Below are 56,549 nucleotides of genomic sequence, written 5' to 3'. Positions count from 1 at the left end.
CAGCATCGCCGAATATCTTGCCCAGCTGTTCGCGCACGAGGGCGGCATCGCGCGGGTGCAAGGGCGGCGCTGCGGCAAGGCGGGCGGCCAGCCCCGGAGAAATGCCAAGATCAAGCGGCCCGCACAGGCCGGTTTTCAGGTCCAGATACCAGGGCGGATTCACGGGCAGAACTAGAGCCTGCGCCTCTTTTTCCTTGTCCGTGTCGTTGGCCCTTGCCTCTGTATTCTCGCCTTCAGGCAGCAGGCGCACCCGCAGCTGTTGCAGACCATCCTCGCTGCGATGCCAGAAAAAGGCGCCGCGCCGCTGCGGCCCTTTTTGCAGCAGAGGCCCCTTCAGGGAGCCGAAGTGGCAGCGGCCCGTGCCAAGAATCTTTTCCAACAGGCTGGCGCCGCCGGGGAGACGGGAAAGGTCATAGTCTTCCTCCGCCCGCCAGAAGTGTCCGTGTTCGTCGCGGTTTTTCACTTCCCAGTAGAGCTGGCGCAGGATGTCGAGATCGACGGGGCGAAGAAAACGGGCAGGGGTGTCGCGCAAGGCGTTTTCCGGATTGTAGCGGCGGACGGTCTTGCTGTAGCCGCCCTTGAGCAGCCGCCGGGTGCTGAGAAGGCGGATGCTGGCAGGGGAGAGATCTTCCTTGCGGTCATCCGGCGCCAGCACGTAGATGAGCCGCTCATGAATATGATCCGGATAGGCATTTGGGTCCTGGGCGGCTTCGCGGCCGCTTGCGGCCTGTTGCACCTGTTCAAGCCACTGCAGCAGGCGGTCATCGCAAGGCACGGCGGTGTGTCCGGGCGAGGGAGTAGGTGTCGTCTCCGTCATGCCGATGCGGTCGGATTTGTTATCCCGTTGATGCAGGACTTCCAGCAGGACGGCAACGACATGCTTGCAATTGTATCCGACGGGGCAGGTGCACTCGCCTTCGATACTGGCATGGCCGTAACCATGGAAAACTTCGATGCGCTGATGATAGGTCTTGCCCCGGCTGCCCCGCACCACACCCTCGATGGTCATCTTGCGGGCGTTGCGGGATATCTTGGTGCGTGCCTGTTCAACGCGTCCCGATTCATGATAGGACACGCCCCGCTCGAGGAACCGCACCTCGAACGTGTCGATCAGGTCTGTCGTGTCGAAGATGGTTTTCATCAGAAGTGAAATAACAGCGTTTCTGCGTCAGGCGCAATTTGGCTGCTGGAGAATTGTGGAGAATGTTCAGTTCTGCCCCTGCCTTCTCAAGAAAGAGAAGGAGATGAGCACGTTACTTGGGACAGTCTTGGGTACTGTAACCTTAGGTCTGGAAATTTTGTAGGAGGCTTACGCTGAGTGCTCCTACCGGGGCATGCCCCGGCAGGGGCGGTCCATTCTGGTATTCCATGGAATTGTAACACCAACCGTGAAGAACAGAGAATGGACAGACAGAAGCATACAGGGCTTGATGCCATCCTGGAACAGCTGATTGAACGTGGCGCGGATGACATGGCGAACATCTTCGCCCGGATGTTTGATCTGGCCATGCGCATCGCTGCCGATAAAAGCGCGGGGCTGCCTACAGCAAGGGATACTTGAGCAAGGTCAATTTGCGCATTACCGTCCGCGGCTATGCCGATGGCGAGTCCGGCAGGGAGGAACGGGATGAACGCGCGAATTGGTCATAACATGCCCGATGCGCCCATTCGGGTGACGGTGCGGCTGTTCAATTCGGTGGCGCAGGCCTGCGGCCGGGGCGGGGCGGTGGAGCTTGAGCTGCCGGTGGGCAGCACGGTGGAGGATGTGGTCAAGCGCCTGTCAATTCCGCTGGACAAGGTGTTTCTCATCCTGCGCAACGGGCGGGATGTCACACCGACGCTGAAAGGGCCGCTGAATGTGGACGCATTTCTTGAAGACGGCGATGTGATCGCCTTTTCCGGCCCCGTGCCCTATTCCGCCGGCTATGGCGCGCCGGTGGTGTAAAGGGGGGCGTTTTGCCCCCGATCACAAGCCGGATGGGCGCCTGATTGCGCCTGGATTTTTCCTTTCCCGCCAGAACACACCGGGCAGGCTTTTCATTCCAGCTCGATGAGCAGGTCCTTGGCGTCCACCTGCTGGCCGGGGTGGACCAGCACCCTGGCCACCTTGCCGTCGGTTTCGGTGTGAATGGCTGTTTCCATCTTCATGGCTTCCAGCGTGCAGAGGACATCGCCGGCCTTGACCGTCTGACCTTCCTGCACGGAGACGGTGGAGACCACGCCGGGCATGGGCGCGCCGATCTGTTTCGGATTGCCGGGATCGGCTTTCGGGTGCGTGGCGGCCTTGCGCTTTTCCTCGCCGCCTTCCACATGGCGCTTCTCCACGCGCACCACGCGCGGCTCGCCATTGAGCTCGAAGAAGACCTTCACGAAGCCTTCCTCGTCCTCCTCGCTGACGGTGATAAGGCGGATGTGCGGCGCCTTGCCCTTTTCCAGCTCCACGGAAATCTCGTCATTGGGCTGCATGCCATAGAAGAAATTCTCCGTGGGCAGAACGGAAAGCGGCCCGTATTTTTCCGTGGTCCTGGCATAGTCCACGAAGACCTTGGGATACATGAGATAGGAATAAAGCTCCTCCTCTGTGATCTCGCGGCCCACCAGCTCCTCGGCCTTCTTCTTCTCCGCATCCAGATCGGCAGGCGGCAAATCGGCGCCGGGGCGGCCGGTGATGGGCTTTTCACCCTTCAGGATCTTCTTTTGCAGCGCTTCCGGCCAGCCACCGGGGGGCTGGCCCAGCTCGCCGCGGAACATGGCCACCACGGATTCGGGGAAGGCGATCTCCTTGTCCGGATCCAGCACGTCCTCCGGCGTCAGCCCGGCGGAGACCATCATCAGGGCCATGTCGCCCACCACCTTGGATGAGGGCGTGACCTTCACGATGTCGCCGAACATCATGTTGACCTCGCGGTACATCTTCGCGACCTCGTGCCAGCGGTCACCCAGGCCAAGGGCGCGGGCCTGTTCCTTCAGGTTGGTGAACTGGCCGCCGGGGATCTCGTGCAGATACACCTCGGACGCGGGGGCGCGCAGATCGGATTCGAAGGCGAGATAGCGGGCGCGCACGGCCTCCCAGTAATCGGAGAATTCGCGGATGGTGGCCGGATCCAGCCCGGTGTCGCGCTCGGTGTTGCGCAGGGCCTCGACGATGGAGCCGAGGCAGGGCTGGCTGGTCAGCCCGCTCATGGCATCCATGGCGGCATCGGCCGCATCCACGCCGGCCTCGGCGGCAGCAAGGATGGACGCGCCGGCGATGCCCGATGTGTCATGGGTGTGGAAATGCACAGGCAGGCCGGTTTCCTCCTTGATGGCCTTGACTAGGATTTTCGCCGCCGGGGGCTTTAAAAGCCCGGCCATGTCCTTGATACCGAGGATGTGGGTGCCTGTGGCCTTCAGCTCGCGGGCCAGCTTCACGTAATAGTCGAGGTCGTATTTCGGGCGGTTCGGGTCGAGGATGTCGCCGGTGTAGCACATCACCGCCTCGCAGATCTTGCCGGTCTTCAAGACCTCCTCGATGGAGATCTTCATGTTCTCCACCCAGTTGAGGCTGTCGAAGACGCGGAAGAGGTCGATGCCGCTTTCCGCCGCGCGGCGCACGAAACCCCGCACCACGTTGTCCGGATAGCTGGTGTAGCCCACGGCATTGGCGCCGCGCAGGAGCATCTGCAGCAGGTGATTGGGCATGGCCACGCGCAAGAGCCGCAGGCGCTCCCACGGGCATTCGTTTAAGAAACGCATGGCGGTGTCGAAAGTGGCGCCGCCCCAGCACTCAATGGAAAAGAGCGTGGGCAGGCGGTGGGCATAGGCGCGGGCCACCTTCACGATGTCATGCGTGCGCATGCGGGTGGCAAGCAGCGACTGATGCGCATCGCGCATGGTGGTGTCAGTCATCAGCAGGCGCTTCTGATCGAGCATCCACTGCGCCACCGCCTCGGGGCCTTGCGTATCCAGAATGTGCTTGGCCGTGCCCTCCATGGGCGGCTCGCCCGGGTCGTGCTCCGGCACGCGGATGAGGGGCAGGTGCTGTGGCTTGGGCCGGCCGCGCACCAGGTCGTTGCCGTTCACCGTCACATCGGCGAGGTATTCCAGCAGGCGCAGGGCGCGGGCGCGGGGGCGCGGGAAATCGAACAGCTCCGGTGTTTCGTCAATGAAGCGGGTGGTATAGGTGGCGGCGCGGAACTGCTGATGATCCAGCAGGTTGAGCAGGAAGGGGATGTTGTTGGCCACGCCGCGGATGCGGAATTCGCGCAAGGCCCGCAGCATGCGGTCGATGGCCTCCTGCTCCGTCATGCCCCAGGCGATGACCTTTACCAGCAAGGAATCGTAATAGCGGGTGATAACGGCGCCATTGTACGCCGTGCCGGCATCCAGCCGGATGCCGAAGCCGGAGGCGGAGCGATAGCCGGTGATGCGGCCATAATCGGGCACGAAGTTGTTGGCCGGATCTTCGGTGGTGATGCGGCATTGCAGCGCGTGACCGAACAGCTCAATCTCCTGCTGCGGCGGCACGCCGGTTTCGTCCACATGGCCGATGCGGCCGCCCTCTGCGATGCGGATCTGGGCCTTGACGATGTCGATGCCGGTGACTTCCTCGGTGATGGTGTGTTCCACCTGCACGCGCGGATTGACTTCGATGAAATAGAAGTCCTCCGTCGCCACATCCATGAGGAACTCCACCGTGCCGGCGTTCACATAGCCGGCATGGCGCATGAGGTTGAGCGCCGCCTCGCAGATTTCGGCACGCTTCTCCTCTGACAGATACGGGGCAGGCGCGCGCTCCACCACCTTTTGATTGCGGCGCTGCACGGAGCAGTCGCGCTCAAAGAGATGCACGATGTTGCCGTAAGTATCGCCGAGGATCTGCACCTCCACGTGGCGGGCGCGCTCGATGAGCTTTTCCAGATAGACCTCATCATTGCCAAAGGCATTGAGCGCCTCGCGGCGGCCTTCCAGCACGTTCTTCTCGAGCTCTTCCGCAGAGCGGATGATGCGCATGCCGCGGCCGCCGCCGCCCCAGCTGGCCTTGAGCATGACCGGATAGCCGATCTCCTCGGCCAGCCGCTTCACCTCGTCCATGTCGGCGGGGAGGGGATCGGTGGCGGGAACGACCGGCGTACCGGCCTCGATGGCGAGATTGCGGGCGGCCACCTTGTTGCCCAGCCGCTCCATCACTTCCGGCGGCGGGCCGATCCAGATCAGCCCGGCGTTCATGACGGCGCGCGCGAAATCCGGGTTCTCGGAAAGGAAGCCATAACCGGGGTGGACGGCATCGGCGCCCGATTCCTTGGCGATGCGGATGATGTCGTCGATATCGAGATAGGCTTTCACCGGGCCGCGCCCGTGGCCGACGATATAGGCCTCATCGGCCTTGAAGCGGTGCAGCGAGAGCATGTCCTCGTCGGCATAGATGGCGACGGTCTTGATGCCCAGCTCATTGGCCGCCCGCATGATGCGGATGGCGATCTCCCCCCGGTTGGCAACGAGCAGCTTGCGGATCTTCCTCGGCGCGCCTGCCATTGTCCCTCCTGTTCTTTAACCGAACATGTCGCTTCTCTTGGGTGCATGCCCCTAATTTCTTGGGCGCATGCCCCAAAGGTCTAGGTCTTTATCGGCCTGCGATAGCGGATTTTGCCGCAAGAGGCCAGATGTGGGCGCGGAACAATGCCGCGCCGTTTCGCCGCGCGGGGCGGGACAGAGGGCTGATGGGTGCGGTCAAAAGCGGCGAAGCCAGGTCCTGGTCAAATGCAGGGTGGTGATGCCGGCAACAGAGGGGTGGCGCTCAAGCTTTCCGTGCAGGCGCATCAGCTCGTCCATGTTTGCCGCTTCCACAAGAAGCGCGAAATCGTGCTCACCGCTCACTGTCCAGGCAGCCAGCAATTCCGGCCAGTCCCGCACAAAGGCGGCCATGCGGGCGCAATCAACATGCCGGAAGCGAAGCAGGAAAAGCGCGGTGAGCATTTGGGTGCCGATTTTGCCTTTCTCCACATCTTTCGGCAGGGCCACATCCACGGTGAAGCGGCGGATGATGCCATCGCGCTTCAGGCGCGCAATCCGCCGGCGCACGGCTTCGCGCGAAATGCCGGCGATGTGGGCGAGCTCCTTCTGGCTGCGGCTGGCGTCCTGCTCCAACAGACGCAGCAGCAGGCGGTCTGTGGCATCCAGCTTCATGGCATGGGCCTTTCATGAATGATGATGCCGGTCAAGGTTGCAGAATGCCACCATGCCGGCAAACGGCAACCTTGTGTCTTCAGCCATGCCTTTGCAGGCTGCGTGGGCATTCTCTCTCTGGCGAGGAGACAGGCCCATGGACCGGCAGACGGCGTTGCTCTTCATCGACTGGCAGGAAGGCTTCGTGACACTGGCAGAGCAAATGCCACGCAACAATCCGCAAGCGGAAACCAACGCAGCGCGGCTGCTTGCGCACTGGCGGGCGCATGGCTGGCCGGTTGTGCATGTTCGGCACAATTCGAACCAGGCGGATTCCCCGCTGCGAGAAGGACAGCCCGGTTTTGCCTTTCGCGAATTTGCACGGCCCAAAGAGGGGGAGCCGGTTTTCGTCAAGAGCGCGCATTCAGCCTTTATCGGCACGGCGCTTGAGGCCTATCTGCGCAGGCGCGGCATAAAGCGGCTGGTGATCAGCGGCGTGCGCACGGATCATTGTGTGAGCACCACGGCACGCATGGGACATGACCTGGGGTTTGGAATCATCGTCGTGGCAGACGCATGTCATGCTTTCGCATGCGAGAGTGCGGATGGTCGCGTTATCGATGCGCAAACAGTGCATGAAGTAAACCTTGCCTCTCTGCATGAGGAGTTTGGGCGCGTTGTTTACATGCATGCGTTGTTTTCTTTCCCCAAGTCATAAAAATCAGAATTGGGCCAATCATCTAATGGGCATGAGTAGAATTTGTTTCCACTATAATATCACCGGGAGGCTATCTTTCCTGGCGCAGCCAGGAGGAGAGCTTGCCCTTTTGCTTGCAGATTTGGCGCAGGGCCTGCCACTGGAGCCGGGAAAGCAAAGGGCGGGTGTTGGCGATGTGGGCCTGTTCCATGCGGCGGACGCGTTCTTCTGTCTGGGGATGCGTGCGCAGAAAGCCGGGTATATCGTCATCTTCGCCGTGCTTTTTTTGAAGACGGCGAAAAAAGACCGCCAGGGCGGCTGGATCGGCTCCGGCGTTCTTCATGAGCTGAATGGCGTGGTTGTCCGCCTCGCGCTCGGCCTGACGGGAGAAATGCAATTGCATCAACAGGCTGGACGCCTGCCCCAGCAAGTCCCGGCCGAAAATCATTTCGGCGAACATGTTGAAGCCAATCGCGCGGACCGTTGCGGTTTCGGGATGGAGATGCGCGGCATGGCCCATTTCATGCGCAAGGACGCCTCCCACTTCGTCCGGCGATTCAACAAAGTCCAGAAGTTCCTTGCCGATGATGATGTATCCGCCGGGGGCCGTGACCGCGTTGATCATGCCGATGGGAGCGACGATCACGCGGTGTTTGTATCTTGCCTGCATGTCAGGAGCGAGCCTGTTCACAAGCTGATGCAGGGCGGCGCGTCCTTCCGGCTCATTGCAGAAACGGTCCTTGGTCAGGCTGACAATGATGGCGCCTCCGAGCGCATCATGCACCGATTGCGGCAGGTTGCGGGCGATGATGTGGGCAATGGAGGTGTTCGATGTCCACAGCCAGGCGATCAGGATCACAATCCCCAACACTCCCGCGGACAGCCACCAGAAGATCTTCTGGCGATGCGCGCGGGGGGAGAGGCCTGGGGCATGCTGTATGAGCAGCGGTACGATGGCGGGATCATCGATGAACAGGCGTGCGTCCGGATAATCCCTGTGCCCGAGAAGAGGGCTTTCTCCCGGCCGCAGGGGGCTGGAGCTTGTCAGTACATCCCAAGGCCAGAGGCCGCCGCTAATCGGTTGTGAAGGGGAAAATTTGCCGAAGGAGGCGTGCCTTGCTCCTGCATTGGCGGGCTGGATGTAAAGCCCCGTGTCTTTGATGTGCACGATGACAGGCACGGCAAGGGCGTTTGTTCCGTCGGAGAAACGCCCCCTGAATGCCCGTGCCTGTGTGTACCGCTGCATTTCGGCGAAATCCGTCAGAAGGCATCGATATCGAAAAATTCGCCCAGCCCTTCTCCGCTGTGCTCCAGGCTATCCGTCGCCTGGGTGAGCTTGGCAAAATCCACCGTTCCTTCAAAGGATAGCCTGGTCACGATAAAACGGGCCATGCGCTTTTGCACAAAGGGCAACAAGATGCCGAGAGAAAGCAGGGCAATGAAAAAGTTGCCCAGGCGGAGGAAAAACAGGTCCTTCGGCTTGAGATCCAGGCGAAAACGGCCGTTGTGCAACCGGGTGTGGGCCGCAAACCAGTTGGATACGCGGGTGGAATAACGCAGCCACATCCAGATAACCAGCAACAGCAGCGGCAGCAGGGACAAGAGCAGAACCGGTGTGGGGATCGTGCTCGGAAACAGGGAAAGTCCGGAGGGTGGCAGCCCCTCTCTTGCTCTTGCGATATCCGCGATCGTCATGAAGACCAGAACCGTGACCCCATAGAAGAACACGCCCATGAACCATGCGGGTGCGAAAGCCTTGTACAGGGGGCGCAAGGCCGGCTCAGGTTCAAGGCGAAGCGGTGAGGTGCCGATGCGGGTATCGTTGGTCATGATGGTATGCAGCTCACGGGCACGCCAAGGCATGAGCCAGCCCAGGGTGAGGCCCATCAGCAGCGTGGTGATGAAATAGGCATTGGCATAGGTTACGGGGGCGCCGGCCAGTGTGCCGCGAATGCCGCGCCAGCGCGTGCGGCGCAGGCGGTAGCGCCAGGTTCTGTAAATGGCAAGGCCCACGAGCCAGGCCACCAAGAGATAGAGCGGAATGGCCATGAGATCCATCAGCAGTTCCTGACCACCGGTTACCATCGCGGCGAAGAAGCCATAAAGAAAAAAGCCCACGAACAAGGGAATGCCCACAATCAGAAAGCCCTTGAACAGCTCCCAGCCGGTGCCTGTGTATTCAAGCGGCTCTCCGTTCACGTGAATGGCGCGCCAGATGCGGCGGCGCACCTCCGTCTTTCCCCAGAAGTAATAAATTCCCAGGGTCATGACACTCAAAAGAAAATTCCTGATGGAAAGCCAGAGAAACCCATCGGGCTCGCGCCATTCTATGACAAGGGGCACGTCCTTCTCCTCGCCGCCGGCAGGCTTTTCCGGCTCGGATCCGGGGGCGGATTGTTCTTCTTCGGGCTGAGAAGCCTGAGCCTGTTCCGCAAGGTGCTTCTGTTCCGATTGGGCCTGTGTTTCGAAATCCGTCGCTTTCGTGTTTTCGTTCGTCATGTTTTCCCCCGGTCTTGGCAACTTGAAGCCTGTTCCCCCGCCTGCACCATCAGGTCATAGGATGCGGCAAGCAAGGTGTGATCCCGGCTTAAGGTGTTAAGGCGCTCCACATTGATTTTCTCAGAATGCGCGGAATGGTTGCGGGCTTTCCAAAATGCCTAAAGCCAGTTTCACATTCCCTTCAAAAGTTCCATTGCGTCGGTTTTATCTCTTCAATCCAAGATTGAAGGCAACATTTTGTCAAATGCATGGCCAAAGATGACGGGGAAGGGCAGAACCGCGCGGCGCGGCGAGGAAAGCATGGGCGGACGAACCTGCACGTTTTCCTGTTTTAGGGAAAATGAATCATTTCCGGTTGTCCGCCCGTCGCTGAGACGGGTCAGGCTGCACCTTGTCCTTGGCGAGGATCACGGCCGTGCACTGCCGCGGCAGCTGCGCCAGGGTGAGCGGCCGGCGCGGCTTTGGCTTCTTTGGCCGCGGGCGGGGCAGGGGAATGCCGTTGACGAAGCGTTTCGGCTTCTTTGCGCGGCCGCCGCCCCAGGGCCTGTCGGAATACCAGTAGGCAAGCTCCTGGCCGCAGCCGGTGCCGTCCCTGGGGTGCGGATCGCCCTGGTTCTTGCAGGAGCGTGCACCTTTGGGGCAGCGCAGGCGCACGTGGAAATGATAGTTGTGTCCGTAATAGGGGCGGACCTTGGCCAGCCAGCGACGGTTCTTCTCACCACGTTGCCGCGACCAGTCGCAGAGATACTTCTTGATGGGCGGATGCACGAAAATGCGCTGCACCTCCGGCTGAAAGGCGGCGCGGCGGATGAGGCGCGCATGCCTTTCGGTAAAGCGGGCCGGATTGATGTGCCTGCGATCCTTCGTCATCAGCACGGCGGAGATGGTCTCCCGCTCCTTCATGGTCAGGCGGCGGGAGGGCATGGGCGTGAGCCAGATGTCGGCATCAAGCCCGATCTGGTGGGAGGCGTGGCCGGACGTCATGGGGCCTCCACGCGGCTGGGAGAGATCGCCGATGAGCAGGCCCGGCCAGCCGTCCTTGTCATGAGCCTCTTTGGCCAGCCTCTTGAGAAAACGGATGAGAACCGGCTGGCCCCAATAGCGGTTGCGCGAAGGGCGCATGACCTGCCAGTAGGGGCCGTTCAGCGGCATGCGCACGTTGCCGGCGGCACAGCCGCGGGAATAGAAGCCATAGGGCTGGGCCGGCAAGGCGGCGGGCCAGCGGGCCTGCCCGAAAAGCTGCTTGGCGGGGGCGGTGCGCACGGCGCGTTCGGCCAGGGCGGCAATGCTTGTTGCCGGTGCGGCGGCATGACTGCGCGAAGTGGTGATCTGCGCCGCTGCCGCAGGCTGCGCCATGAGCCATGGTGTGAGCAGTGTGATCAGGACGGCAAGTCCGCCCGCTTTGGCCCCCGTGATCATGATGCGCTCATTCGTCTCATTTCTTGCGGAAGGCATCCAGGGAGATGACCTTGGGCGCATCCTCGCCTTTTTCATCCTCGGCCGTAGCACTGCTCTCCGCCGCTTCGCTGGCTTCGGGCTTTTCTTCGGCGGAGGCAGTCTTCTCTTCGGTGTCAGCGGCCAGGGGCTCCATCTCGGAGGTTTCGCCTTCCTCCGGCATGCTCACCTCGAATTGCAGGCCGAATTGCACGGAAGGATCGAAGAAGCCCTTGATGGCCTCGAAGGGGATCTCCAGCCGCTCAGGCACGCCACCGAAGGAAAGCCCCACCTCGAAGGAATGGGCATGGACCTTCAGGTTCCAGAACTGATGCTGGAGAACGATGGTCATTTCCTCGGGATAGCGTTCGCGCAGGCGCTCGGAGAGCACCACACCGGGGTGACGCGTGTCGAAAGCGATGTAGAAATGATGCTCGCCCGGCAGCCCTTCCTTCTCCACGCGCTTGAGCGCCATGCGGATGACCTGGCGCAGGGCGGCCTGCGTGAGCAGATCATAACGCATGAGATCGACAACGCCGCCCGGGCCCTGCGGGCCTTCCTTGCCATTGCCTGGAGTGTCCGTCATGGCATCCGGCCTCCTTGAACGCTTCACTGTCTTGAACGGACGAACGCAGGGAAATGCATCGCCACAATCGCGCTATCCGCTCGTCTGTCTGCAGCAGGGATAGCATGCAGGAATATGGTGAACCAAGCCTTTATCGCCAATGACGTTGTGGGCCCAGGCTAAGGTGATGGCCCCTGCGGGTGGATATGAGCGCCATAAATAGCCGTTGATCGGGCGCAAAAAGAGTGGGAGGAGGCTTTGAATGAAAAGGGTTCTGGGCGAGGTGAGAAATCCAAAAACGGGCAGGACTTTGAAAGCAGACATGAAAAAGGAGGGCTTCTGTTGCCAGGTGCCCTCCGAACCCCGCCCGGGCGGGCTCATGCGCCCGGGACTTGAACTTTCGGCACTGGCGCTGCCTTACGCAGCGACAGCCACCGGAGCATAGTTGTCGTTGGCAACTATTGCTGTGGCCCGTTACGGCGGTACCATGCCGGGCGAAAGGTCTGTCCTTTCCCCTCCCCGTCGAAACTATTTCGCCCCCATCAGATGCGTCGCGATAGCATGTAACACACCGGCGGCGCATGTGGTGGAGGCGCCGGGTACTGCCCCCGGGTCCGGGGAGGGCTACTCGGACAGCCGTTTATCGCCATAGCCTGATTGCTCAGGCTCTTCTAATATAGCGCACCCGCCCCGGATTTGAAGGGGGGCAAGATCAGGTTTTTGTTCACGGGGCATCTTGACAAGACCGGAATTCGGACATATATGTCCGAACATAATTAGCGTATTGGGTGAAAGTTATTTAAAGAAGGAGTAATAATCATGGATAAAAGAAAATTTCTTAAGGATATCAAGAAAAAGGCTAATGAGAAAGGGCTTGGGTTTGTTGTGGATAAGAAAAAGGGAAAAGGGTCTCATTATATGGTCTATGTGGGTTCGCGAAAAGCAACTGTGCCAAAGCGCATAACACCGCTCATGGCTTCTGCCATTAAAAAGCAGCTGGGCCTTGATGATTGAAACAACTTTGCCACACTGCACGACATCCTGTTGTCATTTATCTCGTCACCCCAAAGATCAGCGGAACTTGTGCCACACATGCATGAGAGAGTGGTCTTGGATACCGGCTGATCTTTGGGGTGGCGATGCGGATGTCGTGTCATGTGGATTCAATACAGAACAGTGAGGTATGTGATATGCAGTTTGTCTATCCGGCAAAATTTGAGAAGGATCCTGATGGAGGGATTCTTGTGACCTTCCCTGATGTGCCGGAAGCCATCACGGGCGGTCAGGACCGGAAAGAGGCGCGCGCCATGGCCGAGGATGCCTTGGCGGTGGCCTTGCTCGCCCGCGTACAGGATGACGAACCTCTGCCGGCTCCCTCTCCATTACAAGACGGGCTGGAGGCGATTGCCGTGCCTGCGTCCGTTGCCGCCAAGCTCGCTCTCATTGCCCTTTGGCGTCGCTCCGGCCTGTCCAAGTCCGCCTTGGCCAGAAAACTTGGTGTGGATGAAAAGGTGGTTCGCCGCATGCTCGACCCCGATCACAAGACATCCCTTTCACGTCTTGAGCGGGCCATACAGGCCCTTGGCGGCCGCTTGGTCATCTCCACCCTAGAAGACCATGCCGAAACGGCATGAATACGGGAAAAAGAAAACCCGCCGGTGATGGGGAGACGGGCCTCGCCGCGCTTCGGCGGAAGGTGCGGCTGCTTTATGAAGGGCGGTCGCGGCAGGCCAGGCGGTTTCGCGTCGCCCTGCTCATTTTCGATGCGGTGACCATCACCTATTTCCTCGTTGTCTCCTTCATCCATCGCGCCCCGTGGCTGAGGGCGGCGGATATCGTCTTTGCCGTGCTGATCGCGCTGGATTTTCTGGCGCGGCTGTGGATCGCCAGAAGCCTGCGCCGGTTCTTCACCCTGCCTTCAACATGGGCGGATGTGATCGTCATCATCTCGCTGCTTGGCACCTTTATCGTGGAGAACCTGGCCTATCTGCGGATCTTGCGGGCCCTGAGGCTGTTGCGCAGCTATCACATGCTCAACTCCTTACGGGCGGAATGGCCGTTTTTCCGGCGCAACGAGCAGGTTATCAACGCCTCGGTCAATCTGGTGGTCTATGTCTTTGTGGTCTCGGCCCTAGTCTATACCTTTCAGGCTCCGGTCAATCCGGCCATCAACAACTACATCGATGCGCTTTATTTCACCGTGACAACGCTGACGACCACCGGCTTTGGCGACATCGTGCTGGTGGGAACGGGCGGGCGTCTGCTGGCGGTGGGCATGATGGCCTTTGGTGCCGCCCTGTTCCTGCGGCTGGTGCAGGCCATTTTCCGGCCGCGCAAGGTGCGCTATCGCTGTCCGCAGTGCGGGCTTCTCTATCACGACCCGGACGCCAGCCACTGCAAGCACTGCGGCCATGTGCTGAATATTCCCTATGAGGGCTTGTGAGGCCAAAAAGGCGTCTTATCTGGCTTTCCCCTGAAGGGGGCGGTTAAGGGGTGCCGCGTATCCAACTGAAATAAAATGGCATTAAAAATCCGGAACGGGAGCCTCCCGTTCCGGCCGGTGGTTTCAACAGCGGTGAGACGCAAGGATTTTAAGCCGCTTCGGCGGTTTCCTCCGTCTTGCGCTTGCGGTAGGTGCCCATGGTCTCGGCTTTTTCGAGGATATGCCCCTCCATGGCCGCAAGCAGCTCCTCGCGCGTCATGGGCTTGTCAGGCAGCGTGGTGTCCAGCGCGTAGAGCTTGAAGAAATAACGGTGCCGGCCAATGGGCGGGCAGGGGCCGCCATAGCCAATCTTTTCCCAGTCATTGTAGCCTTCCACCGCGCCTTCCGGCATGTCACTGCCGCTGGCGCCCTTCTTCAGACACTCCGGCTCCAGCGGATCCAGCTCGTACATGGGCGGGATGTTGTGCACTACCCAGTGGGTCCAGATGCGCTGCGGATTTTCGGGATCGGGCGCGTCGGGATCCTCGACAATGAGGGCAAGGCTCTTGGCCTGACGCGGAACGGCCTCGAAAACGAGCGGCGGAGAGATGTCCTCGCCCTCACAGGTGTAACGCTCGGGGATCTCCGTGCCATAGGCGAAATCGGGCGAATAGATCCGCATGCTTTCCACCCTCCCTTGTTGCCTTCAGGTTTCCCATAAATCCCAAAGAGCCCCTCTTTTTCGCACCTTGCTGAGGCGCTTTGAGGCTTTCAGTCCTTAGATGGGAAGATCGGAGAAGTTTTCCACCCCTTTGAGTGCGGAAACTTTGCAGGATTTGTGCAAACGGGCTAGATTCCCTTCCGGCACTCCCGAGTCGCTGGCCGGGAGAAAAAGAAGCGGCGCGCAACCTCTGCCTTCGCGCACGGCAGCAGGCGGCGGCGCCAGGGGCAAACTGAAAAGGACGGGGGCAGCTCCCGCCGCACGCTTGGAAGGAGGATCAGCCTCATGGCCGACATTTCCAAATATCTCGACGATGTGAAGCGCTACGATTCCAATCCCAACGAGAAGGCGGTGGAGACCATCGTGAAATATCTCGGCATTGCCCTGCGGTCGCGCGATGCCTCCCTGGTCTCCTGCTCCGATGACAAGGAGCTGGATCGAGTGCGCAAGGGCTTTTGCACCAAGAAGCTCGGGCTTGATGCCGCCGCTGCTGATGAGGCAGTGAAGAAGGTGTGCGAGCAGATGAAGGGCGACCGCAACAAGCAGCGCGTCACCTTCTACTATCTGCTGGCCAAGGCCACCAACACCATGGACAAGCTGGCCTGATCACTCCCGGCGTTTTCGTCAGGAACCGGGGGCGCCGGCCCGCTTTGAATATCCGCATGAGAGGCCCGATTCCTGTCGGTTGCTTTTGCCCGGCAGGAATCTCTTCATGTCCGCAGGCAGGGAAGCGAAAAGCCGATGCGCCAGTATCTTGAGCTGATGCGCCACGTGCTGGAGCACGGGGTGGAGAAAAGCGACCGCACCGGCACCGGCACCCGCAGCATCTTCGGCTGGCAGATGCGCTTTGATCTTGCGGAAGGCTTTCCGCTGCTGACCACCAAGAAGCTGCACATCCGCTCCATCATCTATGAGCTTCTCTGGTTTTTGCGCGGCGATACCAACATCCGCTGGCTGAATGAGAACGGCGTGACCATCTGGGATGAATGGGCGGATGAAAACGGCGACCTCGGCCCCATCTACGGCAAGCAATGGCGCAGCTGGCCCACGTGTGACGGCGGGCATATCGATCAGATCGCCGAAGTGATCGAGCAGATCCGCAACACGCCGGATTCGCGGCGCATCATCGTTTCCGCCTGGAATGTGGCGGAGCTGGACAAAATGGCGCTGCCGCCCTGTCATCTGCTGTTTCAGTTCTATGTGGCGGAAGGAAAGCTTTCCTGTCAGCTCTATCAGCGCAGCGCCGATATCTTTCTCGGCGTGCCATTCAACATCGCTTCCTACGCCCTGCTCACGCACATGATCGCGCATATCACAGGGCTCAAACCTGGCGAATTCATTCATACCCTGGGCGATGCGCATCTCTATCTCAATCACCTTGAGCAGGCGCGCACCCAGCTTGCGCGTACGCCTCGGCCATTACCGCGGCTGAACATCCGGCGAGAGGTGAAGGACATTGACGATTTCCGCTTCGAGGATTTCGAGATCATCGGCTACGATCCGCATCCGCACATCAAAGCGCCGGTGGCGGTGTGAGCGCTGGCGGTGTCATGGGGGGTGTGCTATCCTGCATGGCGGAACGGAGCGATGCGCCATGCCTTCACCCCTTGACAGAATCCGCCGCTGGCTGCACGGCCGGCGCCCCCAAACGCGCACGCGTGTGTGGCGCGAGGGAGCGGGCTGGGTCGTTGATGTACGCGGTCAGACCTGTCCCGGGTATCTGTTGGAGATCAATCGGGCGGTGGCGGACATCGGTGCGGGGGCGCGCATCGATTTGCTCGTTTCCTATCCGCCATGCGGCGAGGACGTGCGCGTATGGTGCTCGGAAAAGGGTCATGCGCTCAAGGAGATGGCGCAAACGCCAGCCGGGCATTTCCGCATCGCCATCATCAGCGGCGCTGCAAAGTCTTGAAGCGGCGGGCGCAGGGCCTTGACGATCCCGGCGGGGCATGGCCTTACAAAGGCCGGATCATGAGAGGCCGCAAGCGGCCTCAAAGCGCACGAGAACCAAAGCATCATCAAAAGCCATGAAATACTGGCTTGTGGTCTACATTCTGCTCAATGGCGTCTGGACACCGGGGGCGGAGGTGAAGCCGGCGGGATGGAGCCCGAGGGCCTATCCGTCGCTTGCAGTATGCGAAAAACGGCGGCGGTTTGCCGAAAAGGCGGTGAAGGGCGTGGCCAAGGCGCCGTCGAAATGGTTTTGCACGCGCACGCCCGATGCACCGCTTTCCGTGCTGGAGGCCGAGAAGAAGGCCCGGGCAAAGGGCCGGTGATTTCATCCTGACGAGGGGCGCAGGCGCATCACGCCGGGCCACCCATGAGCGTTGAGGGTAAGGGCTGTCAGAAATCATGGCGCAGTCCCACGCCGAGATAATTGGAGCCCGTCTTGCGCGGACTGATGAGCCCCCAAATTCCCGAGCGATGGTGAAGGCGAAAAACGAGATGCCAGTCTGGTGCAGGTGTTGGCGTCAATTCCAGCTCCGTGAGGATGTAAAACTGGAGACGTCGTGAATTATGGCCACGAATACCCTCCGCCCCCTTTTCAAATTTCGGCCGTTTGAAGGCATAGGAGAGGCCACTTCCCAATGCAAAATTCATGGACATCGCATCAATGAAGAGCCAATCCGGCGTGCGCCAGATCAGGGCACCGGTCAGTTCCGTATGTTTCTGCTTGCCCCAGTGCTTGATCACCTGTCCCGCCAGTTCCAGACGATGTCCCTGCCAATCCCCGAACGGCGTGGGAATGGTGAATTCGGGAACCACCGTGCGCGACAATTCAAGCGATGAGAGATGCGCACCATGAAACTCAAGCTTGCCGGATAGGGCCTTATAAGGCAACTCAGGCAAATTGGTTTCTGCCCAGATCGCCCAGAATGCCCCCATACGCCATGCCGGATCTTCCTCCGCCCACGCGCTTGAAGGCGGAAGAAAAAGAAGGACCATGCATAAGGCCCTGGCGAAACCGTGGTTCCCCGGCAAATTGAAGACCCGCTGTCTTTTAAGTTAGTGATATCTCCCTATGATTGTATATGGTTTGGGGTTATCCGTAAAGATTTGTAATTTTCGCCTTGGATGGAATGGGGGGTATTCTGGTGCTGAAAAGTTGACGGGATGCTCCTTCGCGTCGCAATCCTGCGGTAAAGAAGCGCCATCACTTGCGCTTGCGCTGCATGAAGCGGCGGAATTCCTCGCACTGATCCTTGCGTTTCGCCCGCGGGGTTATGATGACGATATCGGCGAGTTTTGCCGGCTCCGCGCCCTCGGGCAGGAGATCCGCGACATCCCTGGCATCCTTGCGCGCCTCCGCCTGCCAGATCACCAGCGGGTCGGGGGGTGATAAGCGCTTGCCCTGCGGACCGAAATAGGCCCCCTTGCGCTGACGCTTGATGTAGAAGGGCACGGCCCAGTCCTTGCGGGCATGGCCGTTTCCGCAGATGAGGGCGGCGCTGCCCTCTCTTGCGTGGGCAAGGGCGAGGTGACGGGCAAGAAGCGCATCGCGCATGCGCTGCACGAAGCTCATCTTGCGGGCGGTTTCGCGGGAAATCATGTCGCAATGGCTTTTCACGATGTCCCGTTCCAGGGCTTGTTGCAGTTCATCCGGCAGGGGGCCCAGGCGCAGAATGCCGATTTCCTGGCGGCTGACGGCGCTGTCGGGGCGGTCGATTAAGGCCTTGATACGCTTGCGCGGCAGGCCGGCGGCGATGATCGGTGCGTTTGCGGCAAGCACCGCCTGCATGATCGGGCGATAGATGTCGCGTGATGGCCAGCCGGAATGATCCCAGTCCACGGCGTCAAAGACATCATCGGCGGTGATGCGCTTTCTTTCGCGCAAGGCATCAAGCTTAGGCTGCAGATCATAGGGAATCATCTCGAACACCGCCGCGGGCGGGCGCTTTCTCTTCTGCGCGAAGCGGGTGAAGAGATGGGCCTGAATGCGATGATGATCCGGATTGTCGTGCACCTCGCCGAGAATGAGCAGGGCACTTTCCTCAACGCGCCGTTCAAGCGCGGAAAGGCCGATATCCGCCTTTGTTGACGCATCGAGAATGCGGCCAACCAGCGGATGATCGGCAAAAAGCTTCGTCTGCCACGGGCCGAAAGGCGCGGCTGATGTGGCATGTGCGGTGGTGATGAGGGCGGCGGGCGCAGGCAGGCTGATAAGCGCTGCGGCAGAAGCGCGGGCAAGAAGCTGTCTGCGGGAGAGCATGGACCGGTTCATGGGATCATTACGATATTGTTCATGGACTTGCCTTGGCCCCCTATCCTATACAGGAAGCCTCAATTGAGCACGGGAGAAACCATGCCGTGCGCATGGGCTTTCGTGCAAATGAAAAAACGACAAGCCTGCTTGCGACAGCTGGCAATATTGGGCCTCTTTGCGGCCTTGCCAATTTCACGCTTTTTGAAGGCTTGCGACAGAAGGCACGGACTGAAGAGGAACATACAAGCAGGACTTAGGATCCCATGCCGTGGAATTCACAAGGTGGTGGCAACTCCGGCGGTCCCTGGGGACAGGGGCCGTGGGGCGAGGGGCCGAAGCGCCCGTCGGGAGGCGGCACTCCGCCGGATCTCGACGAATTGTTGCGTAAGGGTCAGGAGAAGCTGCGCGACGTCTTTGGCGGCGGCAGCGGCGGGCGCGGTGGCAGCGGCCAGAGCGGAAAGATGGTCGCACTGCTGATCGTGGCGGTGCTTGCCGTCATCTGGGGGCTGAACTCCTTCTACCGCGTGCAGCCGGATGAGGCCGGCGTGGTTCTGCGCTTCGGCAAATACAACCGCACCACGGGGCCGGGCCTGCATTTTGCGCTGTGGCCGATCGAGACGGTGGAGCGGCCGAAGGTGGCCAAGGAAAACAAGCTCTCCTTCGGCAGCACGGATGACGAAAGCCTGATGCTGGCCGGAGACCAGAACATCGTGGACATCAAGTTCACGGTGCTGTGGCGCATCCGTGATCCGGAGGACTATCTGTTCAACGTGCGCGAGCCGGAGCTTTTGGCGCGGATGGTGGCGGAAAGCGCCATGCGCGAGGTGGTGGGCCGCACGCCGGCGGAAGAGATCCGCACCCGCGGGCGCGTGCAGGTTCAGGAGGAAGTGCGCGACCTGATCCAGAAGACGCTCGATGCCTACAAGGCGGGCATTCAGGTCACCTCCGTGCAGCTGGAGAAGGCCGATCCGCCGCGGCAGGTGATCGACGCCTTCGAGGAAGTGCAGCGTGCTGAGCAGAACCAGGATCAGTTCATCCGCGAGGCGGAGCGCTATCGCAACCGCATCCTCGGCGAGGCGCGCGGACGCGCGGCCCAGATCGTGGAGCAGGCCAAGGCCTACAAGGCCAAGGTGGTGGCCGAGGCCAAGGGTGAGGCGGCGCGCTTTCTGCAGGTGCTGAAGGAATATCGCAAGGCGCCGGATGTGACGCGGCGGCGCCTGTATCTGGAGACCATGGAGCGGATCATGTCGCGGGCGCGGAAGTTCATTCTCGATGGCGAGAAGGCCTCGGGCGTTCTGCCCTTCCTGCCGCTCAATGAGGCCGGACAAGGGACGAGCAGGCCGATCAGCAATGCACCGGCGCGGCCGGTGATGCGCCCTGTCACCCCCGGTGAGGGAGGTCAGCCATGAACGGAATGAAAGGCTTTCTTCTCGTCATTCTCGCCGTGCTGGCGGTGCTCGTCTATTCGGCGACCTTCGTCGTCGATGAGCGCGAGCAGGTGGTGATCGTGCGCTTCGGCAAGATCCAGAAGGAAATTCACGAGCCCGGCCTTTATTTCAAGGTGCCGGTTTTGGATGAGCTGGTGCGCATCGATGATCGCGTCCTCTTTTTCGACACGCCTGACCGGGCGGTGCAGGTGGTGGACGGGCGGCGCTATCTGGTGGATGCCATCACCGTGCTGAAGGTGGTCAATCCGCGCCTGTTCCTGGAGCGCGTGGGCGCCTCGCTCAGGCGGGCGCAAAGCCGGCTGGAGCCGCGCATCGAGGCGGCCTTACGCGCGGTCTACGGCCGGCGCACCTTCGATGCCGCCCTGTCGAAGGACCGTGAGGCGATGATGCGCGAGATTGCTTCCATGGTGCGGCCGGAAGCAAAGGATCTGGGCATTGATATTGTCGATGTGCGCATCCGCCGCACCGACCTTCTGCCGGAGGTGCTCAACGACACCTACAAGCGCATGAATGCGGAGCGCTATGCCGAGGCGGCGGAGCTGCGCGCGGAAGGCCGGGCCAAGGCCGCCCGCATCCGCGCCGAGGCCGACCGGCAGAAGGTGGAGCTGATCGCCAATGCGCAGAAGGAGGCGGAGATCATCCGCGGTCAGGGCGATGCGGAGCGCAACCGCATCTTCGCCGAGGCCTTCAGCCAGGACGAGGATTTCTTCGCCTTCTGGCGTTCCATGAAGGCCTATGACCAGAGCCTGACCAAGGGCACCACCATGCTGCTGGAGCCGCGTTCGGAATTCTTCCGCTACTTCGACAACTCCCTGGAAGGCCCGCTTGCCGGACGCGGGGCGGCACGGGCGAAGGCCGGTGCGGAAGACGGCGCGCAGCAGCAGTGAACCACTCGCTTGGGGAGGAAAGACCATGCTGGCCATGGCCATTGGCGGACTGGGGTTTGCCCTGCTTTTTGAAGGCATCCTCTATGCCGCCGCGCCGCAGCATCTGAAGCGCATGGCGGCATTGGTGGCGCAGATGGATGATGATACACTCAGAGCGGGAGGCCTGTTCGCCGTGGGCACGGGCCTTCTTGTGCTCTACATCGCCCGCGTGATCGCCGCGGGCTGAACCTGCAAGCTTTGGGAGTGCGCATGATGGCTATGAGCGGGTGGTCGTCCTTTTGCCGGGTTCTGGGGGCGGTGCTGATCACGGCGGCGGGCATTGTCGCCGCCCGGGCGGAACCGCCTGATGCATCACGGGGCGCGGTTGTGCTCGCCCGGGCCGATCAGGCGCAGGAGATGCCGGCGCCGGACGGGATGAAGACCACGGCCGCCGGCCTGATGCAGGGCGCAGACGTGACGCAGCCACCGCAGAGCGCCTATGTGAAGGACTTCGTGCCGCCCCGCTCGGTTGCGCCGCTGGCCAAGACGCTGGTCAAGGCAGTGGTGAACATTTCCACCGCGCGCAAGACGCGTGCGTTCTCCTCGCCGCATGGCATGCCCGGGCCCTTTTCCGACAAGTTCAGGAAGTTCTTCGAGAAAAGAAACGGCAAGAAGCGCCTGCCGCCGCATGCCAAGCGGCGGCCGACGGCGCTGGGCTCCGGTTTCATCATTGATCCGTCCGGAATTGTGGTCACCAACAATCATGTCGTGGCCGGCGCCGATGAGATCTATGTGGTTCTGCAGGACGGCACCCGCCTGAAGGCGACCTTGCGCGGGCGCGATCCCAAGACCGATCTCGCCGTGCTGCAGGTGAAGCCGGAGAAGCCACTTCCCTATGTGGTCTTTGGCGATTCCGACAAGGCGGAGGTGGGCGACTGGGTTTTGGCCATCGGCAATCCCTTCGGGCTGGGCGGCTCGGTGACCATGGGCATCATTTCCGCCCGCAATCGCGACATCAACGCCGGCCCCTATGACGACTTCATCCAGACGGACGCGCCCATCAACAAGGGCAATTCCGGCGGGCCGCTGTTCAACATGAAGGGCGAGGTGATCGGCGTGAACTCCGCCATTCTCTCGCCTTCCGGCGGCTCGGTGGGGATTGGCTTTTCCATTCCGTCCAATCTTGCGCGAAAAGTCGTGGCGCAGCTGGTGAAATATGGCGAGACGCGGCGCGGCTGGCTGGGTGTGCGCATTCAGAGCATCACCGAAGATCTGGCTGCGGGCTTAGGGCTGAAGGAGCCGAAGGGGGCGCTGGTGGCGGAGGTGACCAAGGGCAGCCCCGCTGACAAGGCCGGGATCAAGCCGCGGGATGTGATCATTGCCTTCAATGGCGTTGAGGTGAAGCGCATGCGCGATCTGCCGCGTCTGGTGGCCGAATCGCCGGTGGGGGCGAAGGTGAAGGTGAAGGTGCTGCGCGACGGGCGGCCGCTTGAGCTGACGGTGGTGCTCGGCCGGCTGGAGGAAGGCGAGAAGCTGATGAAGGCCCAGGCCGAAAAGCGCAAGGCCCGCGCCCAGACCATGGACCTTCTGGGCATGCGTCTTTCGCCTCTTACCGACTCTTTGCGCAAGACCTTCGACATTCCGGCGGAAGTGGGCAAGGGCGTGGTGGTTCTTTCGGTCACGCCGGGCAGTGATGCGGAGAAGAAGGGGCTTGAGCGCGGCGATGTCATCACCGAGGCCGGAGGGCGGCCGGTGACCAAGCCTGCCGATATCGAAAAGCGCATCAAGGCCTATCGCGACAAGGGGCGCAAGGCGCTGGAGATGCTGGTGTTGCGCAAGGCGGCCGGTTATGAACCGCGTTTCATCGCCCTGTGGATCGCCAAGAAGAAGTGACGCTGACCGGCCGGCAGGCCGCTTAAGAGGGCGAATTTCGCGGCCATGCCGGCAAAAAAGCGGGATTGCCTCTTTCATGCCGCGGCACTTGGTGCTATAGCGCAGGCCAGAACACGAGCCCGCCCATGAGCGGCCGGTGGTTCGTTTGGTTGTTCGGAGCGTAGCGCAGCCCGGTAGCGCACCACACTGGGGGTGTGGGGGTCGCCGGTTCAAATCCGGCCGCTCCGACCATTCCTTCCCCAAGCCCTTTTTGCCGTTTTCTTCCAGCCTGTTCGCGATGCTGCCTTGTTGGCGTTTGCGCCGCAAGGGATGGTGCTTTTCTCTTGCGGAATTCTGTCAGTTTACGTTTGCGGGCGCGGGCCGGTGAGGGCGCGCAGGCGGGCCAGGTCCGATGCCGCAAACAGGCCCCAGACCACGCCCAGCAGCAGATAGAAATGCCGCCAGTGATCGGTATCGATCTGAATGCCCTGCAGGATGATCATGAACAGGGGGGCGAAAAAGGCGATGGCGTGATGGCGCCAGGGGGTGTCTATGAGTACGGCGCGCATGCCGGCATAGATTGTGCCGATGATGAGCAGCAGGTAGGAGAAGCCGCCGAGCCAGCCATAGGCGGCAAAGGCGTTGATATAAACGTTGTGCGGATCCTGCCCGAAGATGCGGGCGAACTGATAAGGGCCGAAGCCCAAGGGGCTTGCGATGAGATACGGAATGGAGCGCACCTGATTGGCAAAGCGGCCGGTCTCGCCCGAATCATAGGGCTGCAGCAGGGCAAGGCGCTCCTGCAGCATGCTGCGCACGCTGGGCAGGGAAAGCAGAAAGGCAAGCAGGGCCACGGCGATGATGATGCCGAAGATGGTGTAGATGAGTATGCGCGAGCGCAGGGGCCAGGAGGGCGTGGTGAGAAAGGTAATGCCGGCAAGCAGGATCACCGATCCGGTGAACACCACCCAGGCGCCGCGGGAGAAGGCCAGGAAGAGGGCAACGCCGATGATCAGCAGGGCAACGGCGGCAATGATGCGGTGGCGGACCTTCTTCAGCATGAAGTCCTGAATGAGGAAGATGGCGGGCGCCACAAGGAAGGTGGAGAGCACGTTGGGATCCTTGAACGTGCCCTGGGCGCGGCCGATGGGCGCCCATTTCGCGCCCATGCCGAAGATGTCGAAATAGCCGATGATGCCGTTGATGGCGGCGATGACGGCGGCGAAGACCCAGGCATTGCGGATGACAGGCACGATGCGCATGGGATCGCGCGCGGTGGCGAAGGCGTAGAATATGGCATTGACGGCCATGTAGGCGGAGACCAGCACGAAGGTCACCGCCCTTTTTGTTTCATGCTCCACCTGCATGGCGCTCATAAAGCCGCCGATGTTGAACAGGGCAAGGAAAAGGATGAGCGGCGCGGCATGCGGCGTAACGAGAAGGCCCGCGGGCAGGAAGATGATGAGTGTTAAGGCAAAAAGCATCTCATAGGGCGCAGGCTCAATGACCACCAGCCAGCCCGAGGCCACGAGGATCCACAGCGCGGCGATCTGCACATGATCAAGCGCGATGCCGGAAAGACCGGCGCGGGGGGCTTTTGCGGTCGCTGACGGTGGCCTGCGCATGATGTCGATGCCTTAATCTCAAGTGTTGACAAGCCTGATGCGGCCATGGGCGGGCCCGGAAGATCACGGTTTCCGCTTCATTCTTCGCGGCTTTGTGTGAGCATATGGTTAACGTTTTCCTGACCGGGTGATCACACTACACGACACACTGTTTCCATCTTTCTCGTCACCCCGGCGAAAGCCGGGGTCTCGGGCCACAAACGCATGAGTCAATGGCCTGAGATACCGGCTTTCGCCGGTATGACGATGGGGGTGTCGTGTAGTATGCCGGGTGATCCGTTTTTCACCCTGTCCCGAAGTGAAGCACTTTCGCCAGCCCGCGTTCACCTTCGCTAAACGCGGCTTTAACCGCGTGCTTTCATCATTCGTGAACCAAGACCGGTTGGGTGTTTTCGTCAGTGGGTTGGTGAGTTTGTCATGAAGTCGTTCCGCGCTTGCCGTCAGTTCGTCATCGTGTCCATGGTCGCGCTGCTCGCCGGGGGAGCGGCCCTGGCCCAGGCGCAGCCCAAAGGCAAGGTTTCGGCCACCGTCTCGGCGGCCAATCTGCAGGTGGTTCAGGGGCTGGATGCCCTCAAGGCCGGCAAGGCCAAAAGGGCGGAGGAGCTGCTGACACAGGCGATCGAGAGCCGCACGCTGGATCCTGAGACGCTGGCGCGGGCGCTGGTGAACCGGGCGCTGGCGCGGCAGAAGCTCAAGCGGCTTCAGGAAGCGGTGCGGGATTATGATGCCGCGCTTGCCATCGATGCCTTATCGGCACGCACGCGGGCAGTGGCGCTTTACAACCGCGGCCTTGCCTGGCGGGCGCTTGGCAAGCCGGCGCGGGCGGCAGAGGATTTCACCTCCGCGATCTATCTCGATCCGCATTTCGCGCAAGCCTACTATTCGCGGGCGACGGTGCTGTTCCGTTTCGGGCAGAATGTCTTTGCCCGGGCCGATTTTGAAAAAGCGCTGAAATACGGGCATCCGCAGCCGCATCTGGTGCATTACGGGCTGGCGCTTGTGAATCTCGCGCTGGATGAGCGGCAGAAGGCGCAGGCCGCCTTGCAGGCCGCGCTGCAGGAGAAGCCGGATTTTGCTCCTGCGCGCACGCGCTTAGCACAGCTTCTGAAGGAGGATGGCGTGCGCCTTGCCGATCTCGGCGCCGGCGGAAGGGCGGTGACGGCGGGCTCGGCAACGGCGCGGCGGATTGCGCAGCTTGCCGGCAATGCCGAAACCAACTTGCGGCGGCGGGCACGTCCGCAGCCGGTGGCGCCTGCTGCGGCCGGTGCGTCTGAACCCTCGGCGCCGGCTGTGAAACGGCGCAGCCCGGCGGCGGACAGGGCGCTGATGGTGGCGAGCATCACGCCAGTGAAGGCGAAAGAGGCCAGGCAGGCGGATGCGCGTGCATCGAAGTCCCCGCAGAAGGTTGCCCGCGTTGAGGAAACGGCCACGGACAAGGCCGTGAAAGGGCAGACGGCCAAAGCGCTGGGGATGAAAAATGCGGCGACCATTACCGTTACCCCGGTGAGTGCGCCGGCGGTGCATCAGAATATCGAATCGGCGCCGGCAGGCATGAAGAGTGCGTCCGTCTCGCTGCCGAAAGCGGCCGTGGCGGAGGAGGCGGCACAGCCGGTCCTGACAGGTTGGGCCATTCAGCTCTCTTCCCAGAAGAGCGAGGCGGCGGCCTGGAACCACTGGAAGAAGCTGCAGCGCCGCGTGAAGCAAATCGTGAAGGGGGCAAAGCCCGTGGTGATGAAGGCGGAGATCGCCGGCCGCGGCACCTACTATCGTCTGCGCCTGGTGGGCTACGACAATCGGCGTCTGCCTTTAAGGCTGTGCAAGCGGCTGAAGCGCTCCAGAGTGAACTGTCTGGTAACAAAAGCGGGATCGTGAGGCGCAGATTGCGACATTGCGAAGCCTAACGGAGGGTCGTCAGTAATCTTGACCATACATGGGGGCGGGGAGAGGGCTGACAGGGATATGGGTTTGCATCCTGGCCTGAACCCGCCGGAGGACGGAAGGTCGCCCGGGATTGGCAGCCGGCGCGACCTTTCGTCTTTTTTGCGCCATCAACATTTGCCATTTGCGCTTTTGCTTGCAATGCGCCGCGGTTTGGTTCTAATGCCATGGGACGGCTGGCTGATATTCCTGTTTATTGCGTAGGGCGTTGGTTTTTTCAGGAGGGTGGGCGAAGACGGCCAGCCTTGATCTTTCCGGATCGGATGACGGTGGAGAAGGGCGGCCATGGGGCGGCTGAGAGGCTATTTCCTGACAGGGCTGGTTGTGGTGGCGCCGATCGCCATCACCATCTGGATCGCCTGGTGGTTCGTCTCGCTGTTTGACCGCTGGGTGAAGCCCCTCATTCCGGAAATCTACAATCCCGATCACTACCTGCCGTTCACCGTGCCCGGGGTGGGGCTGCTGTTTACGGTGGTGATCATCACCCTGATCGGCTTTTTCACGGCCAACCTTGTCGGGCGCTCCATCATCAGCTGGTGGGAGCGCATTTTGGAACGCATGCCGGTTCTGCGCTCCATCTACCGCGGCACCAAGCAGATTTTCGCCACGGCCCTGTCGCAGGGCTCGCGCAATTTCAAGAGCGTCGGGCTGATCGAATATCCGCGCAAGGGGGTTTATGTGGTGGCTTTCGTGGCGCGGGAGCTGGATTCCGGCGATCTGGGCCTCACACCAGGCAGCCCGATGCTGGCCTGCTTCATGCCGACGACGCCCAACCCCACATCCGGCTTTCTCTTCTTCGTTCACCGAGATGAGGTGCAGATTCTCGACATCTCGGTGGAGGATGCGGCGAAACTGGTGATCTCCGCCGGCCTGGTGCTGCCAGGACATGACCATCCGGACGGTCTTGTGCCCATCGTTGAGGGGGGGCATGTCGTGGGGCATGTGCCGGCGGAAGAGGCAGAGGCGAAGGACAAAGAACCCGCCAAGGAGTGAAACGCGGGTCTATTGTTCCTCTGCCATGTTTGGCTCAGGCGGTTGAGGCTGGCCGAAATCCTTCAAGGTCCGTGTCACGTCCAGACCAGCGCGAGGGAAGCGACCAGCAACAGTGCCATGAGGCGGTTGAACCAGACGAGGCGCTCCCTTGAGAGCAGGCGGGCGGCGGCCATGCCGATGAGCACCCAGCCGGTGGCGCAGATGCTGGCCACGCCGATGAACAGCCCGGCCATGAGCAGCACATCCTGAACATAAGATCCGTTGTGGCCGGCATAGACGCCGAGCATGGCAATCACCATGGTCCAGGCCTTCGGGTTGACCCACTGAAAGGCGGCGGCCTCCCAGAAGGTCAGGGGACGGGCGCGTCGGCTCAAGCGCCGCTCATCCTCTTGCAGCGTGTCGGCCCCGGCGGGGGCGGCGGTGGCAATGCGCCAGGCGAGATAGAGCAGATAGAGGCTGCCGGCGATTTTCAGGCCGGTTTGCAGAATGGGCAGGCGGGTGAGCACCTCGCCTGCGCCCAGGCCCACGGCGGCGATCATGGCGGGAAAGCCGAGCACAATGCCAAGAATGTGCCACACGGAGCGGCGCAGGCCGAAATTGGCTCCGGAGGCGGCCAGCATCATGTTGTTCGGCCCCGGCGAGCCGGCGGTGGAGAAGGCGAAGGCGATGAAAGCGGCAAGCCAATCCGGATTCATGGCGAGGGTCACATGGGGCAGGTGTTTCTCATACGGCGCTGGCCGAAGGGATCATTTGGCCAGGCTTGGTCTGGCCGTGAGATTGGAGAAGAGCTGCTGCAAAATGGTCATTTCGCGGCCGGGCGTGGGTGTGGTGCGGTCGGAGATATTGACGATCTGGCCGTCCTCGAGGCCATAAAGGGCAAAGCTTTTCACGCGGCCGTCTCTGTCAAAGCGGATGGCGAAGACCTTGCGATCCACGATCTCGGGCTTGAAAAAGGCGGTCTGTTTCGTCACCGAGGAGATGTAATAATAGCTGTCGCCGTCGATATCGACGGTGGCGGTGGTGGAAGGGGAGCCGAGAATGGCCTCGACCTCCGCCTTGGTCATGCCCTCATGGATTTTTTCAAAGTCGCCCTTGCGCGGCAGATAGCCATGGTGCACCACATCGGGCGTGCAGGCGGCCAGCAGGGCGCCAGCGCCCAGAAGGAGGATCCGGCGACGGGTGGAGCGGTGGGACATTCGGCTCTCCTGTTTCTTGCGCTTCTGGTTCCGCACGGGCATGACTGCTGCAAACACGCCGGGGCAGGGCTTGTGCGGGCCGCGGCGTTTCAAACCCCTGTTGCTTGGCAATGAAGAGATGACGTGAAATCGCATGGGGCTCAAGAGCTTTTTCAAGCGGATGTTCGATACTGATCCCGTTCCGCGCCGTCTTTACCGGCGGATTGTGGAACAGGCGAGGCAGCCGCACTTCTATGCGCACTGGGGCGTGCCGGATACCGTGGAAGGGCGGTTCGACATGATCACCCTGCACATGTTCCTTGTGCTCAACCGGCTGCGCCTTGCCAAGAATGATGAGAAGGCGGCGGCGCTGGCGCAGGAGCTGTTTGATGAGATGTTTCTCGACATGGATCACAACCTACGGGAGATGGGTGTTTCTGATGTGGCGGTGGGCGGGCGCGTGCGCAAGATGGCCGAGGCTTTCTATGGCCGGCTGGCTGCCTATCGCAGTGCGATGGAAGCGGAAGAGGATGATGCATTGAAAGCGGCGTTGATGCGCAATATCTATGGAGGTAACGCAGATGAGGCCGCTCTCGCCAGGCTCGTCTCCTATGTGCGGGTCTGTCATGACCAGCTGGAAAAGACGGATGTGCGCACCTTGCTGAAAGGGGAGGTGCGCTTTTGCTCCCCTGAAGATTTCGAAAGCGAGGGCGGGGCCTTTTGCCAGTAGCTGAATGAACGTATCGGAACGATCATGACTTCACACAAGCATCGGGAAGAGGAAAGCGCCGTTGCGCTGGAATTCTCCCGTCCGGTGGAAATCGACAAGATCGGCAAGGACGGCACCCGCGAGCACATCGAGGCGGATGCGGAAGAGCTCGTTGCGCTGGCCAGACGCATGGGCCTGCCCGCCATTCACAGCCTCAAGGCGGATTTTGAGCTCATGCCCTGGAAGAAGGGGCGCATTCGTGTGCGCGGGTCGTTTCGGGCGGAGGTGGATCAGGAGTGTGTGCGCACGCTGGAGATCTTCTCCGCCGTGGTCTCCGAGCCGGTGGATCGCATCTACATGAAGCCGGAGCATGCAAGCGCCCGCGGTTTTGCCACGCGGGACGGCGCCTTGGCCCAGAAGGCGGAAAAGGGCGCGGAGGATATTGACCCCTTCGCCGATGATGCGCCGGATATTATCGTCAACGACGTGATCGACATCGGCGAGCTGGCGGCGGAGTCCCTGGCGCTGGCGCTGGATCCCTGGCCCAAGAAGCCGGGCACGGAGCGGGTTGTGTTCAGCACGGAAGACCTGCCCGTCCGGGATCTCGGCGAGGGGGAGGGGGCAGCTTCAGAGGCTGTGGAAGAAAAGCCCTCGCCGTTTGCCGTGCTCGCCGCGCTGAAAGACCGGCTGGAAAGCAAGGATTGAGCCCACACTACACGACACACCGTTGCCATCTTTCTTGTCACCCCGGCGAAAGCCCAGTCGTGTCCAAGAAATTTCAGGAAGCGTGCTGTTGCCGTCAAACCGACCGAAGAAAAAAGACTTTCCATACGTTGGGCGTTAGTTGCTTAACTCATTGATAAACAAAAATAAAACGTCATTGCCGGACCTGTTCCGGCAATCCAGGGCCAGGAACGAGGTAGCTTTGGTGGGCGATGGCGCCCGCCAGCAGGCTTGATCTGAGCCGTATGCTTTTTGATGGGAGGTTCCTTTCAAGGACAGAGCTTGGAAGAACCCTTCCTGACGGCCATTACCGCATTCATAAACCGCCCCTGGATGCCCGGGACAAGCCCGGGCATGACGTAAGTAGTTGATATTCAATAAAAATAACAACCTCCCAAGTTTGGGTAAGGGGAAAGAATGCCTTGATAAAGGTATCTGCATAGCAAGTGACTAATCACGCTCTTTTTAGCGAAAACCATTCGCAACACACAAAGTAATTTAATTGGACACGACTGGCGAAAGCCGGGGTCTTGTGCCGCAAACTCATGCGTTTGTGGCCTGAGATACCGGCTTTCGCCGGTATGACGGTATATGTGTCGTGTAGTGTGGACTGAGCCTGCGTTTTGGTTTTCGGCTTGAGATGGCGCCTTTCGATCAACACCATCACCCCGGCACGCTCCCTGTGCCGGGGTTTTTCATGTTTGGCGAAAGCGGACGCATCATCTTTCATCCGCCCTGCGGCATATGCGGGTGATCCGTCCGGATGCTTCAGTCCTCGCGGACAGGCGGCGGCACCCGGGGCTCGGCGTGGGGGCGGATGTCCCGCTCTTCCGGGAGATAATCATCATCATAACCGGCCGATTCCGGTGGTGGCGGCGGTGCCGGCGGTGCCGGTGGTGCAGGCTGCCGCGGCGCGAAGGTGGCGGGTGCGCGCGGATGGGGAGGCGGCGGCGGCGCGCTTGGCGGTGTGGCGTGTGTTTCGGATGCGGAAGCGGCGCGCTTCTGGCCGATGCCGGTTTCCACCACGACATCACCGGCCTCGCCGCCGATCAGCAAAAGATGTTCCACGGAATCGCGGCGGACGAGCACGAGCTGGCGGCCCTCTTCGAGATCGAGCACCTCCATGATGCCGAGACGATCGCCCTGCCGGCTTCTGCGCTGGCGCTTCTGCAGGGCCTTGAGCGCGGCAGCACCAGCGAAAAACACCACCAGCAGCACCAGCGCCAGAATGAGGTAGAAACTTATATTGTCCATCGTTGCCCCCTCGTTCATTCCCCCGTTTTCGTCCGCCGCATGCCCATGAGACGGCAAACGAAACGCATGCATGCAACCTGCGCAAGGCTACACCGGGCAGGGGGCAGATGACAATCGCCGAGAACGACTCTTTTCCGATTCTGCCAAATCCCTATACTGTCGGTGATTCGCAAAGGTGGGAAATATGCCGGTGCGTGCGTTTCCCAAATCTCTTTGCGCGTTGTGGTTGTTCAGGCCGGTAAGGGGCCTTGTGCGTGGCGTGTTCGGGGTGGCCCGTGTTATCAAACGTTTCGGGTCGGGAAGGAGTGAACAGCCGAGACTTTCACGGGGGCAGGGATTGCGATCATGACCGATATCGCCTTGGCTCAGGCCGAAAGAGGGGTGCAGGATAAGGCTTCGTCACAAGCCAAAGCGCAAGGGGCTGTCAGCAGGCGCCTGGCCTGGGTGCTGGCGGGCGGCAGTGCGCTTGCCGGTGTGGCGCTGGCAGGCTTCAGCCTGATGCAGAAGATGGCGGCGGCTCCGGCGCCGGAGCAGGGCGGTGGGTTTTTGCTGCCCGGTTTGGTGCTGATTGCGGCGGGGCTGGGGCTGGCCGGCGGCCTTCTGCTTGGCAGGGATGAGGCAGGCGGTGCGCAGGATGCGACCCTTGCCGCGCGCATGCTGGATGCCTGTGGCGAGGCCTGTCTGCTCAGCGATGTGTCCGGGCGCCCGGTTCAGGCCAACCGGCCCTATTACGAACTGCTCGAACGGGCGGGCAAGGACCGTCTGGCCGGCGTGGATCATCTCTTCGCCGGGCGGCCGGAAGTGGCCGAAAGCATCTACCGGCTTTCCCTGAAGGCGCGGGATGGCGAGGCGGGCGTGGAGGAATTCTACCTGCCGGACGGCGGCCCGCTGGCGAAGGCGGGCGGTGCCTGGCTGAAGGTGGAGGCGCGCCCGTTTGACGAAAACGGCACCATCTTGTGGAAAATCGCCGATGTGACGGCGGAACGCGGGCGTCAGGATCAGGCGGTGCGCGACCTGCAGGCGCTGCTGGACTGGCTGGAGACATTGCCGGCCGGTGTCATGGCCAGCGACGGAGAAGGGGATGTCATCTATCTCAATGCCACACTGGCCCAGTGGCTGGGGCTGGATCTGGACGTGGCCCTGCAGAAGGGCTTGAAGCTGGAGACGGTGCTGCCGGAGGATGTGGCAAGGCGGCTGGATGCCATTCGCCCGGAGAAGGGCGGCAGTGTCACCGAAAGCTTCATCGCCGATCTCAAGGATGCGGAGGGGCGGCTGTTTCCGGTGCGCATCGTGCATCGGGTGGAGGTGAATGGCGAGGGGCAGGTGCGCTCGCGGCGTACGGTGTTCCTGCGCATGGATGATGCGGAAATTGCGGCCCTGCATGAACCCTTGCGCATTGTGCGCCTGATGAATGCCTCGCCCATGGGCATTGCGCTTGTGCATGCGGACGGGCGGCTTGCCATGTTCAACGCAGCGCTGGCGCAGATCACGCCTCAGGCCCGGCTTGAAGGCGATATTGCCGAGATCGTGCATGAGGATGACCGCAACAAGTTCCTGACCGCCTTCACCACCGTCGCCGAGGGCCAGCAGCGGCAGGCGCAGGTGGATGTGCGCATCAACAGCGAGGTGGAAACGCGGGCGCAGGTGACCATCGTCGCCACGGAAACCGACGAGGACGGCACGGTGCGCATGCTCACCGTCTATCTCATCGACACCACCCTGCACGAAGCCATGCAGCAGGAGCTGGAGCAGGGGCAGAAAATGCAGGTGGTGGGCCGGTTCGTGAGCGGCATTGCGCATGATTTCAACAACATGCTTACCGCCATTCTCGGCTTCTCCGACATTCTCATGCAGCGGCACCGGCCGGAGGATCCCTCCTTCGAGGCGATCATGGACATCCGCAACAACGCCAATCGTGCCGCGCGCATGGTGCGGCAGCTTCTGGCCTTCTCGCGCAAGCAGACGCTGCGGCCGGAGGTGCTGGCCCTGGATGACCTGCTGGCCGACATGGTCTCGCTGTTGCGGCGGATGCTGGGCGAAAAGATCAACCTCACCCTCGAGCACGGGCGCGATCTGTGGCCGGTGATGGCGGACGGGGCGCAGCTGGATCAGGTGATCATGAACCTGGCGGTGAATGCGCGCGATGCCATGCCCAAGGGCGGCGATCTCATCATCCGTACCCGCAATGTGCCCACGGACGAGGCGGCGACGGTGGCGCCGGATATCATGCCGCCCGGCGAATATGTTCTCATCGAGGTCACCGATACCGGCGAGGGCATGCCGCCGGAGGTGCTGGAAAAGATCTACGATCCGTTCTTCACCACCAAGGCGGTGGGCAAGGGCACCGGCCTTGGCCTGTCCACCGTTTACGGCATCGTCAAGCAGACGGGCGGCTATATTTTCTGTGATTCCGAGGTGGGCAAGGGCACCACGTTCCGCATCTATCTGCCGCGGCATGTGGAAACGGAAGAGGAGCGCAAGGAGCGCCTGCGCCAGAAACGCAAGCAGCGCGAAGGGCGCATGGACCTGACCGGCGAGGGGCTGATCCTGCTGGTGGAGGACGAGCCGCCGGTGCGCAAGCTGGCGGTGCAGGCCCTGCGCCAGCGCGGCTATACGGTGGTGGAAGCACCCTGTGGCGAGGTGGCCGTGGATCTGGCCGAGGAGATGCTCAAGCGCGGAGAGGTGCCGGATCTTGTGGTTTCGGATGTGGTGATGCCCGGCATGGACGGCCCGACCATGATGAAGGAACTGCGCAAGTTGGGGGTGGATGCGCCCTTCGTGTTCATGTCCGGCCATGCGGAGGATGCCTTCGCCCAGTCGCTGGAAAAGGGCGCGGAGTTCACCTTCCTCGCCAAGCCCTTCAATCTGCGCCAGATCGCCGAAAAGGTGAAAGAGGCCATGCAGAAGGGCAAGAGCAAGCAGGCGGCCTGATCAGAACGGGATGGTCGTCTGCTTCATCCCGCTTCTTCCCGCGCAATCGCCCCCGCTGCATGAATGACGCCGCATTGTCCGGGCGGCCTGTTGCCGGAAAAGGTTTTGAGCCTCTTGCGGAACATTCCGGCGGGGTTTGCAACCTCGCCTATAGCATGCGTGGCGGGGAATTATCCTGCCAACACGTTGAAGAAAAGGGATAAAATCCCGTTCCGACGTTTTATTTCCACACGGTTCAAACCAGATCTGCTGGCACACTACACAATACGCTGCTGCCATCTAACTCGTCACCCCGGCGAAAGCCCATGCGTGTCCAATTAAATTGCTTTGTGTGTTGCGAATGATTTTCGCTACGAAGAGCGTAATTAGTCACATGCTACGCAGATGCCTTTATCTATGCATTCTTTCCTCCTTGCCCAAACTTGGGAGGTTGTTATTTTTGTATTGAGTATCAACTACTTACGTCATACCCGGGCTTGTCCCGGGTATCCAGGGGCGGTTTGCTCATGCGGTGATGGCAGTCAGGAACGGTTCTACCGGGCTCTATCCTCAGAGAGGAACTTCCTTTCAAAAAGCATACGGCTCAGATCAAGCCTGCTGGCGGGCGCCACCGCCCACCAAAAACACCTCATTCCTGGCCCTGGATTGCCGGGACAAGGCCCGGCAATGACGTTTTCTTGTGACTTATCAATAAGTTAAATAACAAACCCCTAGCTCATGGAAAGTCTTTTTTCCTCGGTCCGATTTGGCGGCAACAGCACGGTTCCTGAATTTTCTCGGACAAGCGTGGGCGAAAGCCCTAGGTCTCGAGCCACAGGCGCATGCGTAACTGGCCTTAGATACCGGCTTTCGCCGGTATGACGATCGGGGTGTCGTGTCGTGTGTTCTTGTTGCAAGGTGGGGCTGGTTGTCTTTGTCCTTATTTCCCCCTGCGTCACGGCCTTTCTTTATCCCGGCTGTTTCTTCTTACTCCTCGCGGTTGCTGACGCCGGCTTCGGCGAAGGTGGCCATGCCGCCGTGGGTGGCGGCGGCGGCGCGTATGATGGCGGCGGCAAGACCGGCGCCGGTGCCTTCGCCCAGGCGCATGTCCAGGTCAAGAAGCGGGCGCTTGCCGATCTTCTCAAGGGCGCGGGCATGGGCCGGTTCGGCCGAGACGTGCCCGGCGATGCAATGATCGATCGCGGCCGGATCCAGCGCATGGAGAATGGCGGCGGCGGCGGTGACCATGAAGCCGTCGAGAATGACGGGCACGCGGGCATGACGGGCGGCGATGATGGCGCCGAGAATGGCGGCAAACTCACGCCCGCCGAGGCGGCGCAGGATTTCCAGCGGATCGTCAAGATGCGGCCCGTGCAGGGCGAGGGCCTCCTCGATCACCGCCACCTTGCGGGCAATGCCCGCTTCGTCCACGCCGGTGCCGGGGCCGACCCAGTCGCGCACCGGGCCGCCATAAAGGGCGGCGAGCAGGGCAGAGGCGATGGTGGTGTTGGCAATGCCCATCTCGCCGAGGCAAAGAACATCCGGCTGATCCTCCACCGCCTGAAAGCCATAGGCGATGGTGGCGGCGCATTCCTTCTCGCTCATGGCCGGGGCTTTCGTGATGTCGGCCGTGGGCTTTTCCAGCGCCAGTTCATGCACCTTCAGGCCAAGGCCGAATGCGGTGCAGATCTGGTTGATGGCCGCGCCCCCGGCGCGGAAATTGGCGACCATCTGCGCGGTGACCTCGGCCGGATAGGCGGACACCCCCCGGGCGGCCACGCCATGATTGGCGGCGAAGACGGCCACCTCGATGCGCTCGGCCGAGGGCGGATGCCGCCCCTGCCAGGCGGAGAGCCAGAAGGCGATCTCCTCCAGGCGGCCCAGCGCCCCCGGCGGCTTGGTGAGATAACGGTCACGCGCGCGGGCCTTTTGCTCGGCCTCGGTGTCAGGCCCGGGCATGGCGGCGATATGGGCGCGGATGTCATCAAGCGGCTGATGGCGGCGGTCGGGATCATGCATGGTGTCTGCCCGTTCCTCAGGATCCGGCGGATTGTGTTTCCCCCGGCGCTTTTGTCTGTGGCGTTCGCGTTCGTCGCCTCGTATAACCTTCGCCTTGAATGTGGCCAAGGGATCATTGGTGGAAGGCCGGCAGGACAGGCGCAAGGGCGCGTAAATGAGGGGACCGGAAAGCGAAAGTGGCTGGCGTACCTGGCTGAAGGCCTGGCTTAAGGATGAGCGGGCGGCCTGGCAGTGGCTGACGGTGCTTCCGATCGGCTCATCGCCATATGTGCGTGAAACGGCCGCATTTCCGCGGGCCTTGCGGGCCTTTCCGCTTGTTGGCGCGCTCATCGGTGCCTTGGGCGCCCTCGTTCTGTTCCTCCTGCATGCCATGGGGGCCTCGGCGCATCTTGCCGCTTTTCTGGCCACGCTTGCCATCCTGCTCATGACGGGAGCGCTTCATGAAGACGGCCTGGCCGATTTTGCCGATGCGCTCGGCGGGCGCGACAGGCAGCGGCGGCTGGCAATCATGCAGGATTCCCGCATTGGTGCCTTTGGCGTGCTGGCGCTGATCATGGCGGTGGCGCTGCCGGCGCTGGCGCTTGCCGACATTCTTGAGCAGCATGGGATTGCGGCGGCGATGATTGCTCTTTCCACAGCCCATGCGCTGTCACGGCTGGCGGCGGTGTGGCTGCTGGCGGCGCTGCCACCGGCACGGGAAACGGGGCAGAGCCGGGCGGCCGGGCGGCCGGACAGGGATGTCCTTCTTCAGGCCATGAGTGTTGCTTTCCTGTTTGGCGTACTGCCGGGATTTTTCACCTTCGGCGTCTGGTTCACCCTAAAGGCTCTGGCCGCCGGCACTTTGGCGATGCTGACGCTGGCAGCGCAGGCAAAACGGCTCCTGGGCGGGCAGACGGGCGATGTCGCCGGCGCGACGGAATGCGTGTTCAGAGCGGCCTGGCTGATCATGCTTTCGTTCTGAGAATTTGTCCTTGGGGAAAAGTGGTTGCCAATTTCGGGATGATTGCGCACATTCGCTGCGTTCGTTCACATTACACGACACATTATCGTCATACCGGCTAGATCGTCATACCGGCGAAAGCCGGTATCTAAGGCCACAAATTCATGAGTTTGCAGCACGAGACCCCGGCTTTCACCGGGGTGACGAGGAAGACGGAAACGGTGTGTCATGGAGTGTGGCGTTCGTTGAAGCGTTCATGAAATGCCAATCAAGTTCTGTGCATAAGGGCACGCGTGCACCTGTGCCTCAGGTCAGTTTTTTCAAAAAGCCATACGCGCTTCAGGGAGATCATGATCATGCTGCCCAAGCCCTTGCCCGATATCGCCTGGAACACGCCCGAATATGAAACGCTGCCGCTGGTGAAGCCCACGGGCTTTCGCGAATATGACGCGCGCTGGCTGTTCTTCGAGGAGCGCGAGGGCGGCATTTACAGCGAGCTCAATCTTCTGGGCGCGCAGGCGCTGGGCCTGGGGCTTGGCACCTTCTTGCATGAAAAGGGCGTGCGGCCGGAGGTGGTGGTGGGGCATGACTATCGCTCCTATTCCGGCAGCGTGAAGCAGGCGCTGATCACCGGGCTGATGGCGGCGGGCTGTGTGGTGCATGATATTGGCCTGTCGCTTTCGCCCATGGCCTATTACGCCCAGTTCGCCCTCGGGGTGCCCGGGGTGGCCATGGTGACGGCCTCGCACAATCCCAATGGCTGGACCGGCGTGAAAATGGGCTGCGAGCCGCCCTTGACCTTCGGGCCGGAGGACATGGCGCAGTTGCGCGACATTGTTCTCGAAGGCCGCTGGCAGATGCGGGAGGGCGGCCGCCTTGTCCATCATCCGGAGATGCGTGCGCGCTATCTCGACGATCTCAAGAAGCGCGGCGGCACGCTGAAGCGCCGGCTGAAGGTGGTCTGCGCCTGTGGCAACGGCACGGCGGGCTTGTTTGCGCCGGAGCTTCTGCGGGCCATGGGGGCGGAGGTCATCGAGCGGCACTGCCGGCCGGACTGGACCTTTCCCCACTACAACCCGAACCCTGAGGACAAGGTCATGCTCAGGGACATGGCCGATGCGGTGAAGGCGCATGGGGCCGATCTTGCCCTGGGGTTCGATGGCGATGGCGATCGCTGCGGCGTGGTGGATGATGCCGGCCATGTCATCTATTCAGACAAGGTGGGCGTGCTGATCGCGCGGGATCTGGCGCGGCGCTTTCCGGGCGCGAAATTCGTGGCCGATGTGAAGTCCACATGCCTGTTCGAGACCGATCCGGTCCTGCAGGAGCTTGGCGCGGAGACGGACTATTTCAAGACCGGCCATTCCTATATCAAGCGGCGGACGACGGAGCTTGACGCCATTGCCGGTTTCGAGAAATCCGGTCACTTCTTTTTCCGTCCGCCGGTGGGCCTTGGCTATGATGACGGGCTGGTCTCGGCGATTGCGGTTCTGCACATGCTCGATGCCAATCCCGACAAGCGGCTCTCGGAGCTCTATGCGGCCCTGCCGCTGACGCATGCCACGCCGACAATGGCGCCGCACTGCCCGGATGAGGAGAAATATGACGTGGTTAAGGCCGTCACCCGGCATTACCGCGCGCTGATGGAGCAGGGCGCGGCCATCGACGGGCAGAGGATCGAGAAAATCAACACGGTCAACGGTGTGCGCTTCACGCTTGCTGATGGCAGCTGGGGCCTGGTGCGGGCGAGCTCCAACAAGCCGGAGCTTGTCGTGGTGTGTGAAAGCCCGGTGTCGGAAGCGCGCATGCGGGCGATCTGGGAGCATATCCGCGATCACCTGGCCACTTACGAAAACGTCGGGGACTACAATCAGACCCTGTGAGCCTGCAGCCGCCTTTTCGGGAATAAAAGGCGGCATGAAGCGCAAGGACCGGGCGCATCGGTCTGGGGTTGATGGTCCCGTGGCGCCGATTATTGGGGTGGCATTGGTTGGGAAACAGATTCGGAATGTTTTGTTAACCATATGAAATGGCGGGAGAAATGTGCTTTTGCTTCAGAGACTGATTCATGCCGTTCAGAAAATGATTCATGTTCGTTCATGTGATGATTCAAGGGCCTGAGAAAGTGATTCAGCGGCTGTTTCCGAGGCGGTGACGGGTGGCTGTTTTTTACGCATGTGGTTTTGAATGCCGCATGTATGCTGGGGCGGCGGGCAAGGCCGGGACCAAAAGGTTTTACGGCCATGGCTTTTGCCAGAAAGTGTGGGCGTGCCGCATGCTCCTTGAGAAAACAAAATGCCGGAAGAGGCAGGAAACCTCTCCCGGCAAAGGGGCTTCGTGACTGGTGTGTCAGGCCTTGATCTCGATCTTCTTGGCCTTCTTCTCCTCCACTTTCCGCGGAATGAAGATCTTCAGCACACCCTTGTCGAAGCTTGCTTCGATGGCGTCCTCATCCGCCTCCCAGGGCAGGGTGAAGCGGCGCATGAAGGTGCCATAGGCGCGCTCGGCGATGTGGTATTTGACGCCTTCATCCTCCTTGTCGCTCTCCTTCTCCATCTTGCGCTCGGCCTTGATAGTGAGCACCCCTTCGGAGAGCTCCACGGAGACGTCATCAGGATTGACGCCGGGTAGATCCACCTCAATGGTCAGGCCCTTGTTGTCCTCCTTGGCCTCGACAACTGGCGTGAAGAACACCTCTTCACCCTCCGGCGCCTTTTCAAGAGCGCGGGAGAAGGATTCCAGCATGTTTTCCATCTCGCGCTGCATCAGCGCGAAGGGATCCACGAAACGACGGCCCGGAATACCCGTGCGGGAAAACGGAACCACGTATCTCATCGTCTCACCCTCCTTCAGCGTCCTTGTTCGGTAATGCCCATTCATGGGTTCACTGCTGATGTGGGGGCGTTTGGCGCGTTTTCAATAGCGGCAAGTGTGAAGGGTGCGTGAAGATTTCTTCACAATTGAAGGGCGTGGCATTCACATGCATGAAACGAAAGGCTAAGCTCTTGGCCAATGTCGCCTAGCTGAATGCGGTGTTGAACACGGACGATCGGCCTTATGCGACATTTCCGACAGGACCGGGGATATGACCATTTGAGGAGATCTTTCATGACACGCAGCGCACGCTTTCTTCTATCCCTTCTGCAGGTGGCGGTTCTTCTTCTTGCTTTTGCGGCGCCCACGCTGGCGCGGGATCCCGAGCCGCTGCCGCCTTTGCTTGAGTATTTCATGAAATCCATTGAAACGCAGGTGAACGAGAACAAGACCAAGCTTCTGCCGGCCGTGGGCCGTATTGAAAAGACAGATACGGGCTATGTGGCGGAAGAAGTGGTTTTGGCTGTTGTCATTGAAGACAGGACGGTGCCGCTTGTGCGTATTGCTCGCATTGCGGTGGATCATCCCGCGGAAGAAGACGGTCTGCTGACGGCGAAGCACATGCGCTTCAATGATTTCAGGCTGGAGATCACCGATTTTACGAAGCAGGATTCTGAAACGCCCCTGTTCTCTCTCATCATGCCGGAGGTGATCCTTGATGATGTCAGCGTGCTGAAGGCAGAAGCCGCACGCAATGTCATGGAGAAGGTCAATGCCGACAATCTGATGGCGGGATCAGTCGTCATTCCTACCCTGGAATTGACCTTGAATGATAGCAAGCGTCTGCTGGTGACAGGCATTCGCGGCGGTTTCAAGGGAGACAGGCGTACAGGCGCGGGCCATTCCGAAATTGAACTCGGGCGGGTGGAGCTGCCGGCAGAGGTCGTATCCATGCTCTCGCGCAAGGATGCACTGGGCGGCCTTGGCTTTGCCCGGTTTATTTTCACCGGCGGCGTTGTTCTCGATACGGGCTGGGATGAGAAAGAGCGTATGTATATCAATGCGGCCCTGCGGGCGGGCATGGAAGGGGCCGGTGATCTGAACATCTCGCTGACGGATTTGCGCATACCGGCGCAGGTGTTGCTCGAGGCCCAGGGGCCCGGAAGCGATGAGCGGATCGACGAGGCCATCGAAAATGCCAATTCGCCTTTGGGACGCATGCTCCGCGAAGAGATCACGCTGCGCGGGCTTGCCATCGGCTGGACGGACAAGGGGCTCACTGAAAAGCTCATTGCGTTCAGCATGAAGAAGAACGGCCTGACGAAAGATCAGATCATCGAGGCCTGGAGCGCCTATCCGCAGAGTTTCCTGTTCGTGCTCGGTCTGCCGCAGGTGGGCATGCAGGCGGGGCAGGCCTTGAAGGAATTCCTGCAAAACCCCGAAAGCCTTGTGATCTCCATGGAAGCGAAGGCGCCCATGAACTTTTCAACGCTCATGACGCTTCTTGAGGATCCGCAGGGCCTGACCGAAAGCCTCAACCTGAAGGTCATCGCCAATGGCGGCGGGAAGTGAGGCATTGCCCCCATTGAGCGCGCTTCTTCATCCTTCATTCCTGCCTCTGATCTGGATCAGGGCTCATCCGTTTTGTGTTTGCACGCAACACAATGAATGCACATTCTCATATCGAGAGGCGGGCGGATGAAACCCGAGAGGGGCAGAATCATGTCAAATCACACAGTGCGCGCATTGAAGGGGGCAGTGACTTTTGCATTTGTCATGGCAGTCATGGGAATGCCGCTTGTCAGTTCTGCCCAGCCTCTTAATGGAGACGTTGCACAGCCGTCTCCGCTGGTTCAGACTGATCAGGATGATGCTTTGATGCGCCTGCGGCACATGCTGAACAAGGGCGATGTGCGTCTGGCATCCAATTTTTCCGGCTGCACCAAGAATTCGGACTGCGAAGACGGAGAAGTCTGCTGCGTGGTCAGTGGCATGGAAGCGACCTGCATCGATCGCGAGGATTGCATCGGTAAGGAAGCCGGGGATTAGAGCCCCTTTTGCTTCATTGACCAGACATTGGTCGGGAGCAAATGGAATGCGTAAAAAGGCCCGGTGTAACCGGGCCTTTTCCTGTTGCGTTCGTGTTTCTCCGGGCTTTCTTTTCGCATGAGCGGCTTTTGGCGCATTGAGCGCGATCAGTCCCGTCAGTCCTGATTGTGGATGCCCTCGCCCAGGCCGGTGCCGCGGCGGGACATGGGCACGTAATCGCGCATGACCGGGCCGGTGTAGAGCTGGCGCGGACGGCCTATCTTGCGCTTGGGGTCGGCGATCATCTCGCGCCAGTGGGCGATCCAGCCGACGGTGCGGGCCAGGGCGAAGAGCACGGTGAACATGGAGGTGGGAAAACCCAGCGCCCGCAGGGTGATGCCGGAGTAGAAATCGATGTTTGGGTAGAGCTTGCGCTCGATGAAATACTCGTCATTGAGAGCCACCTGCTCCAGCTGGCGCGCCACCTCGAGCAGGGGATCGTTGGGATCGCCCACTTCCGCCAGAACCTCCTGGGCGGTGCGCTGCATGATGCGGGCGCGCGGATCATAGTTCTTGTAAACACGATGGCCGAAGCCCATGAGCCGGAAGGGATCGTTCTTGTCCTTGGCGCGGGCGATGTATTTCGGGATGTTCTCCGGCGTGCCGATTTCCTCGAGCATGTTGAGCGCTGCCTCGTTGGCGCCGCCATGGGCCGGGCCCCAGAGCGAGGCGATGCCGGCGGCGATGCAGGCGAAGGGATTGGCGCCGGAGGAGCCGGCCAGGCGCACGGTGGAGGTGGAGGCGTTCTGCTCGTGATCGGCGTGCAGGATGAAGATGCGGTCCATGGCGCGGGCCAGCACCGGGTTGACCTTGTATTCCTCCGCCGGCACCGAGAAGCACATGTGCAGGAAGTTGGAGGCGTAATCCAGGTCATTGCGCGGATAGACGAAGGGCTGGCCGAGCGAATACTTGTAGGCCATGGCAGCCAGCGTGGGGATCTTGGCAATCATGCGCCGGGTGGCCACCTCACGCTGCTGAGGGTCGTTGATGTCGGTGCTGTCGTGATAGAAGGCCGAGAGCGCACCGACCACCGCCACCATGATGGCCATGGGATGGGCATCGCGGCGGAAGCCCTGGAAGAAGGTGCGCATCTGCTCGTGCACCATGGTGTGGCGCGTGATTTCGTTGTCGAAGCGCTGGCGTTCGGCCTGGGTAGGCAGATCGCCATAGAGGAGCAGATAGCAGGTCTCGAGATAGTCACCGTATTCGGCAAGCTGCTCGATGGGATAGCCGCGATAGAGCAGAATGCCCTTCTCGCCGTCGATGAAGGTGATCTGGGATTCGCAGGACGCGGTGGAGGTATAGCCCGGGTCAAAAGTGAAATAGCCGGAGCGGCGATAGAGGTTCTGGATGTCGATGACATCCGGGCCCATGGTGGCCTTGCGGATCGGCAAGTCATAGGTGTTCTCGCCGATGGTCAGACGCGCCGTTTCGGGCGATGTGGCCTCGTCCTTGCGGATGGCTTCAGGATTTTTGGGTTTGCCGTCTTTGTCGCTCTTGCTCATGGGAACTCCCGTCGCCTGTTGACCCCCCTCATGTTGCGCCGCTTTTTTAAGCGCACGGAGCGGCCTTGTGGCCTCATTGCCGGTCCTGCCGCCCTGGTGCACCCTGCGGCGCCCGCAGTGTGCGTGCTTCTTCCCCTCCTTGGCTAGCGCATTCGCCCCGCCTTGGGCAAGGCCGCCTTATGAACCAGAGCGGGGCAGGGTGATGACCTGCTTGCCTGCGCAGGGCATGGCGCCCTTTTGCATTTACCCTTCGTTCAGTTTTTATCCACCGTTTCTTAAGCATGTCCGTTTACCTTTCGGGAACGAACAGGCGGACATGCGCCTGCTTGAGGGCAGGCTGGCAGGTTGAGGTGCATGACGCTTTTTTTGTCATCAGGTGGTGAGGATCCAAGGTGTTGAAGCTGTTTTCCAGATTGCCCGGAGCGGGACGGGGCGAGCGGGCAGGGCGGCAGCGGCCGCTTCTGGATACGCGTGTTTTCGACAATGTGCTCGCCAGTGGCAGCGTGACGGACAGGCAGGCGCTGGCCTGTCAGCTGGCGGCCTTCGTGCGCGGCCGGGAGGCGAAGGATCCGGAACGGCGGCTGGTCACACCCTATCTGCACCGGCTCTTGCAGGATAAGGACATGCGCGTGCGGCAGGCCTGCGCGGAAGGCCTCACCGAAGATGCGCATCTGGATGCCGATTCCGTCTTTCTGATCACGGCCGATGCGGAAGCCATTGCGCTGCCGTTTCTCAGGCGGGCGAAGGCCCTGGATGCGGCGCGGCAGGTGGCCATTTTCAAGGTCGGTGATGAAAAGCGGCGCGAGGCGCTGGCGCAGCGCGCGGCTGTCAGTGACAGGCTGATGACCCTGATTGCGCGCGAAGGGGAGCTGCCTGTTGTGCTCGCCCTGCTAGACAATGGCCGGGTGCGCATTGATGGCGACAATCTCAAGCGCATTTATGCGCGGTTCCGGGATGTGCCGGCGGTGACGGAGCGGTTGCTGGCGCGCAAGGATCTGCCGGCGGAAATCCGCATCGTGCATGTGCGCACGGCAACGGAACGGGTGCGCACCGCCATTCTCAAGGGGGAGTTGCCGGCGAGCGTGGCCATTCGCAAGGCGGTGGAGGATACCGAAGAGCGGGCGCTGGCCGACATTCTCATCTCCCTGGCCAGGGACAAGGAGCGGGTGCGCGCGGCCATGCGCTTCATGGCCGGGCGCGGGCTTCTGACCGCGGCGGTGATCCTGCGCGCGGCGGTGCGCGGGCATGTGACGGTCCTTTTGGCGGCGCTGGGGATTCTGGCCGGCGTCTCCTCCCGGCAGCTTGAGCGCATCGCGAAGAAGGGCAGCAAGCGGGCCTTGCGCGCGCTTTACAAGAAGAGCGATCTGCCGGAGGCGGCGCTGCCGCTTGTTGAAGCCGTCTTTGACGTGGCCCAGAAGCATGGCGATGCCGAGGCCGGCGTTTCCGAGGCCACCTTCGGGCGCGAGGTGCTCTCCTGGATCATGGCGGCGGACAACGACCTTTCAGTGGCGGAAAAGGCACGCCTGGCAGAGATCCTGGCGCAGCTGGCGGATGAAGAAACCCGCCCCCTCGCCGCCCGCCTCGGCAAAGGCCTGCTCAAGGCGGCGTAAAATCCTTTCCTCGTCGATTTTCTCGTCAACCGGCAAGAGCAGCGGCCTGATACTGCACGTTCATGCATTTGCCCCAAGTCAAGTGTGCATACCGCACGGTGGAGCCGATCGGAAGTTTTCCTCTGAAGCCAAACGAAAAATTTGCCCAGAGGCGATTTTTCACATCTGCTCACCGCCCGGTTTTTCTTCCTTAGGTCACCTGATGTTTTTCCTCTATGAGGTGCCTGAGCGAAAGAGGGGGCAGTGTGATGAATTTTTGGTTGGATTTTCCGGCTGGCTGAGGGCCGCCTTAAAAGGCGGGATATCTCGCCCAGACATATTCGGGTGTCTGCTTAAAAAGTGTTTTATCACTTGCTAACTGGTGGGAATCCTGCTTAATGCCTGTGCCGGTCGTGGCTTTGCCATGGGCGGGGCGTGCGTTCGGTACTGGAAAGGATCGCTTGGCCTTTGGGTCATGAGCAGTGCCGCAAGGGGAAGGAACGTTTCGTACCCATGCGGATGTTGGAACGTCGGGGGAGGGCGCTGCATTTGGTGGCTGATGAAAGGCAAGGGAAGCATGGTGGAGAACGGGCGGTCAAATCTTGTGCGCGGTCTGGCCTTGCTGGCGGGATTGTTCGGGGGGCTGACGGTGTTTTCCGGCGGGCGGGTGCTTTTTGGCCCGGAAGAGGCGCGCATCGCCGCCGGGCATTATCTGCCTTTCGTGGTCTGGTTCAATTTCCTTGCCGGATTCGCCTATGTGGCGGCCGCCTGGGGGATGATGCGCCGGTGCGCCTGGGCCTGCCCGCTGGCGGCAGGCATTGCGGCCGCCACGGTCGTCGTTTTTGCCATCTTCGGGATCAAGGTGGCTGTTGGCACGCCGTTTGAGATGCGCACGGTGGGCGCCATGACCCTGCGCAGCGGCTTTTGGCTGTTTGTGGCCTTTATCCTGTGCCGGCGGCGCCAAGGCGCACCATGAAAGCTGAAAAAAGGCGCGGTCTTTTTATGTGTGCCTGAATTTTTGAGTCGTAATCAGCAGGAGACGTGAACGCATGTGGCGCAGGCTGCTTTTCATCCCGCCTCTGGCGCTCGGCATTGCCGTTGTCGCCTTCGTCGTCAACAACCGGCCGGCCCCGGCGCGCAAGGCGCCGCAGGAGGAGGCGCGGGTGGTGCGGGTGATGACGCTGCGCGCGCTTACGCTACAGCCGCGCATTGTCGGCTATGGCACCGTGCGCCCTTCTCGCGTGTGGAACGCCATCGCCCAGGTGGGCGGCAAGGTGGTCTACACGCATCCGGACCTGAAAAAGGGCGCCATCATTCCCGCCGGCACGGAGATCATCACCATCGCGCCGGATGATTACCGGCTGGCCATCGCCCAGGCGGAGGCGGGCATTCGCGCCACGGAGGCAAAGCTGGCCGAGCTGGACGTGACCGAGCGCAACACCCGCAGTCTTCTTGAACTGGAGCGGCAGGCGCTGGACATCGTTCGCAAGGATTACGAGCGCAAGAAAACCCTCAGAGCGCGGGGCACCATTGCCGATGCCACCCTGGAGCAGGCTCTGAAGGCGCTTCTTGCCCAGCGCAAGCTGGTGCAGTCATTGGAAAACACCCTGCATCTCATTCCCGCCCAGCGCAAGGAACTGCAGGCACAACTGGCCACCCTGCGCGCACAACTGGCCGCGGCAAAACTCAATCTGGAGCGCACGCATATCCGCATGCCCTTCACCGGGCGCATCTCCATGGTGGGCGTGGAAGTGGGGCAGTTCGCGCCGGTGGGCAAGCAGCTGGCCAGCGCTGACGATATCGCGAAAGCGGAAGTGGAGGCGCAATATCCCTTGCAGCGGATGCAGTCTGTCATCCGGCTCGTGGCCAATCTCTCCGATGATGTGACCCTGAACGGCCGCATGGTGCGCCATCTTATCGACAGGCTGGGCCTGTCAGTGGAAATCCGGCTGGAAACGGGGGATGTGCCCGTGGTCTGGCAGGGCCGCTTCGCCCGCCTGTCCGATACCTTTGACCCGAAGACGCGCACGCTGGGCGTCATCGGCGAGGTGGACGATCCCTATTCCCACGTCTCTCCCGGCAACAAGCCGCCGCTTGCCAAGGGCATGTTCGTGCGCATGGACATTCTCACCCGCAAGGTAAAGGACGTGCTGGCCATTCCGCGCGCGGCGGTGCACGAGGGCCGGGTGTTCGTGGTCGATGCCGAAAACCGGCTTGAGATACGCCCGGTGAAGGTGCGCGCGCGCATGCGGGATCTCGTCATTATCGGCGAGGGGCTGAAGGCCGGTGAGCGCATCGTGCTCAGCGATCTCGTTCCGGCGCTGGAAGGGCAGTTGCTCAAGCCCGTGCCGGATGAGGACACCGCGCGCATGGTCATCCGCGAAGCGGCGGGAGGCGAGGGCCGATGAACAGGGTCGTTCGCTATTTCGTCACCCATCCCACCATCGCCAACCTGCTGATGCTGGCCATCGTTGCTGCCGGCCTGCTGGCGCTGCCGAAGATGCAGCGCGAGACTTTTCCGCGTATCGCCCCGCGCAAGGTGGAGGTGAGCCTGGCCTGGCCCGGTGCGCGGCCCGAGGACGTGGAACAGGCCATCTGCCAGCGCATCGAGGATGCGGTGCACAACGTGGACAATGTCTACGAGATCACCTGCGTGGCCATGGAGAACGTGGCGCGTGCCACCGTGGAGATGGTGGAGGGCGCCAGTTTCGAGAAATTCACCTCCGACCTCAAGACGGAGGTGGAGGCCATCGACGACTTTCCCGATCTGGTGGAAAAGCCGATCATCCGTCAGCTGGGCACGCGCGATTTCGTCACCTCCGTTGCGGTGTCCGCTCCCGCGGCATCGCCGGTGGACCTGAAGATGCTGGCCGAGAGACTGAAAGACCGCATGGAGCGCACCGGCAAGATCCCGAAAGTGACGGTGCGCGGCTTTTCCACCCATCAGATCCGCATCGCGCTTGATTCGGCGCGGCTTAAGGCACTGGGCATATCGGTGCAGGATGTGGCCAATGCGGTGATGCGCTCCTGCTTCGACCTGCCGGCCGGCTCGTTGCAGACGCGTGCGCGCGACATTCTCATCCGTTATGCCGACGAGGGCAAGCGCCCGCGCGATTATGAGAACATCGTGGTCGTGGCCAGCGCCAGCGGCGGAGAGGTGCGGCTGGGCGATATCGCCACCATCACCGACCGGTTCACTCTGGATGAGGAGAAATACCTGTTCAACGGCCGCCGTGCCGCCATTCTCGACATCACCAAGACACCGCAGGATGATGTGCTGCGGGTGATCGACGCGGTGAAGGCCTTCATCGCGGAGGAAAAGGCGCGCCTGCCGAAGGGCGTGACCATGGAGATCACCAACGATCAGGCCTCGCTGGTGCGTGACCGGCTCAATCTCATTCTCACCAATGCCGTGCAGGGTCTGATCCTGGTGTTTGTCACGCTGTGGCTGTTTTTCGGCCTGCGCTATTCCTTCTGGGTGGCCATGGGCCTGCCCATCTCCTTCCTGGGCGGCGGGCTGCTGATGGTCTGGAGCGGCATGACCATCAACATGATGACGATGATCGGCCTGCTCATCGTCATCGGTCTTTTGATGGACGATGCCATCGTCATTTCCGAGAACATCGCGGCACAGCGGGCGAAGGGCAAGCCGCCGGTGCAGGCGGCCATCGACGGCGTGACGCAAGTGATGCCCTCGGTGTTCGCCTCGTTCATCACCACGGTGGTTATCTTCGGCTCGCTGGCCTTTCTGAAAGGGGATCTCGGTCAGATCCTGCGGGTTGTGCCCATCGTCATGCTGTTCGTGCTGGCGGTGTCGCTTATCGAGGCCTTCCTCATCCTGCCGCATCATCTTCTGCACACCATGGAAAAGACGAAGACGGCGAAGATGGGCGGGCGCTTTCAGGAGTGGATGAACGCGCGGCTGGAAGCCTTCAGCAAGCGGGTGGTGGAACCGGTGGCCCGCTTTGCCGTCAACTGGCGCTATTTCACGTTCGGGTTTGCTGCCATGCTGTTTCTGCTGGCGGTGGCGGCCATGGCCGGCGGCAAGGTGAAGTTCGAGGCCTTTCCGGATCTCGACGGCAACACCATCGCCGCGCGCATTCTGCTGCCGGCGGGCTCGCCGCTGGCGCTGACCGAGCGCACGGTTGAGCGTGCCATTCAGGCCCTGCGCGAGATCAACCGGGAGGAAAAGCCGCGCCAGCCGGATCAGCAGGATCTGGTGCGCAACATCACGGTGGAATTCAACCGCAATGATACGGCAGGTGAGGCGGGCCCGCATGTGGCCACCATCACCGCCGACCTGCTGGATGCGGAAATCCGCACCATCCGCATCGAGGAGGTGCTGGCGAAATGGCGCGAAAAGACGAAGGACCTGCCGGATGTGGTGTGGATCCGCTTTTCCGAGACGAAGATCGGCCCGGCGGGGCTGGATATCGAGATCCGGCTGCAGGGGGATGACCTTGAGCAGATGAAGGCGGCCTCGCGCGAACTGATGGCCTGGCTGAAGGGCTATGTGGGCGCGGTGGACATTTCCGATGATCTGCGCCCGGGCAAGCCGGAGTTTCGCATCCGCTTAAAGCCGGAGGCGCGCATGCTGGGGCTGGACGGCCGGATGGTGGCGGATCAGCTGCGCGCGGCTTTCCACTCCATCACCGTGAACACGGTGCAGCGCGACGGTGATTCCATCGACATTGACGTGCGGCTGTCCGATCGGGACCGGGATTCTGTGGCCGATCTCGATCATTTCGACATCGCCCTGCCGGACGGGCGGCTGATACCGCTCAAGGCAGTGGCGGACGTGCAGCCCGGGCGCGGCTATTCGCGCATCACCCGCATCAACGGCCAGCGTGCCATTACCATCACCGGGGATGTGGACACGCGCATCGCCAACGCCAACGAGATCGTCACCCATGCCATGGCCTCCTTCGTGCCGAAGCTGCTTGAAAAATATCCGGGGGTGCGCATCTCGCTGGAAGGAGCCGACCGCAAGGCGCGCAAGACGCAGCGATCCATCCTTTCCGGCTTTGTTGTCGGCATCATCGGCATCTACCTGCTGCTGTCGTTTCAGTTCCGCAGCTACATCGAGCCGGTGGTGGTCATGTCCATCATTCCCTTCGCCTTCGTCGGCGCCGTGTTTGGCCATTTCCTCATGGGGCTGAACTTTTCCATGCCCTCGCTTTTGGGGCTGGTGGCGCTTTCCGGCGTGGTGGTGAACAACTCCATCCTGCTTGTGAACTTCATCAAGCATTATCACGGCGAGACGGCGAGCGTGCGCGAGGCGGCGCCGCTGGCCTCGCGGGCGCGCTTCCGCGCTATCCTGCTCACTTCCATGACCACCTTCGTGGGCCTTTTGCCCATCCTGACGGAAAAGAGCCTGCAGGCGCAGATTCTCACGCCCCTGGTCACATCGCTGGCCTTCGGGCTGGTGGCCGCCACCTTCCTGGTGCTGCTGGTGGTGCCCTCGATCTATTCCATCCTTGATGACTTTGGCCTGGCGCGCCTGGATGCCCCGGCGGAAGAGGAGGGAGATCATGTCTCTGCCGCTTCCGCCTCGCGATAATGTGATCGCACACATCGTTTCCGGCTGCGACGGAAACCGTATCCTGAATGCGTAAAGAACAGTGGGGCGGAAAAACCATCTCGGATGAGAAAAGGGATACATGCGACATGAAAAAGAAGCTTTTGACCGGCTTTCTCGCGCTGACGCTGTTTGCGGCGCCGGGCATGGCCCAGGATGCGCAGGATGACGGGCGCACGCTGGTGCAGATGGAGCCGCAGATGCAGCAGCAGTTTCTCGCCATGATGCGGGGATTTCTGGATTATGTCGATGACATGATGAATGCGCTGGCGGAAGGCGATTTCAGGGAAGTGGCGCGCATCGCCGGCGAGGATCTCGGCCCGGCCCATGAGCTGATGAGCAAGTTGCGCGCAGCGAAAGTACCGGAGGAGAAAATCGCCGAGATTCGCAAGCTGGTGCGCCAGCGCATGGCCGAGATGGTGGAGCAGGGAGGCGGCAACCCCGATCAGATGCACATGGGCATGGGCCGCATTGTCATGCAGGTGCTGGGCAAGCCGCTGCCCGGCATGCAGATGGGCGAGGGCCGGAAGAAACCGCAGGGATTTGGCGGTTTTGGCCGGGTCTTGCCCCCGGAGATGCATCAGATGGGCATGCAGATGCATCTTGCCGCCGGCAACATCGCCGATGTGGCGGCAAAGGTGGGCAATGAGCCGACGGCTGATGATTATCGCAAGGTGATCGAGGCCATCGGTGAGCTCACCGGCCAGTGCCGCGCCTGTCACGCCGCCTGGAAGCTGCGCTGACACCACGCTGATGATCCCTGCCTCTAAGGGCGGCATTCCCGGATACTTGAACGAAGGGAGGTGGCGGCTTTCCCCGCCACCTCCTTTTCATTCCAAGGCGTGGGGGCGAAAACCGCCCATGAACCTTGGTTCATGCGCCGCTTTTTTACCTCTGCTGCGGCAACGCCATTTACCGCAAGGCGGGCCTGCGCGGCCGCAGCGAGCTGGTGGCCTATTTCGTCGAAGACCTGCTCGCCGGCGAAAAGCTCCTTACCGGCAGGGGGTGATAAAAAATCCCGTCAGGAGGCTTGGCTACCAACCGGAATGAAAAAGGAAAGAGGCCGGAGCCTCTTTCCTGAACTGTTGCAGTCGAATGCTTGTTAACGGCCAGACTGCGTTTACTGATCTGCAAAGCAAAAGCTAGATTATCTTCTGATTATTGTCAAGCTTTACGTGCATAGATAACATGTCCTCGCCTGCCTTTCCAGTCATGTGAGGGCAACCATGCGCTATCGTCTCGCTCTCGACATCGGCACCAATTCCATCGGTTGGTGGATCTACGAGCTGAACGCGGAAAACGAACCCGTGCGCAGTGTCGATGGCGGCGTGCGCATCTTCCCCGATGGCCGCGACCCGCAGAGCAGGAAATCCCTGGCCGAGGATCGCCGCCTGGCCCGTGGTGCACGCCGCCGGCGCGACCGATTCGTGCGCCGAAGAAACGCCCTGATGCGCGCCCTGATGGAATACGGCCTGATGCCGGCGGACGAGTCCGCGCGCAAGGAGCTGGAAAAACTCGATCCCTTCGAGCTGCGCGCGCGTGCGCTGAATGAGCCGCTGCCGCCGCACCATCTGGGCCGCGCCCTGTTCCATCTGAACCAGCGTCGGGGTTTCAAGTCCAACCGCAAGACCGACAGCCGCGACAATGAGGCAGGTGCCATCCGCACCGGCATCGCCCGACTGGAACACAAGATGATGGAGGAAGGCGCCCGCACCTTCGGCGAATTCCTCCACAAGCGCCGCCAGCGCGGCGAGAGCGTGCGCGCCCGACTGCGCCCGGAAACGCAGGGCAAGGGCAACGGCTACGATTTCTACCCCGACCGCAAGCTGCTGGAAGCGGAATTCGACGCAATCTGGCAGGCCCAGGCGAAATACCACCCGGAGGTGCTGACCGAGGAGGCGCGTGATCACATCCGCCGCATCATCTTCTATCAGCGCCCGCTGAAGCCCCCGCGCGTCGGCAAGTGCACCTTCAACGAGCACGAGGAACGCCTGCCGAAGGCCCATCCCCTGTTTCAGCAACTCCGGCTCTATCAGGAAGTGAACCACCTGGAGGTGCAGCAGCCGGACGGTTCTTTCCGCAAGCTGACGCGGGATGAGCGCGACAAGCTGATCCTTTATCTGAACACCCGCAAAGATGCACCGTTCAAGACGCTACGCGAGCGCGTATTGAAGCTGCCCGAGTTCACCCGCTTCAACAAGGAAACGGAAAACCGCAGGAAACTGCCGGGCAATGAGGTCAACGCCGCGCTGGCGAACAAGAAGGCCTTCGGCCCGCAATGGACGGCGAAGAGCTGGCAGGAGCAATGGGCCATCATCGAGCGCATCCTGAACGAGGAAGATCCGGACGCGCTCATCGACTGGCTGATCGAGGAACAGGGCCTGAGCGAGGAGCAGGCCGAACATGTCGCCTTCAAGGTTTCGCTGCCGAAGGGCCATGGCCGCCTCGGCCTGACGGCCTCGCTGCACATCCTGGAGGCCCTGAAGGAAGACGTCATCACCTATGGCGAGGCGGTCGGGTGTGTATATGGCCATGGCGCGCACTCGGAATTCGCCACCGGTGAGGTCTTCGAGGAACTTCCTTACTACGGCCACATCCTCTCCCGCCACATCCCGCCCGGCACCGGCGACGCGAACGACCCGGAAGAACTGCGCGTGGGCCGCATCACCAACCCGACGGTGCACATCGGCCTCGGCCAGCTTCGCCGGCTGGTGAACACTCTTATCCGCCGCTACGGCAAGCCGGCCGAGATTGTCGTCGAGCTGGCCCGCGAGCTGAAGATGAACGACGAACAGATCAGGGAATACAACCGCCGCCTGAAAAAGAATACCGAAGAGGCCGAACACCGCCGCCAACTGATGCGGGAAGCAGAAGAGATAACGCATCAGAAAATAGAGCCAACCCCGCGCAACCACTTGCTCCTGCGTCTGTGGCTGGAACTGGAGGAGTGCGGCAAGCGCGCCCGCCGCTGCGTCTATACGGGCCAGAACATCAGCCTCTCCATGCTCTTCTCCGGTGCCGTGGACATTGACCACATCCTGCCCTATGCGAAAACGCTGGATGACAGCGTGGCAAACAAGATCGTCTGCCTGCGCGAGGCCAATCAGGAAAAACGCGACAGGCCCCCATACGAAGCCTGGGGCCACACGGAAAAATGGGAAGGCATCGCCGAGCGGGCCAAGGGCCTGCCGGCCAACAAGCGCTGGCGCTTCGCCCCGGACGCGCTTGAGCGCTTCAGGGGCAACCATGAGGATTTCCTGGCCCGCCAGCTCAACGAGACTCAATATCTCGCCCGCATGGCGCGGCTTTACCTGGCAGCGCTTTATCCAGTGAAGCTGGCGCAAGCACCGGTGTGGGTCACGCCCGGCCGGCTCACGGCTCTTCTGCGTCGCCGCTGGGGGTTGAACAGTATTTTGCGCGGCGACAACCTGCCCGAGGAGCAACAGGCGAAAGCGCGAGACGATCATCGCCATCACGCCCTGGACGCCGCCGTCATCGGGCTGACCAGCCGCGGCCTCTTGAACCGAATCTCTCGCGAGGCCGGGCGGCTGGAGGCACAAGGGCTGGAAGACTACGTCTGGCAATCGATCCCTGCGGAACCCTGGCCTGGCTTTCGCGAGGAGGTGGCGCGCATCGTGCGTCGCATGATCGTCAGTCATCGCCCGCGTCACAAGACCATCGACTTTTCTCTGCGTCGGGTGGGGCGCGACCAGACTGCGGGGCAATTGCACGAGGAAACCGCCTATGGCCTCACCGGCGAGCGCACGCAGCGCGGCGATCCCATCGTCGTCTATCGCGTACCACTCACCAGCCTGAAGCCGAAGGACATCGAGCTGGTGCGCGATCCGGACCTGCGCGATGCCCTGTGGAATCACACGCGCGACCTTTCGGGCAAGGAATACGAGAAGGCGCTGGCGGAATTTCCCACACTGGACAAGGTCGATGGCAAGGATAACCCGTGGAAGGGCATCCGTCGCGTGCGCATCACCCGTGCGCTGAACGTCATCCCCATCCGCGATCGCCGTACCGGCCAGCCCTACAAGGCCTACAAGGGCGGCTCCAACTACCGCTATGACCTCTGGGAGCTGCCGAACGGCAAGTGGGAAGCGGAGGTCATCTCCATGTTCGATGCCCACCAGCCGGGCTGGAAATCGGAGCTCAAACGCAAATACCCGACCGCGCGCAAGCTGATGCGCATCTTCCAGAACGACATGTGTGCGTGGGAACAGGACGGAAAAACGGTTTATGGCCGCGTGGTGAAGTTCACGAAGAATGGTCAGATTACGCTTGCGCCGCATAATGAGGCGAATGTGGATGCACGTAACAGAGATGCATCCGACCCATTTAAGTTTATTTCGCCGGCACCAGCCGGACTGAAGAACATGAAATTTCGCCTGGTCAAGGTGGACGAGACGGGACGCGTGTTCGACCCGGGCCCCTGGTATGACCGGCGCTGATGCCGCCTGCGATGATGTCACGGCAAAACAATGGATCGCTATGTGGACATAGCCACCGATGACGTACACTTAAGCGTGCTGCGCGGTTTCATGCTGGTGCGCAGGGATGGCGAGGAACTGGGCCGCGTGGCGCTGGACGACATCGCCGCCGTCATCGTTCACGCGCACGGCGTCACCTTCTCCGCCAACCTGTGCACCCGGCTGGCGCAGCGCGGCGCGCTCATTGTCTTCTGCGGGCCGAACCACGCGCCGCATTCCCTGCTCTGGCCATTGGAAGGGCATCATGCGCAAGGCGGACGCATGCAGGCGCAGCTCGCCGCCTCCAAACCGCTGAAGAAGAACCTGTGGAAACAGGTGGTGGTGGCCAAGATCCGCATGCAGCAGGCCATTCTGCACGCCGCCGGAGAAAACGCCGACGCCTTTGATCGTCTAGCGCGCAAGGTGCGCTCCGGTGATCCGGAAAACGTGGAGGCACAGGCGGCGCGGCGCTATTGGCCTCTGCTCTTCGGCCCCGGCTTTCAGCGCGACCGCAATGCGCACGACGTGAACGTGTTCCTGAACTATGGCTACACGGTCCTGCGTGCCTGTGTGGCGCGCGCTGTCATCGCCGCCGGACTGCACCCCACACTGGGAATGCACCACCACAACCGGGCCAATGCCTTTGCTCTGGCCGACGACCTGATGGAGCCGTTTCGACCACTGGTGGACTGGACAGCGCGGCAACTGTTGCGCGATAATTTCGGAAACAATAATGGCGGCATAGTGCTGGACTCACAAGCCAAGGAGCGGCTGGTGCGCATGCTGTCGTTTGACCTGCTGCTGCCGGAAAGCCGCACGCCGGTAAGCGGTTGCGTGCAGCGGCTGAGCGTATCGTTGGCGCGCAGCTTTGAGCAGCGCAGGGCCATGCTTGAATTTCCGGTGCCGCCGAAAGCGTTGGAGCTTGCGGAATTGTAGGGCGATGGGCCGCAAGGGCGGAGATGGCGTTTTCTTGAGCGGATACAGGCTCATGTGGATGCTGGTGATGTTCGACCTGCCGGTGAACACGCCACAGGCGCAGCGCGAGGCCACGCGCTTTCGCCAGTTCCTGCTTGATCGTGGCTTTGAGATGAACCAGTTTTCGGTCTACATGCGCTTCTGTGGCGGGCAGAAGACATTCGAGGCGCATGTGAAAGCCATAGAGCAAAACTTGCCTTCAGGCGGTGATGTGCAAATTTTGCAAATCACGGACAAGCAATATGAGCGGATCCGTGTTTACAGCGGACAGACACGGCGTCAGGCGCGAAAAAATCCGAATCAACTGGCGCTTTTTTGAGGATTGGCGGCATTTTCGATCTTGGAATGGCCGCCCAAACCCCTTGAA

49 protein-coding genes, 1 tRNA gene and 1 other RNA gene (1 of these 51 only partly in view) are annotated in these 56,549 nt (G+C 61.4%); 33 read left to right on the top strand and 18 right to left on the bottom strand.

From position 1 onward, the window contains the following. A protein-coding gene (locus tag EK16_RS11115) for a DEAD/DEAH box helicase (protein WP_051929294.1) crosses the window boundary here: on the bottom strand, positions 1-1,141 show its beginning. The gene continues 2,462 nt to the left of window position 1, outside the view; the window shows 1,141 of its 3,603 coding nt (coding positions 1-1,141); its start codon is at positions 1,139-1,141; the stop codon falls past the left edge of the window. A 261-nt stretch (positions 1,142-1,402) separates the two neighbouring features. Between EK16_RS11115 and EK16_RS12355 the strand changes: the two genes are divergently transcribed. Together EK16_RS12355 and EK16_RS11110 are read left to right on the top strand one after the other, a co-directional pair. After that, the gene (locus EK16_RS12355) at positions 1,403-1,561 is read left to right on the top strand and encodes a hypothetical protein (RefSeq protein ID WP_156098594.1); all 159 of its coding nucleotides are present in this window, start codon (positions 1,403-1,405) and stop codon (positions 1,559-1,561) included. Between the two features lie 66 nt (positions 1,562-1,627). After that, the gene (locus tag EK16_RS11110; protein WP_156098593.1) at positions 1,628-1,945 is read left to right on the top strand and encodes a MoaD/ThiS family protein; all 318 of its coding nucleotides are present in this window, start codon (positions 1,628-1,630) and stop codon (positions 1,943-1,945) included. 92 nt (positions 1,946-2,037) lie between these two features. On the opposite strand, the gene pyc is transcribed toward EK16_RS11110, so the two are convergent. Beyond that, a complete protein-coding gene (gene pyc / locus EK16_RS11105; protein ID WP_038037126.1) occupies positions 2,038-5,514 on the bottom strand; it encodes a pyruvate carboxylase in 3,477 nt (1,158 codons plus the stop codon). Between the two features lie 195 nt (positions 5,515-5,709). Then, complete coding sequence (locus EK16_RS11100) at positions 5,710-6,165, bottom strand: Lrp/AsnC family transcriptional regulator (RefSeq protein WP_038037125.1); 456 nt, start codon at positions 6,163-6,165, stop codon at positions 5,710-5,712. Between the two features lie 136 nt (positions 6,166-6,301). Here EK16_RS11100 and EK16_RS11095 point away from each other — a divergent pair, with 136 nt between their 5' ends. Beyond that, positions 6,302-6,862: a cysteine hydrolase family protein gene (locus EK16_RS11095; protein WP_038037124.1), complete on the top strand. Its 561-nt coding sequence runs from the start codon at positions 6,302-6,304 to the stop codon at positions 6,860-6,862. Between the two features lie 70 nt (positions 6,863-6,932). On the opposite strand, the gene EK16_RS11675 is transcribed toward EK16_RS11095, so the two are convergent. From EK16_RS11675 to ssrA, 5 genes are all read right to left on the bottom strand, one after another. After that, positions 6,933-8,021: a M48 family metallopeptidase gene (locus EK16_RS11675; RefSeq protein ID WP_051929293.1), complete on the bottom strand. Its 1,089-nt coding sequence runs from the start codon at positions 8,019-8,021 to the stop codon at positions 6,933-6,935. 80 nt (positions 8,022-8,101) lie between these two features. Beyond that, on the bottom strand, positions 8,102-9,340 hold the full coding sequence (locus tag EK16_RS11085) for a YjgN family protein (RefSeq protein WP_038037123.1): 1,239 nt from the start codon (positions 9,338-9,340) through the stop codon (positions 8,102-8,104). A 345-nt stretch (positions 9,341-9,685) separates the two neighbouring features. Then, entirely contained in the window at positions 9,686-10,759 is a 1,074-nt protein-coding gene (gene mepA, locus EK16_RS11080) for a penicillin-insensitive murein endopeptidase (RefSeq protein WP_231573679.1), read from the bottom strand. A gap of 16 nt (positions 10,760-10,775) precedes the next feature. Then, positions 10,776-11,360 carry an SspB family protein gene (locus EK16_RS11075; RefSeq protein ID WP_051929292.1) on the bottom strand — a complete coding sequence of 195 codons (585 nt, stop codon included), beginning with the start codon at positions 11,358-11,360 and terminating at the stop codon, positions 10,776-10,778. 306 nt (positions 11,361-11,666) lie between these two features. Beyond that, positions 11,667-12,044, bottom strand: a transfer-messenger RNA (tmRNA) gene (gene ssrA / locus EK16_RS12060). Positions 12,045-12,158: 114 nt separating this feature from the next. Here ssrA and EK16_RS11070 point away from each other — a divergent pair. The 3 genes from EK16_RS11070 (at position 12,159) to EK16_RS11060 (ending at position 13,782) form a co-directional block, all read left to right on the top strand. Further along, positions 12,159-12,353, top strand: coding sequence for a hypothetical protein (locus EK16_RS11070; protein WP_038037122.1), 195 nt, complete (start codon positions 12,159-12,161; stop codon positions 12,351-12,353). Between the two features lie 125 nt (positions 12,354-12,478). Continuing rightward, the gene (locus EK16_RS11065) at positions 12,479-12,973 is read left to right on the top strand and encodes a type II toxin-antitoxin system HicB family antitoxin (protein WP_369793098.1); all 495 of its coding nucleotides are present in this window, start codon (positions 12,479-12,481) and stop codon (positions 12,971-12,973) included. Continuing rightward, the gene (locus tag EK16_RS11060) at positions 12,970-13,782 is read left to right on the top strand and encodes an ion transporter (RefSeq protein ID WP_051929291.1); all 813 of its coding nucleotides are present in this window, start codon (positions 12,970-12,972) and stop codon (positions 13,780-13,782) included. Before EK16_RS11065 ends, EK16_RS11060 begins: the two co-directional genes overlap by 4 nt. Before the next feature lie 148 nt (positions 13,783-13,930). On the opposite strand, the gene EK16_RS11055 is transcribed toward EK16_RS11060, so the two are convergent. After that, positions 13,931-14,443 carry a YbhB/YbcL family Raf kinase inhibitor-like protein gene (locus tag EK16_RS11055; protein WP_038037173.1) on the bottom strand — a complete coding sequence of 171 codons (513 nt, stop codon included), beginning with the start codon at positions 14,441-14,443 and terminating at the stop codon, positions 13,931-13,933. Between the two features lie 333 nt (positions 14,444-14,776). On the opposite strand from EK16_RS11055, the gene EK16_RS11050 reads away from it, so the two are divergent. The 4 genes from EK16_RS11050 to EK16_RS11035 all read left to right on the top strand — a co-directional run bounded on the left by EK16_RS11050 (position 14,777) and on the right by EK16_RS11035 (position 16,758). Further along, positions 14,777-15,088 (top strand): DUF2853 family protein, encoded by a 312-nt coding sequence (locus EK16_RS11050; RefSeq protein ID WP_038037170.1) that lies wholly within the window; start codon positions 14,777-14,779, stop codon positions 15,086-15,088. 135 nt (positions 15,089-15,223) lie between these two features. Continuing rightward, positions 15,224-16,018, top strand: a complete 795-nt coding sequence (locus EK16_RS11045) for a thymidylate synthase (protein WP_038037119.1) — start codon at positions 15,224-15,226, stop codon at positions 16,016-16,018. Positions 16,019-16,076: 58 nt separating this feature from the next. Beyond that, the gene (locus EK16_RS11040) at positions 16,077-16,394 is read left to right on the top strand and encodes a sulfurtransferase TusA family protein (protein ID WP_038037117.1); all 318 of its coding nucleotides are present in this window, start codon (positions 16,077-16,079) and stop codon (positions 16,392-16,394) included. 115 nt (positions 16,395-16,509) lie between these two features. Further along, positions 16,510-16,758 (top strand): hypothetical protein, encoded by a 249-nt coding sequence (locus tag EK16_RS11035; protein ID WP_038037116.1) that lies wholly within the window; start codon positions 16,510-16,512, stop codon positions 16,756-16,758. 67 nt (positions 16,759-16,825) lie between these two features. On the opposite strand, the gene EK16_RS11030 is transcribed toward EK16_RS11035, so the two are convergent. Further along, entirely contained in the window at positions 16,826-17,428 is a 603-nt protein-coding gene (locus tag EK16_RS11030; RefSeq protein ID WP_156098592.1) for a hypothetical protein, read from the bottom strand. Between the two features lie 208 nt (positions 17,429-17,636). Beyond that, entirely contained in the window at positions 17,637-18,704 is a 1,068-nt protein-coding gene (locus EK16_RS11670; RefSeq protein ID WP_051929290.1) for a ChaN family lipoprotein, read from the bottom strand. A gap of 245 nt (positions 18,705-18,949) precedes the next feature. On the opposite strand from EK16_RS11670, the gene hflK reads away from it, so the two are divergent. The 5 genes from hflK to EK16_RS11000 all read left to right on the top strand — a co-directional run bounded on the left by hflK (position 18,950) and on the right by EK16_RS11000 (position 23,124). Beyond that, entirely contained in the window at positions 18,950-20,095 is a 1,146-nt protein-coding gene (gene hflK / locus EK16_RS11020) for an FtsH protease activity modulator HflK (protein ID WP_051929289.1), read from the top strand. Continuing rightward, entirely contained in the window at positions 20,092-21,021 is a 930-nt protein-coding gene (hflC, locus tag EK16_RS11015) for a protease modulator HflC (RefSeq protein WP_038037114.1), read from the top strand. The genes hflK and hflC overlap by 4 nt, the downstream gene beginning before the upstream one ends. 25 nt (positions 21,022-21,046) lie before the next feature. After that, the gene (locus tag EK16_RS11010) at positions 21,047-21,247 is read left to right on the top strand and encodes a DUF2065 domain-containing protein (RefSeq protein WP_038037113.1); all 201 of its coding nucleotides are present in this window, start codon (positions 21,047-21,049) and stop codon (positions 21,245-21,247) included. 23 nt (positions 21,248-21,270) lie between these two features. Beyond that, a complete protein-coding gene (locus EK16_RS11005; RefSeq protein WP_156098591.1) occupies positions 21,271-22,893 on the top strand; it encodes a DegQ family serine endoprotease in 1,623 nt (540 codons plus the stop codon). Positions 22,894-23,047: 154 nt separating this feature from the next. Next, positions 23,048-23,124 (top strand) — tRNA-Pro (locus tag EK16_RS11000). Between the two features lie 110 nt (positions 23,125-23,234). On the opposite strand, the gene EK16_RS10995 is transcribed toward EK16_RS11000, so the two are convergent. Continuing rightward, complete coding sequence (locus EK16_RS10995; protein WP_051929288.1) at positions 23,235-24,497, bottom strand: O-antigen ligase family protein; 1,263 nt, start codon at positions 24,495-24,497, stop codon at positions 23,235-23,237. Between the two features lie 417 nt (positions 24,498-24,914). Here EK16_RS10995 and EK16_RS10990 point away from each other — a divergent pair, with 417 nt between their 5' ends. Together EK16_RS10990 and EK16_RS10985 are read left to right on the top strand one after the other, a co-directional pair. Continuing rightward, complete coding sequence (locus tag EK16_RS10990; RefSeq protein ID WP_081910505.1) at positions 24,915-26,369, top strand: SPOR domain-containing protein; 1,455 nt, start codon at positions 24,915-24,917, stop codon at positions 26,367-26,369. 351 nt (positions 26,370-26,720) lie between these two features. Further along, positions 26,721-27,428 (top strand): DUF502 domain-containing protein, encoded by a 708-nt coding sequence (locus EK16_RS10985; RefSeq protein WP_081910504.1) that lies wholly within the window; start codon positions 26,721-26,723, stop codon positions 27,426-27,428. Between the two features lie 74 nt (positions 27,429-27,502). Here the strand turns inward: EK16_RS10985 and EK16_RS10980 are convergent, their stop codons facing one another. Together EK16_RS10980 and EK16_RS10975 are read right to left on the bottom strand one after the other, a co-directional pair. Then, positions 27,503-28,123 (bottom strand): LysE family translocator, encoded by a 621-nt coding sequence (locus EK16_RS10980; RefSeq protein ID WP_038037111.1) that lies wholly within the window; start codon positions 28,121-28,123, stop codon positions 27,503-27,505. A 51-nt stretch (positions 28,124-28,174) separates the two neighbouring features. Next, the gene (locus EK16_RS10975; RefSeq protein ID WP_038037162.1) at positions 28,175-28,624 is read right to left on the bottom strand and encodes an outer membrane protein assembly factor BamE; all 450 of its coding nucleotides are present in this window, start codon (positions 28,622-28,624) and stop codon (positions 28,175-28,177) included. 160 nt (positions 28,625-28,784) lie between these two features. Between EK16_RS10975 and EK16_RS10970 the strand changes: the two genes are divergently transcribed. Next, the gene (locus EK16_RS10970) at positions 28,785-29,333 is read left to right on the top strand and encodes a ubiquinol-cytochrome C chaperone family protein (RefSeq protein WP_051929297.1); all 549 of its coding nucleotides are present in this window, start codon (positions 28,785-28,787) and stop codon (positions 29,331-29,333) included. Between the two features lie 24 nt (positions 29,334-29,357). Next, on the top strand, positions 29,358-30,017 hold the full coding sequence (locus tag EK16_RS10965; RefSeq protein WP_051929286.1) for a YceD family protein: 660 nt from the start codon (positions 29,358-29,360) through the stop codon (positions 30,015-30,017). 786 nt (positions 30,018-30,803) lie between these two features. Here EK16_RS10965 and EK16_RS10960 read toward each other — a convergent pair. Then, positions 30,804-31,289 carry a flagellar biosynthetic protein FliO gene (locus tag EK16_RS10960; protein WP_051929285.1) on the bottom strand — a complete coding sequence of 162 codons (486 nt, stop codon included), beginning with the start codon at positions 31,287-31,289 and terminating at the stop codon, positions 30,804-30,806. A gap of 345 nt (positions 31,290-31,634) precedes the next feature. Between EK16_RS10960 and EK16_RS10955 the strand changes: the two genes are divergently transcribed. Further along, entirely contained in the window at positions 31,635-34,220 is a 2,586-nt protein-coding gene (locus EK16_RS10955) for a hybrid sensor histidine kinase/response regulator (RefSeq protein WP_051929284.1), read from the top strand. 966 nt (positions 34,221-35,186) lie between these two features. Here EK16_RS10955 and cobT read toward each other — a convergent pair. Beyond that, positions 35,187-36,218 (bottom strand): nicotinate-nucleotide--dimethylbenzimidazole phosphoribosyltransferase, encoded by a 1,032-nt coding sequence (cobT, locus tag EK16_RS10950; protein ID WP_038037108.1) that lies wholly within the window; start codon positions 36,216-36,218, stop codon positions 35,187-35,189. A 154-nt stretch (positions 36,219-36,372) separates the two neighbouring features. On the opposite strand from cobT, the gene cobS reads away from it, so the two are divergent. Both cobS and EK16_RS10940 read left to right on the top strand, forming a co-directional pair. Further along, the gene (cobS, locus tag EK16_RS10945; protein ID WP_051929283.1) at positions 36,373-37,179 is read left to right on the top strand and encodes an adenosylcobinamide-GDP ribazoletransferase; all 807 of its coding nucleotides are present in this window, start codon (positions 36,373-36,375) and stop codon (positions 37,177-37,179) included. Positions 37,180-37,514: 335 nt separating this feature from the next. Continuing rightward, on the top strand, positions 37,515-39,041 hold the full coding sequence (locus tag EK16_RS10940; protein ID WP_081910508.1) for a phosphomannomutase/phosphoglucomutase: 1,527 nt from the start codon (positions 37,515-37,517) through the stop codon (positions 39,039-39,041). Between the two features lie 466 nt (positions 39,042-39,507). Here the strand turns inward: EK16_RS10940 and EK16_RS10935 are convergent, their stop codons facing one another. After that, the gene (locus EK16_RS10935; RefSeq protein ID WP_038037102.1) at positions 39,508-39,993 is read right to left on the bottom strand and encodes an Hsp20/alpha crystallin family protein; all 486 of its coding nucleotides are present in this window, start codon (positions 39,991-39,993) and stop codon (positions 39,508-39,510) included. Between the two features lie 273 nt (positions 39,994-40,266). Between EK16_RS10935 and EK16_RS10930 the strand changes: the two genes are divergently transcribed. After that, a complete protein-coding gene (locus tag EK16_RS10930; protein ID WP_038037100.1) occupies positions 40,267-41,544 on the top strand; it encodes a hypothetical protein in 1,278 nt (425 codons plus the stop codon). A gap of 150 nt (positions 41,545-41,694) precedes the next feature. Next, the gene (locus tag EK16_RS12350) at positions 41,695-42,021 is read left to right on the top strand and encodes a hypothetical protein (protein WP_156098589.1); all 327 of its coding nucleotides are present in this window, start codon (positions 41,695-41,697) and stop codon (positions 42,019-42,021) included. Positions 42,022-42,176: 155 nt separating this feature from the next. On the opposite strand, the gene gltA is transcribed toward EK16_RS12350, so the two are convergent. Next, positions 42,177-43,565, bottom strand: a complete 1,389-nt coding sequence (gene gltA, locus EK16_RS10925) for a citrate synthase (protein WP_081910500.1) — start codon at positions 43,563-43,565, stop codon at positions 42,177-42,179. A 395-nt stretch (positions 43,566-43,960) separates the two neighbouring features. Between gltA and EK16_RS10920 the strand changes: the two genes are divergently transcribed. The 9 genes from EK16_RS10920 (at position 43,961) to cas2 (ending at position 56,501) form a co-directional block, all read left to right on the top strand. Continuing rightward, the gene (locus EK16_RS10920) at positions 43,961-45,175 is read left to right on the top strand and encodes a DUF2336 domain-containing protein (RefSeq protein ID WP_038037098.1); all 1,215 of its coding nucleotides are present in this window, start codon (positions 43,961-43,963) and stop codon (positions 45,173-45,175) included. A gap of 556 nt (positions 45,176-45,731) precedes the next feature. Then, entirely contained in the window at positions 45,732-46,130 is a 399-nt protein-coding gene (locus EK16_RS10915; protein WP_038037151.1) for a hypothetical protein, read from the top strand. A gap of 73 nt (positions 46,131-46,203) precedes the next feature. Then, the gene (locus EK16_RS10910; protein WP_038037097.1) at positions 46,204-47,562 is read left to right on the top strand and encodes an efflux RND transporter periplasmic adaptor subunit; all 1,359 of its coding nucleotides are present in this window, start codon (positions 46,204-46,206) and stop codon (positions 47,560-47,562) included. After that, entirely contained in the window at positions 47,559-50,714 is a 3,156-nt protein-coding gene (locus tag EK16_RS10905) for an efflux RND transporter permease subunit (RefSeq protein WP_038037096.1), read from the top strand. Before EK16_RS10910 ends, EK16_RS10905 begins: the two co-directional genes overlap by 4 nt. A gap of 107 nt (positions 50,715-50,821) precedes the next feature. After that, the gene (locus EK16_RS10900; protein ID WP_156098588.1) at positions 50,822-51,475 is read left to right on the top strand and encodes a hypothetical protein; all 654 of its coding nucleotides are present in this window, start codon (positions 50,822-50,824) and stop codon (positions 51,473-51,475) included. A 125-nt stretch (positions 51,476-51,600) separates the two neighbouring features. Continuing rightward, positions 51,601-51,741: a hypothetical protein gene (locus EK16_RS12345; RefSeq protein ID WP_156098587.1), complete on the top strand. Its 141-nt coding sequence runs from the start codon at positions 51,601-51,603 to the stop codon at positions 51,739-51,741. Positions 51,742-51,958: 217 nt separating this feature from the next. Beyond that, positions 51,959-55,189: a type II CRISPR RNA-guided endonuclease Cas9 gene (gene cas9 / locus EK16_RS10895; RefSeq protein ID WP_038037094.1), complete on the top strand. Its 3,231-nt coding sequence runs from the start codon at positions 51,959-51,961 to the stop codon at positions 55,187-55,189. A gap of 30 nt (positions 55,190-55,219) precedes the next feature. Next, entirely contained in the window at positions 55,220-56,143 is a 924-nt protein-coding gene (cas1, locus tag EK16_RS10890; RefSeq protein ID WP_038037093.1) for a type II CRISPR-associated endonuclease Cas1, read from the top strand. 52 nt (positions 56,144-56,195) lie between these two features. Beyond that, positions 56,196-56,501, top strand: coding sequence for a CRISPR-associated endonuclease Cas2 (cas2, locus tag EK16_RS10885; RefSeq protein WP_081910507.1), 306 nt, complete (start codon positions 56,196-56,198; stop codon positions 56,499-56,501). The last annotated feature ends 48 nt before the right edge of the window (positions 56,502-56,549 follow it).

The organism is Thermopetrobacter sp. TC1 (assembly GCF_000746275.1).
Lineage (GTDB): Bacteria > Pseudomonadota > Alphaproteobacteria > Rhizobiales > Aestuariivirgaceae > Thermopetrobacter.
Note: the sequence above shows the minus strand (reverse complement) of the source record. Positions and strands in the feature narration are given on the sequence as shown.

What these genes read in the sequence shown, in the direction of transcription:
- hflK (WP_051929289.1), top strand. Translation starts at nt 18,950, where the DNA reads ATGCCGTGGAATTCACAAGGTGGTGGCAACTCCGGCGGTCCCTGGGGA.
- EK16_RS10995 (WP_051929288.1), bottom strand. Translation starts at nt 24,497, where the DNA reads ATGCGCAGGCCACCGTCAGCGACCGCAAAAGCCCCCCGCGCCGGTCTT.
- cas1 (WP_038037093.1), top strand. Translation starts at nt 55,220, where the DNA reads ATGGATCGCTATGTGGACATAGCCACCGATGACGTACACTTAAGCGTG.
- EK16_RS10985 (WP_081910504.1), top strand. Translation starts at nt 26,721, where the DNA reads ATGGGGCGGCTGAGAGGCTATTTCCTGACAGGGCTGGTTGTGGTGGCG.
- cas9 (WP_038037094.1), top strand. Translation starts at nt 51,959, where the DNA reads ATGCGCTATCGTCTCGCTCTCGACATCGGCACCAATTCCATCGGTTGG.
- EK16_RS11100 (WP_038037125.1), bottom strand. Translation starts at nt 6,165, where the DNA reads ATGAAGCTGGATGCCACAGACCGCCTGCTGCTGCGTCTGTTGGAGCAG.
- EK16_RS11045 (WP_038037119.1), top strand. Translation starts at nt 15,224, where the DNA reads ATGCGCCAGTATCTTGAGCTGATGCGCCACGTGCTGGAGCACGGGGTG.
- EK16_RS10905 (WP_038037096.1), top strand. Translation starts at nt 47,559, where the DNA reads ATGAACAGGGTCGTTCGCTATTTCGTCACCCATCCCACCATCGCCAAC.
- EK16_RS10910 (WP_038037097.1), top strand. Translation starts at nt 46,204, where the DNA reads ATGTGGCGCAGGCTGCTTTTCATCCCGCCTCTGGCGCTCGGCATTGCC.
- EK16_RS10975 (WP_038037162.1), bottom strand. Translation starts at nt 28,624, where the DNA reads ATGTCCCACCGCTCCACCCGTCGCCGGATCCTCCTTCTGGGCGCTGGC.
- EK16_RS11010 (WP_038037113.1), top strand. Translation starts at nt 21,047, where the DNA reads ATGCTGGCCATGGCCATTGGCGGACTGGGGTTTGCCCTGCTTTTTGAA.
- EK16_RS10980 (WP_038037111.1), bottom strand. Translation starts at nt 28,123, where the DNA reads ATGAATCCGGATTGGCTTGCCGCTTTCATCGCCTTCGCCTTCTCCACC.
- EK16_RS12355 (WP_156098594.1), top strand. Translation starts at nt 1,403, where the DNA reads ATGGACAGACAGAAGCATACAGGGCTTGATGCCATCCTGGAACAGCTG.
- EK16_RS10965 (WP_051929286.1), top strand. Translation starts at nt 29,358, where the DNA reads ATGACTTCACACAAGCATCGGGAAGAGGAAAGCGCCGTTGCGCTGGAA.
- cas2 (WP_081910507.1), top strand. Translation starts at nt 56,196, where the DNA reads ATGTGGATGCTGGTGATGTTCGACCTGCCGGTGAACACGCCACAGGCG.
- mepA (WP_231573679.1), bottom strand. Translation starts at nt 10,759, where the DNA reads ATGATCACGGGGGCCAAAGCGGGCGGACTTGCCGTCCTGATCACACTG.
- EK16_RS11005 (WP_156098591.1), top strand. Translation starts at nt 21,271, where the DNA reads ATGATGGCTATGAGCGGGTGGTCGTCCTTTTGCCGGGTTCTGGGGGCG.
- EK16_RS11095 (WP_038037124.1), top strand. Translation starts at nt 6,302, where the DNA reads ATGGACCGGCAGACGGCGTTGCTCTTCATCGACTGGCAGGAAGGCTTC.
- EK16_RS10900 (WP_156098588.1), top strand. Translation starts at nt 50,822, where the DNA reads ATGAAAAAGAAGCTTTTGACCGGCTTTCTCGCGCTGACGCTGTTTGCG.
- EK16_RS11035 (WP_038037116.1), top strand. Translation starts at nt 16,510, where the DNA reads ATGAAATACTGGCTTGTGGTCTACATTCTGCTCAATGGCGTCTGGACA.
- EK16_RS10930 (WP_038037100.1), top strand. Translation starts at nt 40,267, where the DNA reads ATGACACGCAGCGCACGCTTTCTTCTATCCCTTCTGCAGGTGGCGGTT.
- EK16_RS10955 (WP_051929284.1), top strand. Translation starts at nt 31,635, where the DNA reads ATGACCGATATCGCCTTGGCTCAGGCCGAAAGAGGGGTGCAGGATAAG.
- EK16_RS10970 (WP_051929297.1), top strand. Translation starts at nt 28,785, where the DNA reads ATGTTCGATACTGATCCCGTTCCGCGCCGTCTTTACCGGCGGATTGTG.
- EK16_RS11060 (WP_051929291.1), top strand. Translation starts at nt 12,970, where the DNA reads ATGAATACGGGAAAAAGAAAACCCGCCGGTGATGGGGAGACGGGCCTC.
- EK16_RS11110 (WP_156098593.1), top strand. Translation starts at nt 1,628, where the DNA reads ATGAACGCGCGAATTGGTCATAACATGCCCGATGCGCCCATTCGGGTG.
- EK16_RS11075 (WP_051929292.1), bottom strand. Translation starts at nt 11,360, where the DNA reads ATGACGGACACTCCAGGCAATGGCAAGGAAGGCCCGCAGGGCCCGGGC.
- EK16_RS10915 (WP_038037151.1), top strand. Translation starts at nt 45,732, where the DNA reads ATGGTGGAGAACGGGCGGTCAAATCTTGTGCGCGGTCTGGCCTTGCTG.
- EK16_RS12350 (WP_156098589.1), top strand. Translation starts at nt 41,695, where the DNA reads ATGTCAAATCACACAGTGCGCGCATTGAAGGGGGCAGTGACTTTTGCA.
- cobS (WP_051929283.1), top strand. Translation starts at nt 36,373, where the DNA reads ATGAGGGGACCGGAAAGCGAAAGTGGCTGGCGTACCTGGCTGAAGGCC.
- EK16_RS10960 (WP_051929285.1), bottom strand. Translation starts at nt 31,289, where the DNA reads ATGGACAATATAAGTTTCTACCTCATTCTGGCGCTGGTGCTGCTGGTG.
- gltA (WP_081910500.1), bottom strand. Translation starts at nt 43,565, where the DNA reads ATGAGCAAGAGCGACAAAGACGGCAAACCCAAAAATCCTGAAGCCATC.
- EK16_RS11670 (WP_051929290.1), bottom strand. Translation starts at nt 18,704, where the DNA reads ATGAACCGGTCCATGCTCTCCCGCAGACAGCTTCTTGCCCGCGCTTCT.
- EK16_RS11040 (WP_038037117.1), top strand. Translation starts at nt 16,077, where the DNA reads ATGCCTTCACCCCTTGACAGAATCCGCCGCTGGCTGCACGGCCGGCGC.
- EK16_RS11030 (WP_156098592.1), bottom strand. Translation starts at nt 17,428, where the DNA reads ATGGTCCTTCTTTTTCTTCCGCCTTCAAGCGCGTGGGCGGAGGAAGAT.
- pyc (WP_038037126.1), bottom strand. Translation starts at nt 5,514, where the DNA reads ATGGCAGGCGCGCCGAGGAAGATCCGCAAGCTGCTCGTTGCCAACCGG.
- EK16_RS11085 (WP_038037123.1), bottom strand. Translation starts at nt 9,340, where the DNA reads ATGACGAACGAAAACACGAAAGCGACGGATTTCGAAACACAGGCCCAA.
- EK16_RS11070 (WP_038037122.1), top strand. Translation starts at nt 12,159, where the DNA reads ATGGATAAAAGAAAATTTCTTAAGGATATCAAGAAAAAGGCTAATGAG.
- hflC (WP_038037114.1), top strand. Translation starts at nt 20,092, where the DNA reads ATGAACGGAATGAAAGGCTTTCTTCTCGTCATTCTCGCCGTGCTGGCG.
- EK16_RS10940 (WP_081910508.1), top strand. Translation starts at nt 37,515, where the DNA reads ATGCTGCCCAAGCCCTTGCCCGATATCGCCTGGAACACGCCCGAATAT.
- EK16_RS10935 (WP_038037102.1), bottom strand. Translation starts at nt 39,993, where the DNA reads ATGAGATACGTGGTTCCGTTTTCCCGCACGGGTATTCCGGGCCGTCGT.
- EK16_RS11065 (WP_369793098.1), top strand. Translation starts at nt 12,479, where the DNA reads ATGCGGATGTCGTGTCATGTGGATTCAATACAGAACAGTGAGGTATGT.
- EK16_RS10990 (WP_081910505.1), top strand. Translation starts at nt 24,915, where the DNA reads ATGAAGTCGTTCCGCGCTTGCCGTCAGTTCGTCATCGTGTCCATGGTC.
- EK16_RS11055 (WP_038037173.1), bottom strand. Translation starts at nt 14,443, where the DNA reads ATGCGGATCTATTCGCCCGATTTCGCCTATGGCACGGAGATCCCCGAG.
- cobT (WP_038037108.1), bottom strand. Translation starts at nt 36,218, where the DNA reads ATGCATGATCCCGACCGCCGCCATCAGCCGCTTGATGACATCCGCGCC.